At 33.4% G+C, this 57,671-nt stretch carries 41 protein-coding genes and 1 pseudogene (1 of these 42 running past the window's edge); 15 read left to right on the forward strand and 27 right to left on the reverse strand.

The window, feature by feature from the left end:
- Positions 1–269 precede the first annotated feature (269 nt).
- From R6X41_RS19805 to R6X41_RS15400, 3 genes are all read left to right on the forward strand, one after another.
- Positions 270–491 carry a GDCCVxC domain-containing (seleno)protein gene (locus tag R6X41_RS19805; protein ID WP_412176274.1) on the forward strand — a complete coding sequence of 74 codons (222 nt, stop codon included), beginning with the start codon at positions 270–272 and terminating at the stop codon, positions 489–491.
- Positions 492–1,072: 581 nt separating this feature from the next.
- Entirely contained in the window at positions 1,073–1,669 is a 597-nt protein-coding gene (locus R6X41_RS15395) for a methyltransferase domain-containing protein (RefSeq protein ID WP_318501240.1), read from the forward strand.
- Positions 1,651–1,905: a hypothetical protein gene (locus R6X41_RS15400; RefSeq protein WP_318501241.1), complete on the forward strand. Its 255-nt coding sequence runs from the start codon at positions 1,651–1,653 to the stop codon at positions 1,903–1,905. Before R6X41_RS15395 ends, R6X41_RS15400 begins: the two co-directional genes overlap by 19 nt.
- 464 nt (positions 1,906–2,369) lie before the next feature.
- Here R6X41_RS15400 and R6X41_RS15405 read toward each other — a convergent pair whose 3' ends face one another.
- Positions 2,370–2,753: a DUF983 domain-containing protein gene (locus R6X41_RS15405; protein WP_318501242.1), complete on the reverse strand. Its 384-nt coding sequence runs from the start codon at positions 2,751–2,753 to the stop codon at positions 2,370–2,372.
- A gap of 154 nt (positions 2,754–2,907) precedes the next feature.
- On the opposite strand from R6X41_RS15405, the gene R6X41_RS15410 reads away from it, so the two are divergent.
- Positions 2,908–3,426, forward strand: coding sequence for a Crp/Fnr family transcriptional regulator (locus tag R6X41_RS15410; RefSeq protein WP_318501295.1), 519 nt, complete (start codon positions 2,908–2,910; stop codon positions 3,424–3,426).
- Positions 3,427–3,563: 137 nt separating this feature from the next.
- On the opposite strand, the gene R6X41_RS15415 is transcribed toward R6X41_RS15410, so the two are convergent.
- Positions 3,564–4,445, reverse strand: coding sequence for an NAD(P)-dependent oxidoreductase (locus R6X41_RS15415; RefSeq protein ID WP_318501243.1), 882 nt, complete (start codon positions 4,443–4,445; stop codon positions 3,564–3,566).
- Positions 4,446–4,913: 468 nt separating this feature from the next.
- Positions 4,914–6,239, reverse strand: a complete 1,326-nt coding sequence (locus R6X41_RS15420; protein WP_318501296.1) for a M24 family metallopeptidase — start codon at positions 6,237–6,239, stop codon at positions 4,914–4,916.
- A gap of 436 nt (positions 6,240–6,675) precedes the next feature.
- Here R6X41_RS15420 and R6X41_RS15425 point away from each other — a divergent pair, with 436 nt between their 5' ends.
- The 7 genes from R6X41_RS15425 (at position 6,676) to R6X41_RS15455 (ending at position 16,486) form a co-directional block, all read left to right on the forward strand.
- A complete protein-coding gene (locus R6X41_RS15425; RefSeq protein WP_318501244.1) occupies positions 6,676–8,073 on the forward strand; it encodes an alpha/beta hydrolase family protein in 1,398 nt (465 codons plus the stop codon).
- A 260-nt stretch (positions 8,074–8,333) separates the two neighbouring features.
- On the forward strand, positions 8,334–9,134 hold the full coding sequence (locus R6X41_RS15430; protein WP_318501245.1) for a hypothetical protein: 801 nt from the start codon (positions 8,334–8,336) through the stop codon (positions 9,132–9,134).
- Positions 9,135–9,341: 207 nt separating this feature from the next.
- Positions 9,342–11,315: a YgiQ family radical SAM protein gene (locus tag R6X41_RS15435; RefSeq protein WP_318501246.1), complete on the forward strand. Its 1,974-nt coding sequence runs from the start codon at positions 9,342–9,344 to the stop codon at positions 11,313–11,315.
- A 15-nt stretch (positions 11,316–11,330) separates the two neighbouring features.
- On the forward strand, positions 11,331–11,999 hold the full coding sequence (locus R6X41_RS15440; protein ID WP_318501247.1) for an RluA family pseudouridine synthase: 669 nt from the start codon (positions 11,331–11,333) through the stop codon (positions 11,997–11,999).
- An 801-nt stretch (positions 12,000–12,800) separates the two neighbouring features.
- The gene (locus R6X41_RS15445) at positions 12,801–13,181 is read left to right on the forward strand and encodes a PKD domain-containing protein (RefSeq protein ID WP_318501248.1); all 381 of its coding nucleotides are present in this window, start codon (positions 12,801–12,803) and stop codon (positions 13,179–13,181) included.
- A gap of 855 nt (positions 13,182–14,036) precedes the next feature.
- The gene (locus R6X41_RS15450) at positions 14,037–14,876 is read left to right on the forward strand and encodes a hypothetical protein (protein WP_318501249.1); all 840 of its coding nucleotides are present in this window, start codon (positions 14,037–14,039) and stop codon (positions 14,874–14,876) included.
- 881 nt (positions 14,877–15,757) lie between these two features.
- Positions 15,758–16,486, forward strand: a complete 729-nt coding sequence (locus tag R6X41_RS15455; RefSeq protein WP_318501250.1) for a peptidase associated/transthyretin-like domain-containing protein — start codon at positions 15,758–15,760, stop codon at positions 16,484–16,486.
- Between the two features lie 49 nt (positions 16,487–16,535).
- Here R6X41_RS15455 and R6X41_RS19845 read toward each other — a convergent pair.
- The 23 genes and pseudogenes from R6X41_RS19845 to R6X41_RS15570 form a co-directional block, all read right to left on the reverse strand.
- Positions 16,536–16,832: pseudogene (locus R6X41_RS19845) on the reverse strand (transposase); the annotation flags it as partial.
- 145 nt (positions 16,833–16,977) lie between these two features.
- Entirely contained in the window at positions 16,978–17,451 is a 474-nt protein-coding gene (locus R6X41_RS15465; protein WP_318501251.1) for a DUF3592 domain-containing protein, read from the reverse strand.
- Between the two features lie 38 nt (positions 17,452–17,489).
- Positions 17,490–18,467 carry a hypothetical protein gene (locus R6X41_RS15470; RefSeq protein WP_318501252.1) on the reverse strand — a complete coding sequence of 326 codons (978 nt, stop codon included), beginning with the start codon at positions 18,465–18,467 and terminating at the stop codon, positions 17,490–17,492.
- 11 nt (positions 18,468–18,478) lie between these two features.
- Positions 18,479–19,018, reverse strand: coding sequence for a hypothetical protein (locus R6X41_RS15475; RefSeq protein WP_318501253.1), 540 nt, complete (start codon positions 19,016–19,018; stop codon positions 18,479–18,481).
- A 94-nt stretch (positions 19,019–19,112) separates the two neighbouring features.
- On the reverse strand, positions 19,113–19,670 hold the full coding sequence (locus tag R6X41_RS15480; protein WP_318501254.1) for a hypothetical protein: 558 nt from the start codon (positions 19,668–19,670) through the stop codon (positions 19,113–19,115).
- Positions 19,671–19,735: 65 nt separating this feature from the next.
- Positions 19,736–20,473 (reverse strand): hypothetical protein, encoded by a 738-nt coding sequence (locus tag R6X41_RS15485; protein ID WP_318501255.1) that lies wholly within the window; start codon positions 20,471–20,473, stop codon positions 19,736–19,738.
- A 72-nt stretch (positions 20,474–20,545) separates the two neighbouring features.
- Positions 20,546–20,890, reverse strand: a complete 345-nt coding sequence (locus R6X41_RS15490) for a DUF4870 domain-containing protein (RefSeq protein WP_318501256.1) — start codon at positions 20,888–20,890, stop codon at positions 20,546–20,548.
- A 14-nt stretch (positions 20,891–20,904) separates the two neighbouring features.
- Positions 20,905–21,459, reverse strand: a complete 555-nt coding sequence (locus tag R6X41_RS15495) for a hypothetical protein (RefSeq protein WP_318501257.1) — start codon at positions 21,457–21,459, stop codon at positions 20,905–20,907.
- 2 nt (positions 21,460–21,461) lie between these two features.
- Positions 21,462–24,308, reverse strand: a complete 2,847-nt coding sequence (locus tag R6X41_RS15500; RefSeq protein ID WP_318501258.1) for a T9SS type A sorting domain-containing protein — start codon at positions 24,306–24,308, stop codon at positions 21,462–21,464.
- A 39-nt stretch (positions 24,309–24,347) separates the two neighbouring features.
- Complete coding sequence (locus R6X41_RS15505) at positions 24,348–25,151, reverse strand: DUF4412 domain-containing protein (RefSeq protein WP_318501259.1); 804 nt, start codon at positions 25,149–25,151, stop codon at positions 24,348–24,350.
- A 584-nt stretch (positions 25,152–25,735) separates the two neighbouring features.
- A complete protein-coding gene (locus R6X41_RS15510) occupies positions 25,736–29,686 on the reverse strand; it encodes a hybrid sensor histidine kinase/response regulator transcription factor (RefSeq protein WP_318501260.1) in 3,951 nt (1,316 codons plus the stop codon).
- Positions 29,687–30,280: 594 nt separating this feature from the next.
- Positions 30,281–32,008: an efflux RND transporter periplasmic adaptor subunit gene (locus R6X41_RS15515; RefSeq protein ID WP_318501261.1), complete on the reverse strand. Its 1,728-nt coding sequence runs from the start codon at positions 32,006–32,008 to the stop codon at positions 30,281–30,283.
- 5 nt (positions 32,009–32,013) lie between these two features.
- Entirely contained in the window at positions 32,014–32,487 is a 474-nt protein-coding gene (locus R6X41_RS15520) for a DUF305 domain-containing protein (protein WP_318501262.1), read from the reverse strand.
- Positions 32,488–32,504: 17 nt separating this feature from the next.
- On the reverse strand, positions 32,505–35,231 hold the full coding sequence (locus R6X41_RS15525; RefSeq protein WP_318501263.1) for a heavy metal translocating P-type ATPase: 2,727 nt from the start codon (positions 35,229–35,231) through the stop codon (positions 32,505–32,507).
- 10 nt (positions 35,232–35,241) lie between these two features.
- Complete coding sequence (locus tag R6X41_RS15530) at positions 35,242–35,700, reverse strand: heme-binding domain-containing protein (RefSeq protein WP_318501264.1); 459 nt, start codon at positions 35,698–35,700, stop codon at positions 35,242–35,244.
- Complete coding sequence (locus R6X41_RS15535) at positions 35,701–36,312, reverse strand: DUF3347 domain-containing protein (protein ID WP_412176275.1); 612 nt, start codon at positions 36,310–36,312, stop codon at positions 35,701–35,703.
- Positions 36,313–36,348: 36 nt separating this feature from the next.
- A complete protein-coding gene (locus R6X41_RS15540; RefSeq protein WP_318501266.1) occupies positions 36,349–38,685 on the reverse strand; it encodes a multicopper oxidase domain-containing protein in 2,337 nt (778 codons plus the stop codon).
- Between the two features lie 28 nt (positions 38,686–38,713).
- Positions 38,714–39,949 (reverse strand): TolC family protein, encoded by a 1,236-nt coding sequence (locus R6X41_RS15545; RefSeq protein ID WP_318501267.1) that lies wholly within the window; start codon positions 39,947–39,949, stop codon positions 38,714–38,716.
- Positions 39,950–39,964: 15 nt separating this feature from the next.
- On the reverse strand, positions 39,965–43,915 hold the full coding sequence (locus R6X41_RS15550; RefSeq protein ID WP_318501268.1) for an efflux RND transporter permease subunit: 3,951 nt from the start codon (positions 43,913–43,915) through the stop codon (positions 39,965–39,967).
- A 117-nt stretch (positions 43,916–44,032) separates the two neighbouring features.
- Positions 44,033–44,446: an HYC_CC_PP family protein gene (locus R6X41_RS15555; RefSeq protein WP_318501269.1), complete on the reverse strand. Its 414-nt coding sequence runs from the start codon at positions 44,444–44,446 to the stop codon at positions 44,033–44,035.
- 722 nt (positions 44,447–45,168) lie between these two features.
- Entirely contained in the window at positions 45,169–46,296 is a 1,128-nt protein-coding gene (locus R6X41_RS15560; protein WP_318501270.1) for a helix-turn-helix domain-containing protein, read from the reverse strand.
- A gap of 257 nt (positions 46,297–46,553) precedes the next feature.
- Positions 46,554–47,684 (reverse strand): helix-turn-helix domain-containing protein, encoded by a 1,131-nt coding sequence (locus tag R6X41_RS15565; protein WP_318501271.1) that lies wholly within the window; start codon positions 47,682–47,684, stop codon positions 46,554–46,556.
- 525 nt (positions 47,685–48,209) lie between these two features.
- Positions 48,210–49,337: a helix-turn-helix domain-containing protein gene (locus tag R6X41_RS15570; protein WP_318501272.1), complete on the reverse strand. Its 1,128-nt coding sequence runs from the start codon at positions 49,335–49,337 to the stop codon at positions 48,210–48,212.
- Positions 49,338–49,620: 283 nt separating this feature from the next.
- Here R6X41_RS15570 and R6X41_RS15575 point away from each other — a divergent pair, with 283 nt between their 5' ends.
- The 3 genes from R6X41_RS15575 to R6X41_RS15585 all read left to right on the forward strand — a co-directional run bounded on the left by R6X41_RS15575 (position 49,621) and on the right by R6X41_RS15585 (position 53,215).
- Positions 49,621–51,327, forward strand: coding sequence for an arylsulfatase (locus tag R6X41_RS15575; RefSeq protein WP_318501273.1), 1,707 nt, complete (start codon positions 49,621–49,623; stop codon positions 51,325–51,327).
- An 85-nt stretch (positions 51,328–51,412) separates the two neighbouring features.
- Positions 51,413–52,471, forward strand: a complete 1,059-nt coding sequence (locus tag R6X41_RS15580; protein ID WP_318501274.1) for an HAD family hydrolase — start codon at positions 51,413–51,415, stop codon at positions 52,469–52,471.
- 135 nt (positions 52,472–52,606) lie between these two features.
- Entirely contained in the window at positions 52,607–53,215 is a 609-nt protein-coding gene (locus R6X41_RS15585) for a tetratricopeptide repeat protein (protein WP_318501275.1), read from the forward strand.
- 734 nt (positions 53,216–53,949) lie between these two features.
- On the opposite strand, the gene R6X41_RS15590 is transcribed toward R6X41_RS15585, so the two are convergent.
- Positions 53,950–55,488, reverse strand: coding sequence for an arylsulfatase (locus R6X41_RS15590; protein WP_318501276.1), 1,539 nt, complete (start codon positions 55,486–55,488; stop codon positions 53,950–53,952).
- Positions 55,489–56,739: 1,251 nt separating this feature from the next.
- Between R6X41_RS15590 and R6X41_RS15595 the strand changes: the two genes are divergently transcribed.
- Positions 56,740–57,671, forward strand: partial view of an aromatic amino acid transporter gene (locus R6X41_RS15595; protein ID WP_318501277.1) — the 5' portion only. 307 nt of this gene lie beyond the right edge of the window; the window shows 932 of its 1,239 coding nt (coding positions 1–932); its start codon is at positions 56,740–56,742; the stop codon falls past the right edge of the window.

Here is a 57,671-nt window from a genome sequence, read left to right on the forward strand (position 1 = left end):
CTCAATCGAGATATACTATGGCCATTGGATCTTTGTTCATTCATAAGGCTAAGGTAAAGTTTTTAGAAGCTAAAGCGAAATGCACTAAAGTACATAGTTTGAACTACCTTTGAGACCAATCAAATTACATCAAGACTTTCATCAACCTGTTTTGTTTTTGTGTAAACTACCTTTGTAAACTACAAATAAACTATTGTAACCATCTTTTGTAAACTACGAAATCGTTTCTAGAGTATTACAATATTCACAAAAATGTAACAGTATATAAAATGTTAAAAATCATAACGGAAGCTATTATAAACTGTCCTAATTGCGGTTCTAAGTACCAACTGAAAATGCCAAAAACAGGTAAGCATATTAATAGTAAGTGTGTGTGTTGTCATACTCTTTTTGGGATACAAAATATTAAGGATTGTTGTGTTTACTGCATTTATAGCGATGTAAAATGTCCGAAAGCACAAATACAATTAAAGAAAAATATATGTAAATAATATCAGAACACTTATATAAAAACAATTAATGGTGATACATTTATTTATCTAGAAGCGATATAATGGCTCCTGTTTTGCTAACTTGTAAGAGATATGTTTTGACACTAAATTTAAAAGCAATGTCTAGTCAAGAATTAGTGAATTCAGGCTATTAGACAAAAGTAAGAAGACAACATAACAAATAGCCTAGAGACAAGCTTTAAAAGCGTATACCTTTTCAATGAAATTTAAAACTATTTCAAAAATAAATACACTATAATGCAGGTCTTTAAAAACATCATTTATGGTTACAAAAAAAAGGACTCTACGATTTTAGTCAAATGTAGATTGTCACAATCGATTTAATTGAACTAACCTTTAATGAAAGCTTACTAAAATTTGGATCTGTTTGGGGTACTAGAACTAATAATACGTTTCGCTAAATTGCACCATTCGATTGTAAAAATATAAAGCAAAATAATGACCTACAAAAGCAAATAACATACATTAAACTACGCCTTCTAACTACTGTTTGCAATTTTAACAGCCAAAATAGATACGGTTTCCTTATTGACTTTCCAAGATTATATACAGTTGACAAAATGATATTTAAAAACCTAGAATTAAAAATAGACATCGAAGATAAACTTTTTAATACGCTATATCCTTTAGCTATTAAAAAGCTTTCAGAATGTCATTGGACACCTGTAGAAATCGCCAAATTGGCTGCCGATTATTTGGTAGACAAACCCAATTGCAAAGTTTTAGATATTGGTTCTGGAGTAGGCAAATTTTGTTTGATAGGTGCCGCTTCAACAAAAGGTCATTTTTATGGTGTTGAACAGCGAGAGGGCTTGGTAAAAATATCCCAAAAAATAGCAAAAAAACATAAGATAAAAAATGTAGAATTTATTCATTCTAATATTACTGAAATTTCATTTTCCAATTATAATGCCTTTTATTTTTATAATTCTTTTTATGAAAATGTAGGACACTATCTCGCAATAGACACGACTATCCCTCTTGACGAGACATTATATATTGCCTATTCTAAATACGTAGAAAATGAATTAAAAAAAACACCAATAGGAACACGTCTCGTGACATATTGGAGCGAATGGTTAGAAATTCCTGAAGGCTTTGATTTAGAATATACAGACTATGATGGTAAACTCAATTTTTGGGAAAAGAAATATTAATAGCTATGAATAAACATATAAGCCTCATTCAGGAAAGTAAAGAAATGCTATTACAACAAGGAGTCGAAAAATTAAAAATCATTGGCTTTGCTAATGTCAACCTCGATAATATTATGACGGACGATATTTACCAATTATACTTTTTGAGTTTTCTAAAAAACAGCTCAAGTCCTCAAAACAAAAATGAACTTCTAGCTATAAAAGAACTAAAAGCACTCATTAATAAACTATTTTAAATTTGAAAAAACGAACCACCTAATATAAAATATTTACACTATATCTATGTATATAATTGATAAGACACAAACGCATCTAGCACCTTTAGGAGATCATGCACATTATGCCCATGGATATCATGCTTATCATAGACCTGAAGGAGAAATCAGCTATTGTTAAACTATCTGTGCCATATTCTTGAACGATATAAATAACAATAAACGCGGCTGTTGGCCCTTCTATCTAAACCCGACTTCTTCCAAATGCATAAATAATAATAATAATAATAGCTGTTAAAATTACTTTTTCAGGAGAGACACCTGTTGCAATAGCTAGTGGCAAGACAATAATCCTCACGATTGACCCGAAGTGTATATCTTTAGTTACGATTTCTTTAGAGATCCATTTTATTAAAAGAGAAAATAATTTTGGTGTAAATTCTTTATGTATTATTTTCTGATTATATATTGATTTTAACCCATTATTAAGTTTTCCACCTTGTTGAATAATCAATAGTTATATTCAATAAAATAGCTCTTGCGATACGCATTAACGGAATCTGTAGCAGAAGACTTATGAGTATAATAAAGGGATACATAATTTTAAAAAAACCATGAATACTTTCTAAGGAATACCCCAGTATAATTAATGGCACAAAAATAACAAGCACTATAGGATAACTAATCCATAAAGCCGCCGTATAAAAACCTGGTTCCTGTTTAAAATCTTGCTGACAATGTTGGCATTTATCAGGCATTTCCAAGATTCTTGAAAACACTAGTAATCCAGGATTATTAAATAAATTTCCAATTTGGCAACGTGGGCATTTTAGGTTTAAAATGCTGTATAATTTTGTTCCTTTTTTCATTTACTATCTTATAATTCGATATTAACATGTTTTGATTGTTGGATATACTTAGATTCAATAGACTGACGTTCCATGTACGCGCTCATTAAGTTAAACTGAATACAAACATACGACTAACGACATCTTAAACATAACATGTGTTATATTACAGTACATTAAGCGTGGATTTTCAGGTACAGAACAAATATTTTACATCTATACGCCTGGCGATGTTTTAGGATATCATGCCTTATTTGGAGAAGAGCGATATCAAAATTCTTGTGAAGCTTTGGAAGCTCTCGAAGTGAATTTTATAGCTAAAGATGTTTTTTTAAAATTACTACAAGACATCCCTACACTACAACACACTTTTATAAAAAACATAGGTTACGAGTTTGGAGTTCTTGCGAATATCATCGCTGTACTTGCCCAAAAAAATCTAAATGCACGATTGGCTATCAATTTACTTATTCTCGAAAATCGGTTTAAAAAACAGGAAGAAGGAAATGGAATAGATTTAACACGAGAAGATTTGGCTAACATTATTGGTACTTCACCAGAAAGCTTGGGAAGAAGTCTAAAACAATTTAAAGATGAAGGTAGTTTTGAAGAGGATAAGAGAGTTATTAATATAAAAAACAAAGCTCTATTACTTCAATTATTAAATATAGAATTAGATATTTTAAAGGCATAAATCTATAAAAAATCGCGCTCTTTAGAATTTCATTAATATTGAGTATACTTAAAATGAAACACTCTTAATATATAGTGCATAAGTGCTATATATTAAGAGTGTTTATAATAGTCTACTCCGCTAAAAAAAGCAAAGTTTTATTTCTTCAATGTAACGAAATAATCAAAAATTTCTGGAACATTACCACTTCCCATATCTGCATTTACTGCTGCTTGAAGGTTACCTGAAGTAGCTTCTGCTATATTTGAAGTTGTACCAAGATCATTCATCATTTGTACAAAATAACCTAAATCTTTATTTGCATTAGCAATAGAGAAACCTAAATCACTTACGTTGTCTACAGCGTAGTTTTTACAGAATTTCATGAATGGTGAATTTGACGGTCCAGCGGACATGATATCAAACAGTTGTTGTCCGTCTACGCCAGCAAGTTTCGCTGCTGCGAAAGCTTGAGACATAGCGACTACAGTAGTCATTCCCATAAAATTATTAATCAGCTTAGTTGTATGTCCAGCACCAAGAGGTCCCATAAAGAATACGTTTTCACCTTGTTCGTCTAAAACTGGTTTAACTTTTTCAAAAGTTTCTTTATTCCCGGCTGCCATAATGTTAAGCAATCCGTCTTTGGCATGAGCTGGTGTGCGTCCAAGTGGAGCATCAATCATACCTGCTCCTTTTTCAGCAAGATCTTTACCAATTTTAATGGTAGATGCAGGAATCGACGTTCCGAAATCTATTAAAACAGCACCTTCTTTAATACCTGCTAAAATACCTTCTTCACCGTAAACGATCTTTTCAACTACAGCAGAAGTGGTTAAACAGAACATAATGATATCGCTCTTTTCAGCTAATTCTTTTGGTGATTTAGCTTCAGTAGCATTACCGCGAGCGATAACTTTTGCTACCTCGTCTTTGTTAAGATCCATTACTGTTAGCTCGAAACCTCTCTTTTGAAGATTTTCAACCATGTTACCTCCCATAAGGCCGAGTCCGATAAATCCGATAGTGGGTTTTTTCATATTTAAAGTATAATTGTTGGTACAAAGATATGCATCTATTAACATTTACAAAATTTTTTAACAGAACTATCCCAAACTAAAAGTGATTAAATTAATATAAAAAGACTAAAAAAACCTCCACTTTGGACTATGCAAAAAGCGAACCAATCACAACTATAACACTGAAAAACAAATCATTAACCTAATTTGTGTCATTTTAAAAGTTGGCAACTTAAACCCTATAGGTCTCATAATGCAACTGTTGGCAACAAAATGTCAAGCGGAATAAAAAAGCAAAATTCACAACATTTAAACAGAAAAGCCTCACTTTTAGCAAAAAAATGAAACACTCCTCTTGGATGATATCGTGTTAAAAAAGCATCTAAAAACAAAATAGCTTATTTATATATCTAAAAGAATTGTGTGCAGACAGTCCTAACTATTCAATCAAGCATAGAATATATCTGCTCTACTCCTATGTTATTGAAATCACTTTACCACTTTAATAGCTTTCTGTCTTCCATTAACAAATCTAAAACCATGAGGTCCCAAATAGCCTGCTTCTTCTAACATAATACGGATGTCTTTATTCCATTCTGGAATGTTTACCGTGGTATTGAGTTCTATAGCATAAACGGTATTTTCATGAAGCGGATAATCCCCTTTTACAGGTACGCCATCTTGCGAATCCCACATACCTAAAGTTGTTCCCGAGCTATGCCCATAATTCCCTAAAGGATGTGTATAAATGGCCGGGCGCATACCCTCTGCTTTTCCTTCCGCTAGAGACATTGCCAAAACCTCATTACCCGTTCTTCCTACTTTAAAATTGTTTGTAAAAATATCTTGTATGCGGTTTCCTTTTGCGAAAGCATCTTTTAAAAAGGAAGGCACTTCGGTTTCTCCCGCCTTTAACACATAGGCATGGCGCTGGCAATCGGTATTTAATGTAATGTAGGTGATTCCAAAATCACAATGTAATAAATCGCCCGGAAGAATAACTTTTGCTTGCTCTCCTTTAGAAAAAGAATCAACCTGGCTATTTAATGCTTCACTATTGCGTTGCACATCAATAGTAGGATGAAACCATGTTTCTAAACCAAGATCTGTAACTTTTTGACGCATCCACCAAACCACATCATCTGTTGTCGTAACGCCTGCTGTGATTACAGCTGTACTGAAAGCTTCATCTATAATAGCACTTGTAATATTTACAAGTTGGTTATACAACTCCATTTCTTTAGGGGTTCTGGTTTCTATCCAACCAATGGCTAACGGTTCTGCAGATACGATACGGGTTTTGTATTTAGCAGGAAGTACGTCCATAAGTTCGGTGTAATCGGTTTTCACTAATCCATCTACAATTCCAAAATGTTCAGAAACATTGATGCCAATGGTTTTAGGATCACGCTCCTCGATCAATTCTACCAAACGCGCCCATTGGCTTTCTTGTTCTTCTTTATCCCATGCCGAGGTTATATTCTCTCCCACATCGTAGCGCGAAACAGCCAATCGTTCGGTAGTATTTGTTTCTTTATTTCGGTAAAACACTAAAATGGTGCGGCGTCTTGCATTTAACCAAGTTGCTGGCAACATGGTTTTCATAACAGGGTCTTCATTATATTCTCTAGCAATAACTAACCACATATCAATAGTGTTGTCATCCATTAGTTTAGGTAGCACATGTTCAAAACGATCTTTTAAAATGGCATCTCGCATTTCTGCACGATCTCTTTCAGGCAGAATCTGTGCTTGGATTGTTGTTGTTTTAATGAGACAAACGAGACAAAAGCCTATTAAAAGGAAGGAACGCATTTTCATATTTTATTTTTTTTACTAAAGATATTAAAAATCATATATAATGCAGCGTTACAAAGACAGTGTCTTACAAAACCATGTCTGAGTAATGTCTAGCAAAAGGCGAATAAAAACCTACTTTGAAAGCACTAACAGACTTATTTTCTGTGTATTATTCAGTCAAAATCAGTACTAACGAGTAACACAACAAAAGCGCAACAAAAAATGCAATTAATTTATACAACCAAATGAGATTACATTTATCTTTAGGTTTCAAAGTGGCAAATAGAATATTTCTATTATCAGCAAAAAAAAATCATATTTAATCTTTAGTACTATTTCAGGGCTAGCCAAAACGTATGGTCTTTTTAATTATTTACTATTTTCAGAACTAAACGATAGTAATATTGTAAACAAACATTACGAATAAAATAGACCATTAGACAAACAACATATGAAACATACTTTTATATTACTTATTGCGATATTCACTTCTTTATTATTAACTGCACAAGATATTACGGGACAATGGAATGGTGTTTTACAAGTACAAGGCACACAATTAAGGTTGGTTTTTAATGTAACTAAAACTGACGTTGGATATAGTTCTACAATGGACAGCCCAGATCAAGGTGCAAAAGATATTCCTGTAACGCATACTACTTTTAATAATTCCAACATAACATTTGAAATTACTAATGCACAAATTAAATATGAAGGCACATTAAATGAAGATGAATTTGTAGGAACGTTTAAACAAGGCGGACAAGAATTCCCTATGAATTTATCAAGACAAGTTATAGAAAAAGACATTGTAAAACGCCCTCAAGAACCAACAAAACCTTATCCGTATTATTCGGAAGATGTCACTTTTAAAAATTTAGAAGCAAATATTTCATTAGCAGGAACATTAACCTTACCTAAAAAAGAAGGTGTTTTTCCAGTCGTTATTTTAATTACAGGAAGCGGACCACAGAACAGAGACGAGGAATTATTAGGACACAAACCCTTTTTAGTAATTTCGGATTATTTAACAAAAAACGGAATTGCAGTTTTAAGATATGACGATAGAGGCGTTGGACAATCTTCCGGAGATTTTAAATCTGCAACTTCAGCCGACTTTGCGACAGATGTAGAAAGTGCTATTGCATATTTAAAAACAAGAAAAGACATTAACAAAACCAAAATTGGTTTGATTGGTCATAGCGAAGGGGGCTTAATTGCACCTATGGTGGCTTCAAAGTCTAAAGATGTTAGTTTTATAGTGTTATTAGCAGGGACAGGAATTCAAGGAGACCAATTGTTGCTACTTCAACAAGAACGTATTGCAAGAGTAAATGGTGCTTCCGAAGCCGACATAAAGAAAGCAATTGAAGCCAATGCTAAATTATTTGAAACGGTTGTTACCTCAACAAATAATGAAGCACTACAAATAAAACTAACAAACCAATTGAATGCTTTACTTGAAACTGATGCTGATGCTAAAATTCTAAATGGAATGCAGAAAGATGAATTTGTATCCATGCAAGTCGATGAAATTTCTAGTCCTTGGATGGTGTACTTTATAAAATTTAATCCTGCGCTAACTTTAGAAAACGTAAAGTGTCCTGTTTTAGCTGTGAATGGCGAAAAGGATTTACAAGTGCCACCACAAGAAAATCTAACAGCCATACAAAACGCACTAACAAAAGGTGGAAATACTAACGTAACAACAAAAGCATTCGAAAATTTAAACCATTTATTTCAGGAAAGCAATACAGGTTCTCCTGCAGAATACGCAACTATAGAGGAGACATTTTCTCCTAAAGTGCTCGTATACATTACAGATTGGATTAAACTACAAACAGAATAAAAACAGGTGTAGAAGATGACAAAAAAATTATATCGACGTCTCTTATAATACCTTACTTTTGTCCGCCCTTATCACGAAACAAATCAGTCTCGTTTAATGGTTTCATACGCAGCTGTTCAATTACGTTTTACCGTAGTTGAAATGCTATACTCTTTATCTATAGCTTAGCCGTGTAGCGCACCGGATTAAATTATTCTTTTGTTTTGTAACGATAAGAACAGCGATCCCGTCACTAAAATTAAAAGATTAACCTGTATTAAATGATTGAATTACTATTCTTAATTAAATTAATTGTTGCCATTGCTTTTGTGATTGGCTTATCACTTCTGGCTGAAAATGTGAGTCCGAAGGTTGCAGGAGTTTTATCAGGGTATCCAACAGGTTCTGCGATAACACTATTTTTCTTCGGATTAGAAGTTAGTCCAGAATTTGCTGCAGAAAGCGCCGTTTATAATATGATTGGCTTAACGGCATCTTTAACCTTTGTGTATGTGTACTACATCGCATCCATGTACTTTACTAAATACAATATTCTATTATCGTCTTTAAGTGCCATTTTAGGGTATTTTATAATCGTTTGGATATTACATCTTTTTAAAATCAATAGGTATATAGCCATATTTATACCCATTTCGTTTTCGTTTCTGTACATCTATCTCTTCAGACACATTAAGAACATTAACATCTTAACGAAAGCAAAACTTAGTCCTAAAATTATATGTATTAGAGCTTTTTTCGCCGCCTTAATTATTCTATTAATTACTACTGCCCCTAAATATGTGGGACCAACTTGGGCTGGACTTTTTTCGGCCTTTCCAACCACGCTATTTCCGTTAATGCTAATTATTCACTTTACTTATTCAAAAGAACATGTGCATACCGTGATTAAAAATGTTCCTATAGGTATGTTTTCATTAATTATTTATTCATTAGTCATATCTATTGTATATCCTATTTATGGTATATATCTCGGTACAATTATTTCATTTGCAGCAGCTACATTATATTTAATCGTGTATCAAAAAATAAAAAACACGTTACAAAACCGCAAGAAAGCATAAAAAGTATACGGTATAATTTCTTATTATCATACGCCATCACATCAGTAAAAATAGAAATTATTTAAGGTCGCAAACACGCAACCGAAGCACTATTACTCAAACACTTAGTACTATTTAAGGCATCAAACCTAATATTCTTGAACAAGTTCTATCTGTTAACATATAGTATTAAGTAGTAAAAGAATTTAATTGTACCTTTGCCCACATATGCATAAAAATAAACTCACAGATTGGTTACCAACGACTAACAAAGAAGTTAAACTTCGCGGTTGGGAAGAATTGGATGTTATTCTATTTAGCGGAGACGCTTACGTAGATCATCCCTCTTTCGGACCTGCAGTTATTGGTCGTATTTTAGAAAGTTACGGACTAAAGGTCGCGATTGTTCCGCAACCCAGCGTTAACGATAATTTACAAGATTTCACAAAACTAGGTACCCCAAAATTATTCTTTGGAGTGACTGGTGGTTGTATGGATCCGATGGTGAGTAATTATACGGCTAGTAAAAAAAGTCGTGATAATGATGCTTATACCCCTAATGGAGACAAAGGGTTTAGACCCGATTATGCCACCTCGGTATATTCAACTATTTTAAAAGATAAATTTCCTAATGTCCCTGTTTTAATTGGTGGTATCGAAGCTTCTTTGCGTCGTGTTACCCATTACGATTATTGGAGCGATAAACTTATGCCTACCATTTTAGAAACCTCAAAGGCAGATATGTTGGTGTATGGTATGGGCGAACAACCGCTACGAGAAATTGTAGAGTTGTTACAAAAAGGAGTTCCTTTTTCTAGTCTTAGAACCATTAAGCAAACCGCTTTTTTACTGAATGAAGACGAACCGCTTCCGAAGAATAAAAACTGGGAAGATGTCGAAATTCAATCGCATACCGTATGTTTAAGCGATAAAAAGAAATTTGCATCGAACTTTAAAATCATCGAACAAGAATCGAATAAGCTACACGCAAACCGTATTCTGCAAGATGTAAACAATAAGAAACTGGTGATTAATCCACCGTTTCCAACCATGTTAGAGGAAGAAATTGATGCGTCTTTCGATTTACCTTACACCCGATTACCGCATCCAAAATATGACAAACGTGGACCAATACCTGCGTTCGAAATGATTAAATTTTCCATCAACATTCACCGTGGATGTTTTGGAGGCTGTAGTTTTTGTACCATTTCGGCACATCAAGGGAAATTTATTGCCAGCCGTAGTCAGGAGTCGGTATTAAGAGAAGTCGATAAAGTGGCAAATATGCCTGACTTTAAAGGCTATTTATCAGATATTGGTGGCCCGTCTGCGAATATGTATAAAATGAAAGGTAAAGTACAATCTATTTGCGACAAATGCGTGGCACCGTCTTGTATTTCGCCTGTAATTTGTAGTAATTTAGATACGTCTCACAAGCCATTAACCGAATTATATCGCGCTGTAGACAAGCATCCTAAAATAAAGAAATCGTTTATTGGTAGTGGTATCCGTCATGATATGTTGGTCCCTGAGTTTAACAAAAACGCAGACCCAAAAGAATTAGACGATTACACCGAAGAAGTGATGACCAAGCATATTTCTGGACGTTTAAAAGTCGCTCCAGAACATACGTCGGATCCGGTTTTAAAGTTGATGCGTAAACCGTCTTTTAAATATTTTCATAAGTTTAAAGAACGTTTCGATAAAATCAATATTAAGAAGGACTTAAAGTTGCAATTGATTCCGTATTTTATTTCAAATCATCCTGCTTGCGAAGTTGAGGATATGGCTAATCTAGCCGCCGAAACTAAAGACATGGGCTTTCAGTTAGAGCAAGTACAAGGGTTTACGCCTACACCAATGACGGTGGCCACGGTTATTTATTATAGTGGTTATCATCCCTATACGTTAAAACCAACAAAAACACCGAAGTCGAAAAAAGAGAAAGACGAACAACACCGGTTCTTCTTTTGGTATAAACCGGAAAATAAAGATTGGATTAAAAAGACCTTAAACAAGGTGGGTAGAACCGATTTATTAGATGTGTTATTACCAGAGAAAAAGGAAAACAAAGGTTGGAAAAAGGTAAATCTTAAACCGGTTAAAAACACTTTCGACGATGCTATTCCTGTAACTACTGAAGATACGTCTTATGGATCGCGCCGAAAAAAGAAAAATACATCTAAAAAAAGAAGACGTTAAAAACGGGTACGCGTCATGACCAAACTTGAACTTGTCGATGAAAACAACGATTATATTGTTGTGAATAAAACCGCTGGGCTTATTACAGAAAAAAGTCCATTCGAGACAAATACAGTCGAAAATCAGGTTTATAATCACATTCTAAAAACGAAGAAAACACCCTATGTAGGCGTTGTACACAGACTCGATCGTGTAACCAGTGGGGTGTTGCTTTTTGCTAAGAAAAAAAGCATACTCGTTCAATTTAATACCCTTTTTAGTGGCCGTAATATTCAGAAAACCTATTTGGCTATCGTAGCGAACAAACCGCCAAAACCAAAAGGGCATTTGGTGAATTTTCTGGTAAAAAACACCCAAGACAAACGTGCCGATATCGTAGCATCGAAATCTAAAAACACCTTAGATTGTAGTTTATCATATCGCGTTATAGACCAAAACGACTTCGGATATCTACTAGAAGTCAAACCAAAAACAGGCCGATTTCATCAAATTAGAGCACAATTATCGCATATTGAACTGCCTATTATAGGAGACGAAAAATATGGCTCAGATCAAAAGTACTTACCGCTATCGGTATGTCTTCATGCCTGGAAATTAACCTATACCATCCCCGGAACGCAAGATATCCAAACCTTTGAAGCGCCATTACCTAAGAACAAATTTTGGAAATTTAAGTCCTTATAAATCTCTTTTATAAGACATCACACCCCACAATACAGCTACCAATACCCTTTAAAATACCAATGTATTATTATGCTGTTGTATCTTTTCTAAATACAGCGGGAGTAACTGCTATACACAAGCTTTTTCATACCATACCTAAAGACTCATTTAAACTGTTTTTTTGTAGCAAATGGTCACCCCTATTTTAGATAAAACAAGATTAAAAAATCTGAGCTAAAACACTGTGGTTTCCCTTGCTTTAGCCCTACACCCTTAATATCCTCATAATGCGCATCTTGTAAGAAATAAACATTACAACCTCCTACGCTAAGTTTTAAAACGGATATCGTGCAAGCTGTTGTAACCTTTCCAGACTTGTTTTAATGGCTACCAACAAAACCTAACCGCTCCTGAACACTTTGTACACAACATGCACATCTGCAACCGATTTTATTCCAACCTTGTTCGGGACTAGCTCAAGTTTATATTATTAATTAGTGTTGTCCGATAAAAAAGAAGTAAATACAACATTAAACCTTTTCAAATAGCCTTAGCCTTTGTAAATCTCACATTTTCAATCCTATTAATGTTATGGAATTTCTGTAAAACTCAGAGAAATAATCGGTTATGGACAGAGCAGAACATGAAAAATAATCCTATAATTGGTAATATGTTTTTAAAAAAGAGAAAAAAAAATCTTAACAATCTTAAATTCAGCTTATTGAGCACGAATAAAATATAATAACACTTAAAGAACAGGTTTAAAACAAATTAACAGTAGTTTCGCAACCTAAATTTTATTAATTATTAAAAAACCCACCTATGAAAAAAATTACCCTACTTTTATGTTTATGCGTTATATCTTTTACGTCTTGTAAAAATGATGACGATGTTGTTGCTAGTGTAATTGATTGCGCTTTTGAATGGGACGCCTTGTTCGATTTAACAGAAACAGTTCCTGACGCTACTACTCCACTTGTCGTAGAATTTACTGTATCATACATTGGAACCGGAAATACACTTGATCATACCGTAACTTGGGATTTTGGAGATGGTAACACAGAGACTACTGGAACAACTGCAACTCATACATATGCAGCTGCAGGAACTTATGAAGTTAAAGCTCATGTTAAAGTAACTGAAACAGGAAAGGATGGTTATTGTGAAAAGACATTAACTAAGACTATTACAGTAACTGAATAATCACCACAGATTATTTATCAATCTTAATAAATTAAACAGTTACAGGACTACTCTTGTAACTGTTTTTTAGTTTACATCCCTTCATCTTGGATTTAGCCGTTTTCTTACTACCCCAGCCATTCATGTCATACTTTAGCCAAACACCTTCCAGATTTTTGTAGTCGAGAACGCATCACCCCGAATTGATTGTCCCTATTAGCACCAACCTAAGTTTTACCCACTACAACGGCTTGTCCCTCAGCAACCACATTAAGTTATGCCGTATCCACTACGTTATACCTTGTCTATTTTTATACCATGTATGGGTTACCCTACTAAATTTAGCACATTAACTTCTAGAATCTGTATAGATAGGAACACGCCACTATAACGAAGTATGTATGCCTGCTAAGGCTAACCAAGAACATCCTGTTAAGCAATTTGCTTTTTTGGTAGCTAGCCAAATATGTAGCCTCAGTTGTGTTTTGCGAAAATATTTATAGTATAGCCGTTTTAGCAAGTTTTGGGCAATACAGATTCGTATGTTGGATAAAAACCGAAAGGATGTGTGAGATCCCTTAATAAGCCTATTTACACCCCCTAACACAAAGGATTCCTACAGCATTCGGATTAAAGAGTATCGAATTACAGTAATATATATGTAAATACTAAAAAGCAAAAAAATATAGGCTAACAGCACTAAAGAAAACCACTCCTATTAAAACAAAATCCCATTACACCTATCTTTAGATTTTTAAACACCACATTTAGCATATATATTATCCGTTAAAGTTTAATTTTAACCTTTAGCCCTATTTAAGGACGAGACCGCTATAGAACGATAAATGAATACTAAAAATAACATACAGAACTAAAATGAATAAAATAAAGCAGTTAACCTTAATGTTACTAGTGGCCGTCTCTTTAAATAGCTGCTCTAACCAAAAAGCAGACAATGATTGGACTAGAGATAATTTAAACGGTAGCGTTCAATCCTTTAAAGCGTTTTCATCTATAATTGAAAAAGGAAAAGAAAAAAAGGAAAATTCAATGGAATTAGATCAACAGACAACATATGATACTAAAGGAAATAAAGTTGAGTGGGACCTGTATAAATCTAATGGGAGTATAGAAAGTAAAGAGACTTATAAACACAATGATAAAGGACAAAAGATTGAACAGAGCAGTTACAATTCAGACGGTAGTGTAGAGACTAAGCTGACTTATAAATATGATGATAACGGACATAAATCTGAAGTGAACAGTTACAAATCTGATGGTAGTTTAGTTAGTAAAGAAACGTATAAATACGGTACTAAGGGACATGAAATTGAGGGAATCGGTTACAATTCAGACGGCAGTGTAGACAGTAAAGACGCCTATAAATATGACGATAAAGGAAATCGGATGGCGTGGAGTCAGTTCGATTCAGACGGTAGTTTAGTGTATAAGTGGACGTATAAATATAATGATAACGGAAACAAAACAGAGATGAATCTGTACAGTTCTAAGGGCAATTTACAAAACAAGAAAACGTATACATATAATGATCATGGAAATATAATGGAAATGAGCAGTTATAAACCAGACGGTAGTTTAGAGACCCAGTGGACGCATATCTATGATTATGATAAAAATGGTAATTGGACTAAAGAAATAGTCTCCGAAAGTGATATTCCAACGTTTATATTTGAACGTGAATACAAATACTATTAATACTATTTATGCCCTCTAATTGTGTACATATCGCGTCTTGCTCTTCCTTTTAATTAGGTCCTGTTGCTTAGTGGGACAGATGTAACACAAAGCACCTTAAAATTGCTGGAGCATATACAACCTAACATTTAAAACCACTAGAATAAAAGATAGAGCCAAAAAACGCAAGCACAGCTGGAATGCGTAAAACACCACTTAAACATTAGCAATGTAGCGCCTACACCAACGTACTGTAGTAAAAATAAGTAAAGCATATTCCCGAATACAGTAAAGTACTGTGATAAGATTTCGTATAGACAAGTTCTAATTTCGTTATGGAAAAAATCTATTTTAACACGGCTTTTTTACACAACTATTATAAATAACAACACACACAAAAGCAGCACTATTATACTAGAGCAGAATGCTTTAAAAGATTATATTTATGTTTAAATAATGTACCTGCTACATTTAAGGCAAACATAGAAATTAGAATATGTGCGAACTACATTTTACAAATGGAAAAATAATTGGCACTAGTTTTCAACTTATGCATAAGACTGAATTCCTAAAAACGTGAGAACTTCTAATAGAATATTACTCTAAAAATAAGATCCATTTTTTAAAATTGATTAAGTATTTAGGAATTGAGAAATACGAAGAAATACAAGAATTTAAAAAAACACTACTACAAACAAAGTACTGTGGTAAAAAACAAGTAAAAACCTCTTAATTCCTCACTAGAGTACTTCGGTAAGAAGGGTCGTAAATTAATCATGATCTAGCTATTAACATGAGCTTAAACTACATAAATAGTGTTATTACCCTAGAATAGGCGCCTCTAAAAGATTATATTTGTGTGTATTACGCGTTGCACACAATTTTTACAAGATATCCAGTAAATGAAGAATTTATTTTATGTAATTATTCTAATTTCACCCCATTCCTATAGTCAACAGATTTCGGGATATGTATACGATCTGGATGGTAGAGTGCCTAATTTTCCTATACTAAATACTACCCAAAATATATATTCCGATTCAAATTCCGACGGATATTTTGAAATACAGGCAGACGTTGGTGATTCTATTGTGCTTAAATCCATAGCTTATAGGACATATATTTTTGAAGTGAAAACAAGCCAAATTGAGAATGATATTGTAATTGAATTGGCGCCTGATAACTTGGACGAAGTTATGGTTTATGGCTACAAAACAAATAGCGAAACGTTGAGTAAGAACTTAAATAAAAGTATCAAAAATGATATTATTAAGAACCCTACACTTTATGAACCATCTAAAGGAAATATTGGATACTTAGTTGATGGGCTAATTGGTTCATTTAAAAAAAATGAAAAACCTGACAAACAGCCTTTAGAAGAAAAAACGTTGAGTATTAAAGATTTTATTTCTCTGTTTAAAACAGATAAAATTTTGAATGAAACCTTTTTAGTAGAAGAACTAAAATTACCAGAAAAATATCAAAACCTGTTTTTCGATTATTTAAGTTCCAAGAGTTTGAGTTACAAGTATCTTGAAAAAGAAAGAAAACTTGAATTGATAGATTTGATTTATAAATATAACACAGAATACAAATCAAAAATTAATTTCTTTGAAAACGAAGGCATGTAAAAAAAACTGTGTATAACAAAGTACTGTGGTAAAAAACAAGTAAAACCTCTTAATTTTTCACTAGAGTACTTCTGTAAGAATCTTCATAAATCAATCCCGATTTAGCTATAGCAAAAGCATGTTTTAAGAGCGTATTGCACACAGCTATTAATGCTAACTTTTTACTCTTTCCTTTGGTTACTATACGCTCATAAATATCTCGGCAAGCTTTGTTGTATTTACATGCATTAAAGCTACACGTGAATAAAAGATTACGTAGTTTCTTATTTCCTATTTCAATAATTCGGCTGGGTCTATTTTCACTCTTTCTAATTACGGGTGTCAATCATGCATAAGAACGTAATTCACCTACGCGACTAAAACAATCAAACCATCGGTTGAAACCTAATAGCATAACAACTGTTATCTTCGCAGCAGAACTATCGAGGTATGTCGCGAGAATGACAATTTTATTAAAAATCCCAAAGCAGAACCTCGAAGAATTTTATAGATTAAACAATTTGTATATAAGGATCAAGAATCTGCAAGAATAGATCTTGGTATAACACAGCCAAACAACCAAAAACAAAAAGTATTCCTAAAAAAATAATAGATTGTAGAAGTCCATCTTTTCTACCTGGTTCTAAAACGGATTGTTTTGGGTTTTGGGGATTGTAAAACACATTTATAATTTGATTTAAAGCATATTTTTTCTCAAATTCACTGGCACTTTCGCTAACAGGTGCGTTTGTATTTGTAAAACAAATTTTGTTACTTTTATAGGTATCTCTATTTACCGTGTATTCATATAACACACTATATTTTTTACCAAAACCAGACATCTCTTTTATAGTACCACTAATTTTAGGCCAATGTTTTGAAGCATTAGCTAAATAGAAATTCCGAACAGACTTAATTAAAAAAGGAGTTAAAACCAATACAACTATAAGCCCGGAAACTTGAATTTGTGTTAAGTTTGAAAACATAATCGTTATGGTTTTTCATTTAATATTTTATTTAAACATCAATATTGAGGTGACTTTCTAAAATAATAAGTAGCATCTATAGGTATGGAAGATATACTAGTATGTTCATGCTTTTTATACCTTGACCGATCTTCTTCGGGTGCACTTGGAAATTCATATGTACCAATCACTTCAGTTTTCACCAAATTCCATCCAGGGTTAAAATTAAGATTATAGACCACCTGTGTTTCAACTACTAATGGATTCCCTGTATTACTTAAATCGCCTATCCAGTTTTCATTTGCTTTTATAGCACACGCTTCATCTACAAATACCCATGATAATATATACCCTTCATCTCCAAAATATAAATCTCCAGAGGTTAATAGATTTAAGGTAACTTTTTCAGAATTTCCGATTGTTAAAAGGCCTATTTGCTTTTCATTTTGATATACCAATACATAAGAATTGAGTTTAAAGCCTGAATCTTCATTTGTTAATTGATAAGAATCTGGATTATGAATATCAAAGAAGGTATTGCTGTTTTTAAAGTTATTTAAGGGTTTTAAAATAGGAATCTCATTTATAGGATTCAATTCAATAGTACCATCTGCTTTAATATTACCAACTTTAACATACTCTACTTTATCTTTTCTTGGGTCGTAGTAATAATTAAAAACAAGATCGGCTGCTCCATTATTCCATCCTTTAAGTTTTGAATTAGCATCACTTACTAATGTGTTTTTCCAATATTTATCTTCCTTTTTTATGGTTTCTGACGTTGGGTTAGTATCAGAGTTTTTATCAGATTCCACTCTTTGCTCCTGTTGTTTGGCTTGCTGTAACATCTCTTCAAGTGTTATGCATTGCATAATGCTGTCTTGCATTTTCATAGCTTTGTCTATTATTTTTTGTTGCTCGGGAGTTTGGGCAAAAGTAGAACTCCCAATAATTAGCAACAGAATTGATAAATTTTGTGTTATTGTTTTTATTAATTCTCGCCGATTTGTTCCGGCTGTTTCTTTAGAGTTTTTCATGATTACATTTGCTAGTTCATGTCTTTATATCCTTTTAGAGCATTTATATCAAATGCTTGCCAAAGCGCATCTGTATCCATCATTTTACCTTCAAGTATTACATAAAAGCGATCATCATAAAGAAACCTAATATCAGATTCATAATCTGCCCCAACTGCTTCATCGCGATCAGTACAAAAAGTTAATATACCGTTACGTTCTTTTTTTGAATAGCGAATGGTATTGTTAAGCTCTGAAGTTATCTTGTTGAGATGCAACATTTTTAATGGTAGTATTGCGCCCATAACATTTTTACCAGCAGCATCTAAAATTTCTATTCTTACTTTACCTTCTCCAAAACTTCCAACCACTGTTTCATCAGAAGTAATTCTAGGATTATTGTTTCCATTATCTGAGGCATCCAAATTGAAAACGCCCATGTTTTTCGGGAATACTTTCATTAATTGCTCTTCAGGTAGAGGTGTTTCTGTTCCTAATTCCTTTAATAGAAGATCGTATTTCTCGTTTATATCTTCATTATTACCACGTACTTCTTCCAATATACTTTCCATAGCTTTGGATTGGTTAGCGTCTTTACAGGAAACAAAAAACAGGACTACTAGTGTGAGTTTTAATATATTTTTCATGTTTATATTATTTAATAGTTTAGTTAATGCGCTCCTCAATAATTGTTTTTGCCAAGGCTATGGTTTTTTCTTTATCGATATTATCATCGTTATAAACATCTATTTGCAGCGTAAAAGATATGCCGTTATAGTATACTTCTAAATGGCACTTTATGGGGTTCCAATAGGCCGTCTCACCAACGCCATTTACTTTTATTAATTCTGGATGTTTTTCAAGATCTATAAAATCTAAAAAAGAGTCCATATCTGCTTCACCATCCACCCATTTTATTTGTACGAGATCGATACGTGGAAAGGTCGAACCTTCGATTACTATTTTTCTATCATGATCCCAATAGTATCTAAGTATTTCAGCCATCATCCCTTTCATTGTATGTGTTTTAGAAGCCTTTGAAGCTTCGAAACCAGAAATTTCAGATGCCATTTCTAAGGTCAATAAATCGTTGTAATCACCACTAAATACAAAACTTTCTTGATTTGAATTTTCATTTTCTCTTACAGAATCAGTAGTTTGTCCATGACCTTTACAAGAAAAAAGTAAAAACATGTATATTAAAATAGATCCTAATTTTTTCATGATTTAATATTTTTTTGTGTTGAACTGTTTATATAAAATAACAGCCATAAATCTCCATTTTAATTCTATAGAAGAAGCCATAGTGCATCGATTGGAACTTCATCTATTGTAGTAATTTCAGTTTTTGAAGGTGATATTTTGCCTTCTTGAGATATAAAGGTTTCGGTAATGGCATATTTAATTATATTCCATCCTTTCTTTATTTCTAGATTATAAACTGTAGTATCTACATAATTTTCATCTGCGTTACCGGTGTAAGTGGGCATATCACAGGTTCCTTTTACTGATGCATTATCCTCTGCATAAAACCATCTTAAATAATAACCTTTTGCGATATTTCCTTGACCGTAATTAAATAGCCAAGTTGAAAGTTCTGTGTTGTTGGTGCAGTATATATATCCATAAGACGTAGATTCGTCATCGTTTAGGGCTTCTAAATCAGGTAGACCAGTAAAAATAATTGAAGCATTTTCATAAATAATACCTTCATCTCCACAACCAAATACAGACTCAACGGTATTAAACTTCATTTTCCATCCTTCGGGTGCTGTTTCTTTAGCTTTAAGTGCCGCGTCTTTCAAATTAGATAAATAATCATCGTCAAGTGGTATAATCATTTCACCATTAGATGAGATGCTACCCATGTTTATTTTTGCTTTCGATATATAATCATTAAAGATTAATGGAACTTCTCCATTAGACCAATTTTCTATGTTGCCTTGTATGGCATTTTGCGCCATACATCCTAGACTCATAAAAGCGCTCATAAAAAGCACTACGATACTGTTTTTTAGTGTTTTCATTTGTATAGTTTCTTATAATTAATTAATCCGTTATTTTATTAATTAGCATCGTGCAATCTTTAAATAGATTTATTATAAATTTTTAAACCATTCTAAATACTTATTTCCTAAAAATGGTACTGGTTTTTCTAATGTGTTAATGGCATTTACTAATCCCATAATCCACATATAGAGTAGCACAAAAACACCAATAACGTTAATAATCCATCCAAGAATGGGAATCATTCCGATGAGTCCTAATACCAATCCAGTTAAGGCTAAACCTAATGATTGCTTAATGTGATATTTTGCAAAATCATTTTTCTTATCGTTATTCATTACAAAGGCAATAATTAATCCTATAATGGTGATATAGGCTATAATCGCTATATTTTTCCCTTCATTTATGGTTACTGTTTTGTTTTCTGAGGTTTCCATTATTTTTAATTTTGTTAGTTATTTAATTTTTTTAAATCTTCTTTTTTAAAGTATGTCCACAAAACATCTACATCTGCCGTTCCATTTAATACGATTCTGAATCGATTATTATAAATAAATCCAATGTTGTTACGTTTAATATTTGGTTGTAAAAAAGCAATGGTTTTATAGCCATCTCGTTCTTTATAAACATATTCTGTTCCTAGCGGACCTTGGGGCTTTAATTTGTATGAATCTTCAAAATTTCTAATATTAGCAGACCCTTTTCTATTGCAGTCTTCTAGACTATAAGTCATGCTATGTTTATAATCGTTATCCTTAATATACATTGCACTGGCAACGGCACTAGACATGAGTACAGAAACATTAACAAGTTTATAATCCCCAATTTCTTTTGGGAAAAAATTATTGAACTGAGCTTCTGTTAAAATGGTATTAGACTGGGGTTTAGTAGTTGCTTCCTTACTCTGTTTTTCTACTATAGCATTCAAATTATCGGTTCCTTCTTTATTGGATTGACAAGACATCATTAATAAAGAAAATGCTAGTATTCTATAAACTGTTTTCATTTTTAATTTTTTATGAATTTAATAGTTTGAATATTCCCTACTCCTGAAGTAATATTTAAAAAATAAAGCCCTTTAGACAGATTTGAAACATCCAATGCGATTGAATACTCATGGTTTTTTTCAGAGAAAACCAATTGTCCCAAAGCATTCATAACTTTTAAAGTATAGTTTTCTGATGTTGGCGATTTGATAAATAATTGATTGGAAACTGGATTTGGATACACTTTTAAACCGGTAATTTCGTTTTGAGATATAGACAGTGTGACATCTGTACCAATTCCAAATTCCGACGTGTTTCCATTTGCATCTGTGGCAGTTGCTACGATGTTGACAAAGTCGCTAGGGTCAAAACCAGTTGGAAGATTTATGGTCACGGTTTTAGTTCCGACAGCTGTATACACATCAGAATCTATAAATATTTTCCCTTGTCCACTGGAGGCCCCAAAAAATTCAATGGTCAATGGATAGGCAGAATTTGCGATGGAACTTGGAACTGAATACGTGATTTCCATGGCAGTTCCTGCTAAACGATTTACCATACTTATTTCCGGCGTGTTTTGAAAATTATTGACACCTGCATCTGCATCGTCTGCATCATTTTCGGTTGTACCTACCAAATCAATTCCTAAAACAGAATTATTGTACATACTGTTTTCTGAAATGGTTACTTGGGTTGGAGTACCTCCATTAGCTTGTAGTACAACGCCTCGATCGTTGTTTGCAATCCTATTTTGAATGATTGTGTTCCCTGTATTTGCTCCTTGAATGGCTATCCCGATAATACTATTTCCAACATTTGTAACACCATCTAAACCAACACCTATGTTATTGTAACGAATCGTATTATTGCTGCTAGGTCCTGAAATTGCTATCGCATTTAAATTATGATTCCCTATGATATTACCGTCCATTACAGAAACGCCTCCTATACTATTATTGCTAGAATTGCTTAAAAACACTCCATTTCCAATATTTTCAACGCCAATAATACCGTCGGGCAATGTACCCACCATATTGTTAAAGAATTGAACATTATTGGCGCTTTTAAAATTGACATTGATAGCCGTAGTTGAAACCGTTCCATTACCTGAAATGGTGTTTTCTGAAACTTGTGTGTTAGTTAAAACCCCATTAAAACGGATACCTTCGATACCATTTTTTATAACCTCGGTTCCAGCTGGATTTAAACCTATATAATTGTTTTGAATAGTGTGCGAAGCACCAGTTATCCATACGCCTCTAATGGCATTACCTGAAATAATATTTCTATCTGAAGCATTAGGACCTCCAATAATAGAAGTGTTTGCCGACGCTATGATCGAAATGCCTGTGGTATTTGCCAATGCCGCATTTCCTGCAGCATTCAAACCAATATAATTACCTTTTATTGAACAGCCACTGGACGTAACGCCTGAAATTTCTATTCCTATATAATTTCCAGAAACAACATTTCTTGAACCCGCAGCTATACCTCCAACGCTGTTATTACCACTTCTTAAATCAATTCCTGTACTATTTGTAAGAGCGGTTGTGCCAGAAGCGTTGGTGCCAATATAATTTCCAATGATTTGATTATTCATACCACTGAATATTGCTATTCCGGTACTTGAATTTCCCGAAATCACATTTTTGGAATTGGGCGTTGTTCCCCCAATGATATTCCCGTCTATGTCTCCAGCAAGCATCATAATTCCTCTTCCATTTGGCAATGCCACATTTCCTGTAACATCAACCCCTATATAATTTCCTTTAAAACTGTTAGAGGCAACAGGAGTTGACCCAACGCCACCCTGAAGGTAAATTCCATAATACCCGTTACCTGATATGAGATTTCCTTCTCCAGTTTCATCACCTCCAATAGAATTGTTACTAGCGCCAAAGAGCAGTAAAATACCACCTCGAGCATTTGGCATAGGTTGTGTTCCTGTGATATCTGTTCCGATATAATTACCTATTATGGTGTTATTTGTTGAATTCGCTCCTGTAACAGATATTCCCGTTCCATCTATATCAGCAGTCTGACTATTTACTCCGCCCGAAAGAATGTTTCCAGCCTCTGGCGTATTTCCTCCTATAGTATTATTAGGCGCATTTAATAATTGAAGATTATAACGGTTTCCTCTAGGCAGAAGTCCTGTAGCATCTGTTCCTAACAAATTGCCTTGCACTATATTATTGGAAGCTTGTAAACCATCAAATGTTACCCCTCCAGAATAATTACCAGAAATAACATTTTCTTCATGCTCATCTGTACCTCCAATAGTATTATTCCCGCTATTGTAAAAATATACGCCCCATTGGTTGGGATTTAAAGTGGTTCCATCTGGTTTCAATCCAATATAATTACTTTGAATAATGGTATTATCTGACAATACATCAATACCATAACCTCCAGAAAACGGTGACACATCTAAACGTTGAAAACCTCCAATGGATAAACCATAAATTTCAGAAGTATCAGAAAACCCATAGATTTTGAGTCCAGAATTGTTTATTGGCAAACCTGACCCATCTAATTCAATTACAGGTGAATTTGATATTGCATATTCTGATTGTGTACGACCGCCAATTATAACTGGATATCCAATGGTTGGTAGCTCACTCGTTGTGATTGCAATTGTAAATGGAGCTGTCCCAGAAAGATCGAATTCAATACTATCTTTATTGCTAGTTTTATTTGCATTTTGAATGGCTGCACGCAAGGTACAATTGCCGTTTGCGTCTGCACAAATGGCGTCGTTTATATTGTTATCTGGTAAATCGTCCGTAGTATTCACCGTGAAAGTAGTTTGTGAAGACATGGTAACGGTTAGAGTTACAAACAAAATAAAAAATAGTTGTTTTTTCATCGTTTCAAAATTTAGTAGCTAATATGTTTTTATAGTGAATTACATAATTTTATAATCCGACTTCTTGATGGTCTTTTGAACTTCTTCCAGTCCAATACATTCCATTTTTGCATCGTATTTTTCATTCTTTAAACTTTTCATATCCATTGAAATCATCAACATTTTATCATTTGGGTCGAAATATTTTTTTAATTCCACGGGAATATTAGTCTGTTGATTTTTGTAGATATCATCAAAGCTTATTTCAGCTTCATTGGTAAAGTACATGGTCATTATATACTCATCGCTAGTGGCTTTAACGCCTTTACAATCGTAACCATTAATGGATTTATTAGGCAATACTTCGAATTTAAATTTAGCGGACTCGTCAGCCATTTCCTCAAGGTCCAAGTCATCGGGCATTTGGCTAGCCATTCCAATATTATTCCCCTTAGAGTTCATAAACATGACTGTCACGTTATTTCCATTATCCATAACCGTAAACATATCTTTCATGGTGGCAGTTGTAAATCCAAAGTAGGAAGCATCAGGTTTTAGGTAATAATCGAATACCATATCGCCTTGTTTTGTTGTCATTTTCAAGGAATATTTCCAAGTAAAATCATAAGAATTTGCAACTTGATTAGCATCTGCTTTTCCGTCACCACCACCAAAAGGATTCATATCAAACACTTTATCCATAGATTTTGATGTTGTTTCAGCAGCTTTATCTGCCGTTTTTTCAACGACAACATTTTCTACCGTTTGCTCTACACGGTCCTTAAGTTTTTTAAAAAATTGCGCTTGAGATTTTGAAACGCCTAAAAACATAAAAACAACCAATAATATTATTTTAGTTTTCATAATTATTTAATTTTAGTTTTATTGATTCATATTTTAGCGCATGATAAAAAAGAGGAGTATTAATATCACTTTAACTATTCAGACAAACCTTAAACAAATCTATATCAGAAGATTAAAAACAAATACCTGATATGTAACATAGTATAGAACTATTGTAACATTCATAAAAAAAAGAGGAATAAAACGTTATTTACTTAAGTACTCTGGAAGTGTTTGCCTTAAATTTATTTAAAACACTTTATAAAAAAGATGATATATAATCCCAAACAAGCAACCTCGCTAGCAGTATATTGCGAAGATTTTAAAATAATTGTAGCTTGTATTACTCGTTAAGATCTTATAAAAAAGAAGTAGAATCCCAGTATATGCTAACATTTTTCTGTGTAATCTCATTCTGTTCAGGTTAACATGTTTATTAAAAGTTTCAGTATTAAATTCTGAGTTTTCCAGCCATTAATCTGATATGTTTTGAACCTTTTTAGTTATGCTTTATTTGCTGAAATTACAGCAATTCCTTTTGGTTTAAAAAGAGTAACTTTCTATAGCACTATTGTAACATTACGTAAAAAAGGATAAGTGAGAAGTTATTTGTTTAAGTACTCTAAAGGCGTTTGCCCATACATTTCTTTAAAGCATTTTATAAAATAAGAAGGCGTACTAAACCCAACCATATAAGCCACTTCATTAATCGTATATTGCGAAGATTTTAAAATGATTGTCGCTTGTTTTAATCGTTGAGATCTTATGAAATTGGAAGTAGAAAGTCCTGTATATGCCAACATTTTTCTATGCAATTGCATTCTACTCATGTTAACGTGTTTACTAAAAGTTTCGGCATTAAATTCTGGGTTTAACAACTCTTGATCTAATATGTTTTGAACTTTTTTTAGAAACACTTCATCTGCAGAAGTTACAGCAATTTCTTTTGGTTTAAAAAGAGAATCTTGTTTGTAACGTTGATGAATTTTTTTTCGGTTATTAATAATATTGTTAACCTTAACTTTAAGTGTTTTCGGGTTGAAGGGTTTTGTTATATAATCGTCTGCTCCCATTTTTAATCCTGCTAATTCGTTTATTTCTCCAATTTTACCAGTAAGTAGAATTATAGGAATATGAGAAGTTTTCTCGTCCTGTTTTAAAATTTCACAAAGCTCTAATCCATTTTTTACAGGCATCATAACATCCGAAATGATAATATCCGGAATCGTTTTAAATGCCTTTTCTATACCTTCGAAACCATTTTCGGCTTCAATAACTTTAAAGTCATCTACTAATAATGATTTAACAAACTGTCTTATATCCTGATTATTTTCTACAACTAAGGCTATTCCTTTTGAACCATTTTCGAATGCATGATTAGATGATTTTTCAATTTTTATATCGCCATTTTTAAGACTTGAAACATCTATTTCTTCTACAGAAAAAGAGGCTTTAGAAATTGGCAATTTAACTACAAACTTCATCTTAACGGCTTCGATATAAGACGCTTCAATAGTACCATGAGACAATGCCACCAACTCTTTCACAAGAGAAAGCCCAATGCCAGAACCTTCTGAATTTTCATTTATCTGATAAAAACGATTAAATATTTTAGAAATATCGTTTTCCACAATACCATCAATATCATTCAAAAAAATCATTCTAAGTTCTTTCATGTCATTTTGTTCAACATGAAAAGCAATAGTGCCTCCTTTAGAGGCATATTTTATAGCATTAGAAAATAAATTATTGACTATACGTTCTAAAATATCGACATCAAACCATACATTTTTAATTTCGGGAATATTAACAGTAAGTCTTAAACCGTTTTGCTTTGCTAAAAACTGAAAAGACTGAGAAATCACTTTTAAATACAAGCCTAAATTACCTTGGGTGACTTTTAAAGTCATTTTTCCTGACTCGACCTTTGAGAGCTCTAATAATTGATCGACTAAATTTAACAGTTGCGCTGTATTACGTTCTACTAATTCTAAGTCTTTTTTAGACTCCAATTGTAAGTCTCCCATTAACAATTGTTTCTTAATTGGTGCAGAAATTAACGTTAGCGGAGTTCTAAATTCATGTGCTAAATTGGCATAAAGCTTCGTTTTATATTCATCTAAACGCTTTAGTCTATCAGACTCCTCTCTTTCTTGTTTTAAATTTAAGGTCATTCGCCATCGCCATTTAAAATAGTAATAGGTTAGTAAAACGGAGCATAAAACTAGTAAAGCATAAACAAAAAGCATCCATTTACTTAAATACCAAGGTTTATTTATTATGAAATTAAAACGAGAAGGTTTTTCATTCCAAACGCCATCATAGTTACTAGATTTTACTAAAAACGAATATGCTCCAGGAGATAAGTTTGTGTATCTCACACGACCTGTACCTTCAGAGAGCAACCAATCAGTATCATGGTTTTTTAGTTTATACAGATATTTGTTTTTCTTAGGCAATGAGAATTGTAAACTAGAAAATGTGAAAGACACCGTATTTTCCTTATAATTTAGCTGAGTGTTTTCAGACATTTGAACGTGTTTATTAAAAACCTCAAAACTTGTAATAACTGTTTTAGGTACGACATCACTTTTTTTAATTAAAAACGGACTAAACCAATAATAACCTTCTAGTCCGCCAAAATATAAATCGTTATTGCCTGATTTAAAATAGGCACCGGTATTGAACTCTGTGGCTAGTCCATCGTAATTATCGTAGTTAATAATTTGAGGTTTTTCATTAAAATTAATTGGAGGTGTTAGCATGGTAATACCCCTATTAGAACTTAGCCACAAGTTATTCTCGGCATCTGGCAGAATAGCATAAATAACATTATTCGGTAACCCATCAGCAACGGTGTAATTGTAGAATGCTTTATTTTTTAAATCGTACACACCTAAACCATTTCCAAAAGTACCGACCCACAAAAACCCGTTATTATCATAATACAAGGATTTAACTTTTTTGGTAACATCTTCTCCATTTAAATTAAAATCGGTCTTAAAATCAATAAACGTTTCTGTTTTTGTATTAAATAAAACAACCCCATGATCTTCTGTACCAATCCAAAGCATATCCTTTTCCCCTTGTATTGTCACTCTAATGTTATTGCTAATAAGTCCATTAGATTTGTCAAACGTTTTTAAAACACCTCTTTGCTTGTCAAATAGAATCAGGCCATTATCTCGAGTTGCCAACCATACATTATGAGATGTGTCTTTAAAAATACTCCAAATCGTTTCTGAGGGTAAAGACGGGTTTGTGCTTTTATTATAATACGTTAAGTTTTCATTAGTTTGCATGATATTTAAACCGCCGTCTTGAGTTCCTATCCATAAGTCTTCATCATTATCTAAAAACAAACTAACAATCCTATTCGAACTCAAACCATCTTTTGATTTTGCATACGTCTTCCAACTATTTGTTTTTGGTGTAAATCTTGAAAGCCCTTTGCCGCTAGTACCTATCCAAACATCATTTTTCTTATCGACTAGAATGGCTCTAACGAGATCTATATTTATTTCTTCAGGAGTTTGACTATTATTAATGAAGTTAAATTTCTGAAGATATTCATCGTAATAACTTACCCCTGCCCCATCTGTTCCAAACCATAAGGTGCCAGTATAATCTTCGTAAATACACAGTATATCATTATAATGTATAGATCGCGGATTGTGTTTCTTAACTTCAAAATGTTTTACATCATGCGTTTCTAAATTTATTTTATATAAGCCACGTCCAAATGTAGCCACCCATAATCTTCGTTTTTTATCCAAATGCATAGACAAAATATTCAAATCGTTTGGTAAATCGACTTCAGGAAAAACAGATTGTATCCGTTTAAAATGTGATGATTTAGCAGATTTATACCATAATCCATTTCCATAAGAACCCAACCAGATATTACCTAGCTCATCAAACAAAAGCTTACTGTAATTGGTACTGGAATTATTATTACCGTCGGGATAATAGGATTCAATTACACCGGTATCTGATTGCAGACTTATAACTTCACCTTGACTGGCTAAAAAAACAGTGCCATTTTTATCTTCTGAAATTGAATAAATAGTTCCAATGTCTGTTGAAGGTATTACTAATGTTGTTTCCTTAGTTACACCATCTTTTTTAAACAGTCCAGAATTATAAGTACCAAACCAATAATTTTTTTTTGTGTCTTGAAATACAACGCTAACATCCTTTACATTCGAAAAAGGGATAAAACTATTGCTGTTTTTATTATAAATATGAGGTGTTTTAGAAATAGGAAGCGTAATGATATGCCCTTCACGATCTGTATAAACCGTTCCTAAATGGCTATAAGTTGGTTTTGTAACATCTAAAAAAAACGCATTATAAATCTGAAATGTATTACCATCAAATTTATTGAGTCCGTCTTGAGTTGCTAGCCATAAATAACCAATACTATCTTGCGTCACAGAAACAACACTATTTTGAGAAAGGCCGTCGTTTACAGATAACTGTCTAAAAGACACTTGAGATTGCCCATAAGATTGGATAACAAATAAAGTAAATATAACATAACCGACTATTTTCATAATTGCCAATCTAGACTGAAATATAGTTCTATTTATTTGATTCTATAGAGGTTAAGCATAAATTAAAACGCATTAATGTATTGTTTTTAAGTCCTATAACATAAAAGCATGCTTTTAGAATTTGATTATTTAAAGGAAGCTTAATTGTTGATAAATACATACTCCCAATAACCTCATCAGATAAATATTCATCATACACATTGTCGGTATTTAGAAACTCTTTCTTGTGATATATCTACAATAAATTATTTAGGAAATAAAATAGAAATGTGGTTGATAGGATCTGTTCTTGAGTTTTCAATTCACCTATTTACAAAGCGAGTGTCTCTTTATTGTGGGTGATTTAAAGTCTCAAAAATCTAAACATTTTCTAAAAACTCACTATTCATATTTAAAAACAAAAAGAGGTGTTCCATATTATTTTGAGGCATGTCCTTTTACTCATTTGGAGTTTTTACGAAATATCACGTGAAATGTCTTGGTGACTTTGGAAATCAGAATGTTTATGATTAAAAGAAATTCATTAATCGGAAAAACTCCAGTTTAAAGGTACTGGAGAAACCTTAATTCTTCTCCTAATTAATAATTTTTATTTTACTGAACGGTATGAATTATACTACCACAAGTTAGCATTTCATCTCCAAAATATGGGTTTCTAATATCCTTTTCAGTACTCAACCAAATTGCACTTTTATTATGGTTAGCCATAGGGCATTTTTGCACATATAAGGTTGGATCAGAACCATCAATATTCATCGCTATTGGAACAATGTTTTCATTTAGTATTACAAAATTTGCGCGCTTATTTTCCAGATTGCCACCTTCTGAGATCGCTTCAAGTATTTCAATGCTTTTATTAACGTGTGATTGCTCCAATTTTCCTAAATCACTAATATCTATTGATTTTAAAGACTTAGATATCTCTTTTGAAAAAGCTGAAATTTGAACAGTATCACCAGACACAAATGCATTTTTCATTTGAATATAAGGCTTTAGAACCTTTTTGAAATTCTTTTGGAAGCTTGCAGATAATGTGATTCTCATTTGAGATAATGGTAGAGAAGATTCCTCTTTTTTCCCTTTATTCATCATTGATTTTTTCCCTTGTAATTGGGCAGCTGCATCCACAGTGAATGTACCATTAGTTACAATTTCATCTCCGTTATTTAAACCTTCTAAAACCTGATAACTATTATTTATTTGATTGCCTAAAGTAATGTCGCGCATTTCGAAAATAGGTGCATTTGGATTCGTTTTTATATACACTACAGATCGCTTTCCTGTCCATAAAACAGCCGAAGCAGGTATAGTTAATACTTGTTCTTTGCTTAAAGAAGCGATACCTTTAACTTTTCCTTCTACAAACATTCCTGGTTTAAAAAGATCGTTTTTATTATTTAATACGACTCTTAATTTTACCGTTCTTGTTTGAGTATCTAAAATAGGATCTATAAAATCTACCTTCCCTTTAAACTCTTTACTCGGATATGCATTTGTAGTTACTACAACATTTAAACCTTTTTTAAATTGACTGATTTGATTTTCATAAACGTCAAAGTTTGCCCAAACTGTGCTTAAATTAGAAACTTTAAAAATAGGTTTCCCATCCATAATATGAGATCCTACATTTATTGCGATTTCTGTAACTACACCAGATACATGCGAGTAAATTGTAAAACTATTTTTCACTTGTCCTGTCTGTTCTACTTCATCTAACTGCTGGCCATGAATCATCCAGTTTTTAAACTTATTCCTAACCGCAGTATACAATTGTGGTTGCGATGCTTTTAATATATAAGCTGTAATTAATTCTTGCTGGGCTGCAATCAATTCTGGAGAGTATATTTGAGCAATTGCTTGTCCTTTTTTAACTTGTTCTCCCAACGAATTCACATATAGTTTTTCAACTCTTCCATTAAAATGCGCTGGCATAGTTGCTGTTTCATCTTTATTCTCTGTGATTTTTCCTGACAAAACGAAATCTGTATCAACATCTGAAATTTTTCCTCCTACTATTGATGTTTGTATGTTAGCTAATGCCATTGCATTTTCAGAAAGCTTAAATTGATCTGCAGATAATCCTTCAGCAACAGATTCTGCTGGAATTAATTCCATACCACAAATAGGGCAATCGCCTGGTTCTGGCTGCATTATTTGAGGATGCATAGAACATGTCCACAATTGACTATCAATGACTTCCGAATGATTATGGTTATCCGAAATTTCTTGAATGGAGGACTCAGACTTATCTACAAATAACAAATAACTGCTAAGTAGTCCAATAATTACTCCAATACCGATATATAAGATGTTCTTATTCATAGTTTCTATTTTTCATTTTGAAGACGATTAATCATCGCTTTCATTTCTTCAATTTCTTTCTTCTGAGCTTTAATAATATCCTCGGCTAGCTTTTTTACTTCTGGATCTTTAATGTCTGCACGCTCACTTGTTAATATTGCAATAGAATGATGTGGAATCATGGCTTTCATCCAAAGTATATCTCCTACAATAGGCGCTTGTGTTCTTACCAAACCTAATGCACTAACAAAAAGTATTAAGCTCCCTGCTAGAATGGCGATGTTCTTCTTCTTGTTCTTATACATATTTCGCATAAAAAACCACATGATGACTGCCATAGTTGAAATACCTAAACAAGTCATATAAAAACGTGTGAGACTAAAATACACGTGGTCTATGGAGTAGGTATTTAGATACATGGTGATATACATGGCTACAAAAGAGCAACCTAACATGATAATGAATGTTCTGTAATTATTGTTTTGTTTAGAGTTTTCCATAATTATTACTTTTATAGTTAAATTTTAGATTTTCTTAATCGTAACGCATTCGCAATAACAGAAACCGAGCTAAAACTCATTGCTAATGCTGCAATCATAGGTGATAATAGTATTCCGAAAAATGGGAATAAAACACCTGCTGCAATAGGTACGCCCAAGGTGTTATAAACGAGAGCAAAAAACAGGTTTTGCTTAATGTTTTTCATTACAGCATGACTTAAATTTCTGGCTTTAACGATTCCATGTAAATCGCCTTTAACCAAAGTTATCATGGCACTTTCTATTGCAACATCTGTTCCTGTTCCCATGGCAATACCAACATCACTTTTAGCTAAGGCTGGGGCATCATTGATACCGTCACCTGCCATAGCAACTACCTTTCCTTCTTTTTGAAGTTTCTCTACTTCTTTCATTTTATCTTCAGGTAACATGCTTGCTTTAAAATCGGTAAGATGAAGTTCTGTAGCTACAGCTTGTGCTGTATCGTGATTATCGCCTGTAAGCATAATGACTGCAATACCCTTTTCTTGAAGTTCTTTGATGGCTTTAGCGCTGGTTGCCTTAATCTTATCGCCTATCACAACATAACCAACAACTGTATTATCCACAGATAAATAGGATACTGTTTTACCTTGTTTTTGATAGGTCGTGGCTTCCTCTTCCATTTGCAAAGTAATTTCCGCATTGGCATATGCCATCATTTTAGGATTCCCTAATGCTACTTTTTTACCATCAATAATAGCTTCCACACCTTTTCCTGTAACGGCACTAAATCCATCCGATTTTAATAATTCAACATGCTGTTCTTTTCCGTATTTAACGGTTGCCTCGGCTAATGGATGTTCACTATGACTGTTTAAAGTAACAATGTATTGAAGCACGTCGCTTTCACTGAAACCGTTGTTAAATGAACCCATTTTTTCAACGGTTGGTTTTCCTTCGGTAATTGTTCCTGTTTTATCTATAATTAAGGTATCTACCTTGTCTAATTTTTCTAAGGCTTCAGCATTTTTAATCAGCACACCATTTTGAGCGCCTTTCCCCACGCCTACCATCACAGACATAGGTGTTGCTAAACCTAAAGCACACGGACAAGCAATTATTAACACGGCAATAGCATTAACAAAGGCATAAACATAAACGGGGTCTGGCCCCCAAATAGCCCAAATGGCAAAAGTTAGTATTGAAATTAAAACCACAACAGGCACAAAGTAACCAGAGACTTTATCTGCTAGATTTTGAATGGGTGCACGACTACGACTCGCATTGTTAACCATATGAATGATTTGAGATAACAACGTATCACTTCCAACTTTTTCAGCTTTCATCAAAAAAGATTGATTCCCGTTGATTGTTCCACTACTTACCTTATCATCTATCGATTTGTTTACAGGAATTGGTTCTCCTGTAATCATAGATTCATCAATGGTTGTATCTCCTTCAGTAATTACGCCATCCACAGGAATTTTCTCACCTGGTTTTACTTTTAAAATATCATGTAATACAATCTTATCGATGGTTACTTCAACCTCTTCCCCAGCTACTATTTTTAAGGCTTTATTAGGTGCTAACTTTAATAACTCTTTAACTGCCGAATTCGTTTTACTATGTGCACGAGCTTCTAAAAGTTGCCCTAAAAGCACTAATGTTAGAATTACGGTTGCTGCCTCGAAATACACATGTACTGCACCAGAATCTGTTTTAAATTGAGCAGGAAAAACATCTGGAAAAAACATACCAAAAACACTGAACAGCCAAGCCACACCTGAACCAATACCTATAAGCGTAAACATATTGAGGTTCCACGTTTTGATACTTTTATAAGCACGTTCAAAAAACATCCAAGTAGCATAAAATACAACAGGAATGGATAAGACAAACTGAATCCAATTCCATTGTTTTTGCCCCATAACGTCGTATAAAGGATTATTAGGAAGCATTTCGCTCATGGCAATTAAGAAGATTGGCAAGGTGAATACAACTGCAATCTTAAACTTTTTTAGTAACTTCTTATAAGTCTTCTCTTCTGCTGAACTATCTGCTTGCATAGGAACCAAATCCATACCGCAAATAGGACATGAACCTGCTTCGTCTTTTATAATTTCGGGATGCATCGGACAAGTCCATTGCTCTAAATTGGTAGTTGATAGATTTTGTTCTTCAACCAAATCCATGCCGCAAACAGGACAGTCTCCTGCTTTGTCATATGTTTTTTCACCTTCACAATGCATTGGGCAATAAAATGTTCCTGTTCCATTAATTCCCGCGAAGGCGGGAATCTCATCCTTTTTATGATGCTCACCTAGTTTATGAATACTATATGTGCCTCCATCCTTTTTTAAAGCTTCTTGAAATAATTCAATTGGAATATGTGATACCATTTCTATAGTAGCTTCTGCCTTTTCTAAATCAACCGTAGCTTTTGATACGCCTTCTACCTTTGAAAGTGTTTCTTCAACATGACTTCTACAGCCGTTGCAAGTCATTCCGTGTATGTGATAGGTATGTTTCATTGCGTCTTTTTTAGCTTCATTTGGTAATTCGATGCTATACCGACCACCATCTTCTTGAAGTGCTTTTTGAAAGGTCTTAATTGGAATATGGCTTTCCATTTCAATGGTAGCTTCAGCTTTGTCCAAATCAACAGTAGCTTTTGAAACGCCTTCTACTTTTGAAAGGGTTTCTTCAACATGACTTCTGCAACCGTTGCAGGTCATTCCGTGTATGCGATAGGTATGTTTCATGATATTAAAATTAATTTGATAAACTATCTTTTAATTGTGTTATATATTGAATAACATCTTTTTTTTCTGCTTCAGAAAATATAGCATTACTATGCATTAATGTGTATGAACTCAAAGGCATCTCCCCACTTTCAATCTGTTTAATGATAGATCTTAATTTGCTCTTTTTTCTTCTATTTGATAATGAATCCCATTCATTAAAATTAAGTTCGGCTTTACCTTCTTCAATATGGTCTTCTAAAATCCAAGCGATAGGTTGAATTTTGTTGTACCAATGGTATTCCGTATTGTTACTGTGACAATCATAACAGGATACTTGCAATAATTTTTCAATATTTTTTGGCGAATTGTTTACCAACAAAAAATCAATTTTTGGTATAACATTGCTCTGGTTTCGCTCTGTGGGCACAAACTGCATACCCACAAAAGCTACCAATAAAACCAATGCTATGATTTTTACAATTTTCATTTAGTTGATCTCCTTTTGTACTTTTCCACAGGTCAACATTTTACTACCGTAGTAAGGGTTTTTGATGTCTTTACTCATACTCAACCAAGCTGAACCTTTATCATACATTGGGCAAAATTGTTGATATAAGGTGGTTTCAGTACCTGTAATAGCAACCATATCCATAATATCTTTACTCAATGTTTTGAAATGTTCACGTTGGTGGTCTATTTCACTTTTCCCAATATGTTCTGCGTGCTCTTTGGCATCAGCTATAATATCATTTAATTCCTCTTGTTGTCCAGAAGTATAACTGCTGACATTAAAACTGTTCAATGTGCTTTCAAGTTTTTTACCAGCCTGAGCAGCTTCGTCTTTATTGGTTTCTACTAAAGCATCCTTTAGTGCCATATAATCTGCTACTACTTGTTTTACATCAGAATTTTGAGCATCGGAATCCACCGTGTCTTTGGATGCACTCATATTATCTTGGTCCATACTATCATCGTGATTCATTTCTGAATGATTGTCTTGAACATTGCTTTGCTCTTTTTTACTGTCTTTACAAGACATTGCTGTTAGGCCTACAAAAGCCACTGCTAATAAAATTGTTATTGTTCTTAAATGTTTCATTTTTCTATTATTTAGTACTATTAATTATTGTGTAGATTAAAATCTTGCAGATAGCCCACCTCCTGCTCCAAAGCGATTGTCGTAGCTTGCTATCAATGAAAAGTTTCGTGATAAAAGATATTCTACACCTGCATTCCAAACAATTTCCTTTGCAAAACTATCTCCTGCTGGAAGGTTATCTACCCATCCAAAATCTGCTTGATATTCATAACTACCGAAAATGGCAGTTCTCGGAAAAATAAATATTTCACGACTTACACTTATTTGAGGCCTTAAATAGCTATCAATACTTACATCTAGATTAAAGAGAAAAGGAGTTAAATAATTTACACCAACAATGGCTGTGGTTGATAGATTATCCATACTATCCGCTATTTCATTTTCTACGTTTACTCCCCCAAAAACACTAAAATAATCGTTCAGATAGCGCTGGTAAGTAACTTCTGCTTCAAGATTTTTATTCCATCCATATTCTGCAGACACATTAAATTGATTACGAATGTTTGATGATGTAAAATTTAATCCAATCATATTTGTTGCTAAATTCGCATCTGCCCAAGTATAATATTCATTCGTTTCATCAATAATTTTAGAAACTGGAAATTTATCCATCCTTGGATCTCTTGGCGTGTCATAAGACATGACTCTAGCCATACCAGACATCATATGATACAAAATATGACAATGAAAAAACCAGTCGCCACTTTCGTCACCATTATTTCCATAAAATTCTATGGTAACTTTTTCCATTGGAGGTACATTAACGGTATGTTTAAGGGGTGAATACGCTCCGTTTTCATTAATAACTCTAAAAAAATGACCATGTAAATGCATCGGATGGTGCATCATTGTCAGGTTATTAAAAGTGATTCGGGTTACTTCTGTACTTTTTATCTTAATATTATCGGTTTCTGAAATCGGCACACCATTCATACTCCATATATAACGGTTCATATTTCCGGTAAGGTTTAACAATATTTCCTTTACAGGAATACTTTTGTTAAAAGCCGTTTTTTCTGGCGATTTCAAATAATTATAATTATACTCTGAAAACATGTCCATGCCATCCATGCCTTTCTTATCGGAAGTCTGCTCTGAATCTTTGGCCATATCCATTCTGGAATGATCCATCTTTTCATTCATCATGGAATCTTTAGGCATATCCATCCCATTAGAGTTGGGATGATTCATTTGCATGGTGTCTTTCGATTTATCCATTTTCATGCCTTTCATATTCTCCATTTGCATTCCGTACTCCTTCTCCATTTTAAAACGATCATCTTTTCCTGGATTAAATTTTAAGGCAGGTGCTCCCATTTTCATATCCATCTTTGCCATTTTTTTCATCATTCCAATCTTATCTGGTTTTGGAATATCCATAGCAGGTAATACCTCACCATTTCCAATAAAAGCAGATGCACTTCCTGAACCATCCTGTGCTGTGATTTTAAATTCTAATTTTCCTGTTTCTGGAATGGTTACTATAAAATCGTAAGTCTCTGCTATCGCTATAAAAGTTTTATTCTTATTAACAGGAACAACATCAAGACCGTCAGCAGAAACCAACAGTGGATCTCCACCTCCAAAAGTCATCCAAAATGACGTTGAGGCGCCACCATCTATAATTCTTAATCGGACTTTCTCTCCTGGTTTAAATTCTGGATATTCAATGCTTTCTTCCCCATTAATTAGAAATGCCGGATAATAGACATCTGCGATATCTACACCATCCATGCGTTGACGCCAAAAATTGAATTGTGCACCAAGGGCTCCTTGTGCGATTACCTGATTTAAAGGTGTTGCTGTACCTTTCTTTATATTATACCAATCATTACCTCGCTTTAAATTACGCAGGACACTCATCGGTTTTTCATTTGTCCAATCAGATAGCATCAAGACTAAATCTGTATCGTAATCCAAGTTTTCTGTTCTCGGATGAATTACAATGGAGCCAAAAACACCACTTTGTTCTTGCAACATCGTATGCGAATGATACCAATAGGTTCCTGATTGCCTTATAGGGAATTCGTATTTATATGTTTGTCCAGGCATTATTGGTGGTGTAGTTAAATAAGGTACGCCATCTTGAAAATTAGGCAACAATAATCCGTGCCAATGGACAGATGTTTCTACCGTCATCTCGTTTTTTACATAAATTACAGCGTAGTCTCCTTCTGTAAACTCTAAGGTAGGACCAGGAATTGTTCCGTTAACAGTCATTCCCATAACGTCTTTCCCTGCTTTATTAACCATTGTTTGACGTAAAGTAATGGTATGTTCTCTAACAGGTAAATTATCGACATTGCCTTCCGCAGATTGTGAAAAAATGGGTTGACTTACAATCAGAATTAATATTAATTTTAAATATTTCATTTTGAAAAGTTTTTTAAAAGTTGCTTTATTATTTTATTAAATAATTTATATTCGTGGTTTGTAAATAATAGTTTTTTGTCGATTCTATTTGCCCCATTTGAAACTTTAATTGTAGTTCTTGAATATCCAAAACATCATTGAAATCAATAGTTCCTGTTTCATAACTCTTAATGAGGATGTCTTCAGCATCTTTAGCTTGTTTAAAGTTTTTTTCTTGCGTATTGAATTTAATCCGTGACTGATTACGCTGAGAAATAGCTTTCGATAATTCAGAAGTAAGCACATTTAATCGCTCTTCTTTTTGAGACTGTATTTCCTGCTTTCGCAAGTCGTTTTGTTTAGTTTGAGATTTATACTTTTTATTAAAAACAGGTATAGATACCGAAAGCATTGGCATTAGCATATCTTTATAAGAACTGGTTATCATTGGACTGTCTTCCTGATTAATATATGACAATCCAACTCCTACCATTGGACCACTTTCTTTTTGGTTTAACAATTCCGCCTGTTCAACAGATTGATAGAGTTTGTCATATTTAAGCAATTCTGGATTTACAGACAATGTATCGTAACTGTAAAAAGTATCGTCTTTTGGAATTTCCAGAGAAGAAACCACTGCTACTGCTTTATCATACTTTCTGTTCATTAAACTGTTCATGGCCGCCTGAATCCCTTTGTTTTGCTGAATTAAAACATCTTTATCTTGTATAAGTTCGTTTTGTCTAATTTGTAATCGCAAAACATCCACTGCAGATGCCTTCCCCACTTCCAAGGACGTAAGTGCTAGCTGCTCATAAGACTCTAAAAGCACTATATTTTCATCGAGCACTTCCTGCTTTGCCCTAATTTCATAGAGCAAATAATAAAATTGAGATACAGAAAGGACAAGCTTTCGCTTTGCAATGGTTATTTCGACATACTGGGCATCGGCCATAGAAGAAGCATAGTTTTCCCTTGCAGATATGGTTCCAAACCATGGTAACATTTGCATGACAGACACATTAAAACGTTCCATAGGCATTTCCATCTCTGGCGATATGGCCATAACACCAAAATTAAATTCGGTATTTGGTAGCGTATTTACTTCATTCACTTTTTCAGAAGCAATCTGGTACTGAAAATCAAATTTTTGGATCTCAGGATTATTCTCTAAAGCTTCATTTATGTAGGTTTCCAATTCTTGACTTTGAATATTTAGAGCAAAGAATAGAGAAACAAGAATCAAGACTACTTTCTGTACTATGATGTGATTATTTTTTTTCATGGTATATTTTTTAGTCTATTTTATAAGTTCTTTTTTCTCTAATCTCTTCAGTTTCATTTCTTCTCTCCAGCTATATAAAACAGGTACAATAAAATACGAGGTAATATCAATCACCATACCTCCGAAGATTGGAATTGCCATCGGAATCATAATATCGCTTCCTTTTCCAGTGGATGTTAAAACGGGTAACAAGGCTAAAATGGTAGTAACGGTTGTCATTAAACACGGACGGATACGTTTTTTAGCAGCCTCTAAAGCAGCTGCTCTAATACTCTTTTTATCCGCAGGTTTTTCACGATTAAAAGTTTGTGTAAGGTAGGTTGCCATTACTACGCCGTCGTCTGTTGCTATTCCGAATAAGGCAATAAAGCCAACCCAGACAGCCACACTTAAATTAATGGTTTTCATATTGAAAAGGTCTCGCATATTCTCGCCAAAGAGATTGAAATTAAAAAACCAATCTTGTCCGTATAACCAGATCATAATAAAACCACCAGCAAATGCCACTGCAATTCCCGTAAATACCATTAATGAAGTTGTTATAGATTTAAACTGAAAATAGAGGATTAAAAAGATGATAGCCAACGCTAATGGAACTACAACAGCCAAAGTTTTTTCTGCACGTAATTGATTTTCATACGTTCCGGTGAATTTGTAACTGATCCCTTTAGGAACAACTAATGCTCCAGAATCTATTTTTTGTTGAAATAAAGCTTGCGCATTTTCTACAACATCGACTTCTGCAAAACCGTCTATTTTATCAAACAACACATAACCTACTAAAAAGGTGTCTTCACTTTTTATCACTTGCGGACCTTGTTCATATCTAATAGTCGCTAGTTCGCTTAAAGGCACAGGACTGCCTTTTTCCACAGGAATATAAATATCTTTGATGTCTTCTGGATTGCCACGTAATTCTCTTGGATAACGCACACGAACTCCGTAACGCTCGCGTCCTTCCACAGTTTGGGTTAATTCTATACCACCAATAGCAACTTTTAGCACACTTTGTACATCTACTATAGAAATACCATATCGTGCTATTTTTTCTCGGTCAATATCAATAAGTAAATACGGTTTACCCACAATTCTATCGGCGAAAACAGCTTCTATTTTAACACCTTCAGCTTGTTTTAAAAGACTTTCTAATTCGAGTCCGAAAGCTTCAATTTGTTTTAAATCTTGCCCTTTTACTTTAATACCCATAGGTGCTCTCATCCCTGTTTGTAGCATGACCAATCGGGTTTCTATAGGTTGTAATTTAGGAGCAGATGTTACGCCTGGTAACTTGGTAACTTTTATTATTTCTTTCCAAATATCATCTGGATTGTTAATTTCTGGTCGCCAGTTTCGGTAGAATTCTCCATCTTCATCTTCTATTAGCTGGGAATTTAAAACTGTGGTTGTCACTTCGAGTGATTCTGATTTTTCTTCAGAATTGTATCGAGAAGTATAGGGCCTCGATACATCACTCGTACCTCGTGATACTCGACCTGACATTCTATTTAGTCTTTCACTACCATCAGTCGCCAATTGTCCATTTTTCAATGCAAACAAGCCATCATCATTTACTTTATAACGTTGTCTTTTGCCTTCGGAATTGCGCATGTACTCCGATTTATACTGAATCATGTTTTCGTACATCGATAAAGGTGCAGGATCTAAAGCAGATTCTGTTCTACCTGCTTTTCCAACCACAGTTTCAATTTCTGGAATGGTCGCAACTGCCATGTCTAATTGCTGTAACACACGTTTATTTTCTTCTACACCAGCATGTGGTAACGATGTTGGCATGAGTAGAAAAGAACCTTCATTTAAAGAAGGCATAAATTCTTTTCCCGTGTTGTTCATAATCCATACTCCTGAAATAAGCACGGCTATTGGAATCATTAAAAACAACATCTTATTCGCTAAAGCCCATTTCAAAATTTGACCGTAATATTTTCTAAAAACAGAAAACAGTCCTAAGATTCCGAAACAGATAATAGAAACAAAAACTAAGTTGATTATAATACTACGATTAAAACCTAAAGGTCTCCAATATTCAGCTAGCAGAAATACAATTGCTAACGATGAAATAATAATGTTTCCAAGGTTTTTTGAAAGTGAAAAATGAAATGTGAAAAGTGAAAAGTTTATTTCGGATTTATAAAAATACAAACTCAATAATGCTAACATTCCGAAAGCAATTAAAATAATCCCCAACCAATTACCACTTATAATAATTACCATTCCAGCAAGGATTAAAGCAGCATTTATAAGGTATCTAAACGGGTTTTTAAGCGTCGTTTTACGGAATAAAAAAGCTGCTAAAGGCGGAATTATAAACAATGCAATGACTAAAGATGCCGATAACGCCATTGTTTTAGTAAACGCTAAAGGTCTAAACAATTTACCTTCGGCACCAATCATTGTAAAAACTGGCACAAAACTGATAATAGTTGTTAAAACCGCTGTTAAAATAGCTCCGGAAACTTCCGCTGTAGCGTTATAAATTATTTCGTTTATTGAACGTTTATCATTCTGAACTGCGTTAAGACTTTGTTGATGAGATTTCTCGTCGCTCGTGCCATGCTCTGTCGGAATGACATTTTCATTATTAACTATTAACTTTTCACGCTTCGCTTGATCCTCATCGAGATGACGAATCATATTTTCGGCAAGTATGACACCAACATCTACCATGGTTCCAATGGCAATTGCTATACCAGATAGCGCCACGATATTAGCATCGACATTAAACAGCTTCATGGCTACAAATACCATTAAAATAGCAACAGGCAATAACCCAGAAATTAAAAGGGAAGCTCTTAAATTAAAGACCATTACAATAATTACTAAAATGGTAATTAATATTTCTAAAGTCAATGCTTCGCTAAGGGTGTCTAGGGTTTCTACAATAAGTTCTGAACGATCGTAAAAAGGAACGACGGTTAATTGAGAAATGCGTCCATCTGCTAATACTTTAGTTGGTAAACCGCCTTTTAGTTCGGCTATTTTTTCTTTTACGTTGGTAATTACTTCCATAGGGTTTGCACCATATCTAGCAACTACAACACCACCAACAACTTCGGCACCTTCTTTATCTAATAAACCACGTCGTGCAGCAGGCCCTAAAGAGACTTTACCAATGTCTTTAATTTTAATAGCCGTAAAATCTTTAGAAGTTACAACTGCGTTTTCAATATCTACAACCGATTTAATATACCCTAAACCACGCACTAAATATTCTGCTTGGTTAATTTCTAAGGTCTGTGCACCAATATCTTGATTGCTACTTTTAACCGCTTTTACAACTTGGTTTAAACTAATATTGTATTGACGCATTAATTCGGGATTCACATCTACTTGATATTCCTGAACATAACCTCCAATAGATGCAACTTCAGACACGCCACTTGCAGAAGACAATGCATACTTTACATAATAATCTTGTATGCTTCGTAATTCTTGTAAATCCCAGCCACCAGTAACATTTCCGTTTTCATCACGACCTTCTAAAGTGTACCAGTATATCTGGCCCAACCCAGTAGCATCAGGACCCAAAGCAGGATTTACACCCTCTGGCAATAAATTACTTGGTAGCGAATTTAGTTTTTCTAAAATCCGACTTCTACTCCAGTAAAACTCAATGTCTTCTTCAAAAATGATATAGATACTTGAGAATCCAAACATAGAAGAACTACGAATGGTTTTTACTCCTGGAATTCCGAGTAAAGACGTGGTTAAAGGATAGGTAATTTGGTCTTCAATATCTTGTGGAGAACGACCATCCCACTTTGTGAATATAATTTGTTGGTTCTCCCCAATATCAGGAATGGCATCTACAGCCACAGGATTACTCGGTAAAAAACCAGTATCCCAATTAAAAGGAGCATTAACAATACCCCAACCTACAAAAAGAACGAGAAATAAAACGGCTACGAGTTTATTCTCTATTACGAATTTGATGCTTCTATTTAGCATTAATCTTGATTATTAAACAGTTAGACGATAGCGATTTTCCATATAGGAAAACACCGAATACAGCGAAATTATCCTAATGAAATTAATCACTGGATAAAACAGTCTATTGTTTAAAAATCAAATTAAATAAGTCTCGTCAAGTTTGAAGATTTCTTTTATGACGAGAGGTGTATTATATTCCTCATAAGAAGATACATTATTCTCTAACCCCTCAAAAAGATTAAGGTAAGTATAAACAAGGGAAGCTATAAAAACTTGTTGTTGAAATGAAATATTGTCAAATGATATTTGTAATTCATCTTGACCATTAACAACTAATTGCTCTTCGTTACAGCAATTTTTTTTACTAATTTCACAACCTTTAGTTGAAGGTTGTTCCATTTCCATTCCGCACCCCTTTACTTTATGAAACAAGGCTGTATCTACCAAAGTGTCGCCACAAAAATGCATACTCATAGTAAACGACATTGTAGAGAACAACACTACAATAGCCATTACTAAAGACATTAATTTATGGGATACTTGTTTCATAGGAATTACAATATTACGAAATTATTTTGAGTTTAACAATTATATAGGCTTTGACAAACTATAATTACTTAAATGTAAGATTTTTGATTTTAGATTAAACACTAATACATACAATCCAAACGAAAGATAAAATCTCTGAATAAAAAGAGTATGCGACTGGCTTTATCCGTAGTCTCTAAAAGCAAAGTATTTTACGAGTTTAACTTACAACTCTATTACAAATGTAACCTCTACATCTATTTTACTTGGATAGTACTTAACCAACATTTCTCTCACTTAAAATGCCGTTTGTTATTTTATAATCTAAGCATGGATTTTATCTACACATATACTATTGTCATTTAATTAAAAATTACTTTCCTAAATCATGTGCACTCATTTTAAGACACCCAAATTCATACACACACAAATATACAGTTCCCTCTTATTTTTTTCAATAGTGAATAAACAAACTAGGATTGAAACCGTTTTTATTTAAAACAGACCCTTCCAAAACAACGATACAGTCATTTTACGATAATTAAATACCTAATAGTTTTTTTAAGTTTTGTTGTTTCCATAGACTTGTTTTAGTTTAAATAAATTTTAAGACAAGACAGAAGCTGTATAAATGGAATTAGATAATTGCTTGTTAATACGACTACAGAAAGACTCTTTTATAGGGTTTTAAAAAATCGGGTGAAATTGTTTTTTAGCAATTTATTTTTCAACTGGAAAATAATCTACACCTTTTCTACTGACGTTATAAATTGTTTAGGTGTTAAACCCGTATTTTTTTTAAAAGCGGTGTAAAAAGGTGATTTCGAATTAAATCCAGATTTATGGGCAATGGCTTCTATAGTTAGTTTATTGTAGTTCTCACTCGCTAACAATAGTTTTGCCTCTTCAATACGAAAGGAATTAATAGCGTCGTTAAAATTCATACCTGTTTTTTCATTTATCACTTGTGATAAGCGTTGGGGATTCGTATTTAATTTGTCCGCAATTTCACTAATCGTGAGTTTAGGGTTCAGATAAGGTTTACTACTATCATCTATAAATTGAACCCACTTTTCTAGAATTAATTCTTTATTTACATCTGTAAGTTTTGAATTGCTGTATTTCTCAATAATAGGTTTCTCAATAAATTTAGCACCATACAATAATCGTGGAAAGAAGAACAAGGCCGTTGAAATTGATAAAAGTAGCAGAGCAGTTAAATTCATTGCAAATTTGTATGGATCATTTAATGTTTGAAAATGGTTAAGAAGGTCAAGTCCTACTAATGAAAAACAAAAAATTTGAATGCCTAAAAAAACACTTAACCAACTAAGTAATGATAAGTTAGGGTTTTTATCAACTTTGTTTACACCTATAAATTTGTAAAATAAGTAGCATTGGGCAATCAAATAACCCCAACCACTAATAGCCTTCAATAAATATTGATGCTTCATAATCATAGATCCTTGCGCAATAAAATCATTATAATAATTCAATTTAGCAGTAGTACTAGACATATACAAAGGCATGAATTCGTATATATTGAACATAAAAGGTAGTAACATTAAGAGGTAAATATATCGGAACCTAAAATTTTGTTTTAATGTAGTATAAACATAAAAGAAAGCAGCTGGGCCAATTAAATAATGTATGGGACTATCAACTCTTAATAAATACGGAAACATCATAATTTTACCTGAATAATTCAATCCTCCAAGTATAACTTTCAATGTTAGGGTAAATATTAAAATCAGCAAACTTATCTGAATGGATTTTTTCCCTTTCATTTTAGTAAGAATAAGAACAATTAATAGGATACCTAGAAAACTACTAATAGCTCCAAATAATTCAGAAAGAGAAAATGTTAACATAATTTAGTTTTTAAACAGCGGCGAAAATAGTCCTACTTAATTCAGGTTATCTAAAATTAAAATATTTCATGAATTAATTTTCAGGACAATTTCAGGTTATTAAAAAAGTATTAAACTTAGAGGGTAAACTCTTCGCTATGGCTGGTAATATTGGGGGTAATATGTCTACTATTTTGCTAATGATACATGTTTTTATACGTTGAATAATCAGGAAAAATATTTTTATTTAGCAATTGATTTTTCAACAAAAAAATAACTTACACCTTTTCTATGGAAGTTATAAATTGTTTGGGTGTTAAACCCGTATTTTTTTTAAAAGCGGTGTAAAAAGGTGATTTCGAATTAAATCCAGATTTAAGAGCAATAGCTTCTATAGTTAGTTTATTATAGTTATCACTCGCTAACAATAGTTTTGCCTCTTTAATACGAAAGGAATTAATTGCGTCGTTAAAATTCATATCTGTTTTTTCATTTATCACTTGTGAAAGAAATTGTGGGTTCGTATTTAATTTGTTAGCAATTTCACTGATAGCAAGTTTGGGGTTCAGATAAGGTTTACTACTATCATCTATAAATTGAACCCATTTTTCTAGAATTAATTCTTTATTTTCATCTGTTAGTTTTGAATTGCTGTATTTCTCTATATTGGGTTTCTCAGTAAATATAGCACCATACAATAATTGTGGAAAGAAGAACAAGGCAACTGAAAGTGAAAAAAGCAGCAGAGAAGTCATATTCATTGCAAATTGGTACGGGTCAGTAAATGTTAGCAAATTGTTGAATTGGTCAAAAACAAGAACTAAACGACTGGAAATTTGTAGAACTAAAAAAATAGTAAACCATTCAATCAATGATAAGTTAGGTTTTTTATCAATCTTGTTTTTACCAATAAATTTGAAAAACAAGTAGCATTGGGCAATCAAATAACTCCACCCACTAATAGTTTTAATTAAATATTGTCGTTTCATAATCATAGATCCCTGCGTAGCAAAACCATTATAATAATTTAATTTAGTAGAAGCGCTGGAAAAATATAAAGGCATGAAATGGATTATATTGAGCACAAAAGGGAGTAGTACCAAGAGATGAATGTATCGAAATTTAAAATCACGTTTTAAACTAGTATATACATAAAAAAAGCCAGCTGGACCAAGTAAATAATGTATGGGGCTGTCAATTCTTAATAGGTGCGGAAACATCTCAATTTTTCCTGAATAATTCAAATCTCCAAGTATGATTATCAAAATCAAGGTAAGTATAAAAATTATTAAACTTATCTTAATAGAACTTTTCCCTTTCCTTTTGGTTAGGATAAGCACAATTAATAGCATGCCTAGAAAACTACTAATAGCTCCAAATAATTCAAAAAGAGAAAATGTCAACATCATTTAATTTTTTAACAGCGGCGAAAATAGTCATACTTAATTCGAATTACCTACAAACCAAAAATTTAATTGTTTCCTGAATTAATTTTCAGGATAGTTTTACCCTTAAAATAAAGTATTAATTTATTTATTTGCAGTAAGTTAGTAGAATTTTTTGTTTTACAATAAAATACAGCCCAAATTTACGTTAACATCTCTTTAACACAAAAAAAAACATATTTTTTATGCCTCGCAATGAATTGAAACATGAAAAAAGTAGACTTTTAAGTTCAATTGCATTAGGTATTATCTCTTTAGTATCTAGCAGGAATTCTCAAGAATCAGATCTAAAAGGCTAACCGGAGTAATGCTGTTTTGGTTAAATATTTACAAAAATATATTGCAGATATCAGTATCATTCCGCTGTATTTAACGGGTATTTAGATGTGCTACTTTAGGAAAAAAACATATCTATAACTAACATTATATCTGTTGAACAACTCGTAAAACAGCATTATGTCTAAATTTGTTTTTCGACAAGAAAGCAACTTACTTCTTTTCTATTGAAGTTATAAACTGTTTAGGTGTTAAACCTGTATATTTTTTAAAAGCGGTATAAAAAGGTGATTTCGAATTAAATCCAGATTTATGAGCAATAGCTTCTATAGTTAGTTTACTGTAGTTGTCACTGGCTAACAATCGTTTAGCCTCTTCAACACGCAAGGAATTAATTGCGTCATTAAAATTCATATCTATTTTTTCATTTATCACTTGTGATAAACGTTGCGGATTCGTATTTAATTTATTCGCAATTCCACTAATAGTAAGTTTAGGATTCAGATAAGGTTTACTACTATCATCAATAAACTGAACCCATTTTGCGAGAATCAATTCTTTATTTTCATTTGTCAGTTTTGAATTGCTGTATTTCTCAATATTAGGTTTCTCAATAAATTTAGCGCCATACAATAATTGCGGAAAGAAAAACAAAGCCGTTGTAATTGAACAAAGCAGCAGAGCAATCATATTCATTATAAACTTGTATGAATTAGTAAATGTTTGAAAACCTGTAATTAATTCAAGTCCAATAATTGAAAAACAAAAAAATTGGACACCTAAATAAACACTTAACCACTTAATTAATAATAAATTACGCGTTTTATCAATCTTGTTTTTATCAATAAATTTGTAAAAAAAGTAGCCTTGCGCAATCAAATAAATCCAGCCACTAATAGTTTTCAATAAATATTGTCGTTTCATAAGCATGGATCCCTGTGCAAAAAAATCATTATAATAATTCAGTTTAGTAGTAGCACTGGACAGGTATAAAGGCATGAATTCGATTATATTAAGAACAAAAGGGAATAGCATTAAGAGGTAAATATACCGAAAACGAAAACCTTGATTTAAAGTAGTGTAAATATAAAAGAAAGCAGCTGGGCCAAGTAAATAATGTATAGGACTGTCTATTCTTAATAAGTACGGAAACATCATAATTTTTCCTGAATAATTCAATCCTCCAAGGATAACTTTTAAAATTAAGATGACTATTAAAATGACCAAACTTATCTTAATAGAACTTCTCCCTTTCATTTTAGTAAGAATAAGAACAATTAATAGGATACCTAGAAAACTACTAATAGCTCCAAATAATTCAGAAAGACAAAAGGTTAACATAATGTGGTTTTTTTAAAAAGCTACCAAGTAGCTCAACACGCACTAAATTACATATATTTTTTAGAATTAAACCTTTTCCTAAATTAACATTCAGGATAGTTTTGGCGAGTAAAAAAACAGCAACGAATCCCTTAATTTATATTTTTGTTAAAAATTAGTTAAAGCTATTTACCGAACGTAGGATTACATTTTGTATACTTTTATTAATCTGAATTTCAGTGACGTATCTAGTTTTTTCTAAAAAAATATTAATCTAATCTAAAATCACGAAAACCAACGAATTATGAAAAACACTAAGTTTTTAACTTTAATCGCATTAGGTATCTTCCTCTTATCGGCACCTAATATATATGCGCAAAAAAAAGCCAAGCAGCCTAATATTCTCTTTATTATGGGAGATGATATTGGTATTATGAATGTTGGTGCTTACCACCAAGGTCTAATGGTTGGTGAAACACCTAATATTGATCGTATTGCCAAGGAAGGTGCGAAATTCATGACTGCCTATGCTGAGCAAAGTTGTACTGCTGGACGAACTGCGTTTGCAACTGGTATGACTCCGTTGCGTGCAGGTATGATTATGCCACAGTTACCTGGATCTACCACTTCTTTATTACCAGGAACTCCGCATATTGCAAAATTTCTTCTAGATCTTGGCTATACCACGGGTGAATTTGGAAAGAACCACTTGGGTGATAAGCCTGGTTCATTACCAACTGCTCACGGTGTTCAGGAATTTTGGGGCTATCTGTATCACCTAGATGCGATGCAGGGTGTGAGTTTTCCAGACATCAACAGCACACCAACAGTTCAGTCTGTTTGTCTGCCATGTAAAAACCTACCTATCCCTGGCCTACAAGAGGTTCCTGGGGCCATTGATCCAAAAGATGGAGTATGTATGACTCCACCTCGACCTGTCCTATGGTTAAAATCATCAGACGGTACAGAGAAGAACCAAGTGGCTATCGATGAAGGTCCATTGACACTAGAACGCTCTAAGACTATTGACGAGGAGATTTCTGCTAAAGTTATTGACTTCCTAGATCGTAATGATCCTGACAAGACAAAAAAACCGTTCTTCGTCTGGTATAACCCGGCGCGTATGCACGTTACAACTGTATTATCTCCTAAATATGAGGCTATGTTGGGTGTAAAAGGTGGAAAAGATTGGGGTCCTAACGAAGTTGGGATGAAGCAAATGGATGACAACATCGGTTTGGTGTTCAAGAAGCTAGAGGATATGGGCGAGATGGAGAACACCATTATCGTTTTCACTACTGATAACGGTGCTGAAGTTATTACTTATCCTGACGGAGGTGTTACGCCGTTCCGTGGTGGAAAGCTAACAACTTGGGAAGGTGGTATGAGAGTTCCGTTGCTAATCCGTTGGCCAGGACACATCGAACCAGGTATTATCAAAGATCAGATCTTCTCGATGATGGATTTTGTACCTACTTTAGTTGATATCGCAGGTGGTGCTAAAGGAGACGACCTGAACAACCAAATTATGGCTGGAAAATACCCTGGTATCCTAAAAACCAAACTGAGCGGTGTGAATCAACGCGCTTACATAGAAGGTACAGGAGATTCTGCACGTGATTACTTTTTCTACTACAGTGGTACCCACCCATCAGCGGTGCGTTACAAAAACTGGAAAATGTACTACGCAATGGCACCTTCAACACCTTTAGGTGGACTTTTGGGAGTACAAAATTATCACTGGACACAGGTGAACAACATTAAGCGTGATCCATTCGAAGGTTCAATCATGAATGACAACACTTTGGTGGGTATTGGTGGTGTACTGGCTGCGCCTAGTACAGCTTACCTTTATGACTGGAATATGTTACCAATTGGACAGTTAATGTGGATGAAAGAGTTGGAGTCCTACAGGGAATTTCCTGCGCTACAAACTCCATCTAGTTACAATCTAGATCAGATTATTACGCAAATGAAGGAAACAAATTCCGGTAGCCACGCAGGCCACTAATTTAAAAAATATAACTGAGCGGACGCCTGAACAGGGCGTCCGTTTTTGTTTAAAAAAATATTCCAATTATTTTAAAACGAATTTTATGAAATACACAATTAAATCATTAGCCTTTCTAACCACGCTTTGCATTTTTTTGATCTCATGCAATGAAAAAACAGAAACAAAAGTTGAAAATACTATTACAGATATAGAAAATACTGTAAAATCTGATCCATTACCGTCTTGGAACGATGGAGATAACAAAACAGCTATTATTGAATTTGTTGAAGATGTAACTAATAAGGATGGAAGCCATTTTATTCCTGCAATTGACCGCATTGCCACCTTTGACAATGATGGAACTTTATGGTCAGAAAAACCGGCATATGTTCAATTGCTATTTGCTTTTGATAGAATTAAAACTTTAGCTCCTGAACATCCTGAATGGAAAACGACACAACCTTATAAAGCTGTTTTAGAAAATGATGAAAAAGCATTAATGGAATCTGGAGAGAAAGGATTGTTAGAAATAATAGCCGTAACACATGCAGGTATGTCTACAGCAGATTTTGAAACGATTGTAACCAATTGGATAGCCGCTGCAAAACAGCCAGACCCAAGGTTTAAAAACCGTCTTTTTACTGAAATGGTGTTTCAACCTATGCTTGAATTGATGGATTATTTACGTGCAAATAATTTTGATGTATTTATTGTTTCAGGTGGAGGCATAGAATTCATGCGCCCTATGACAGAGAAGGTTTATGGAGTTCCTACTCAAAATGTTGTTGGAAGTAGCATTCAAGTGTCTTATGAATACCGTGATGGTAAACCCGTTTTAATACGTTTACCTAAAGTGGCATTTATAGATGATAAAGATACAAAACCAACAGGAATCAATTCACATATTGGTAAAAAACCAATTCTTGCATTTGGAAACTCAACTGGTGATCAAGAAATGTTAGAATGGAGCCAAAGCGCAGGTATTAAAACGTTTCAAGGTTTGGTACATCATACTGATGCTGTGAGAGAATGGGCTTACGGTCCAGATTCTAAAATTGGAACTTTTTCAAACGACCTTATGACGAAAGCTAAAACTAGTGGATGGAACGTTATCGATATGAAAACAGATTGGAAGGTGATTTTTCCTCATGAACTGAAATAAGTTATTAAATAGCGCCTACCCTATTCTTAAAAGGAAGAATATAAACATCACATTTAAATAATAAATTTTAAAATAAACAGAAAAATGAAACCCTATAAACTTCGAATCCTTTTGCTCGGTGCATGCTTCCTTTTAATGATCGTATTTACAGAAAAGACCCATGCACAAACTAAAGGTATGGCACATTTCGAGGCTGGACTTAAGGCTTTAGACGCTAACAACATGCCACAAGCGTTTCAGGATTTTTTAGAGGCTGCTAAAGAGGGTCATGCTGATTCTCAATTCAATGTTGCGCTTATGTATGAGCAAGCAATTGGAGTTAGTAAAAATGAAAAGGAAGCGTTTTTTTGGTATGGAAAATCCGCCGCGCAAGGAAATACAGGTGCACAATTCAATCTTGGAGTACTCTTTGAAAATGGACGTGGTACTGCCATTGATTTCGCAAAAGCGAATGAATGGTACCGTAAGGCTTCGGTACAAGGAGATGGGCTTGCCGTAGGTAACTTGGGCATGTTATATGTTAGAGGTCAAGGAGTAAAAGAAAACAAGATAGCAGGTGTAGCGCTTCTACTTATGTCTGCTACTATTGATACGTCTCCCGAAAATAATGCACGAAATAATATTACTGCAACTCGTGGTTTAACTACTGCTATGGTTACTGAAGCCCAAGCACTTTCTGAAGAAATGGGTGAAGCCAATAACCCTTTGGTGCCGCTTGACGCCTATTTAAAAATATCAGAGTAATAGAATTAAAGGGAGTTAATCAATAGCGTACTAAACGATTTATCTCTTTTTTAAAAAAGATTGACCGGTGCTGACTTTATTGAATTACTTGCGCTGAGGGAGGTACTTTTTCTACATAAGTTGAATTTTGTTTTTCGGGTTGGCCTATCGAAAATTTATCGTAAAATTTGAAGAGAAAGTATCGCGAAATTTAAAGTTGTTTGAGCTAAACGTATGTTTCTATATTGTTGATTTTTAGTAGCGAGTTCTTTAAATTTAGATACTGAACGAAAAATTTAGATGAAAGTTCGTAAGCCTAGATTTTTTTGGCTTGGTTTATCCAGAGCGTAGTCGAAGGATCTTTTTATCAATGAAAAAAATGAACATATAATATTATTTAGGACACGATTAGTAGTTAATAATTAATTTTTTCTTTAAAGCAGCTCGATAACGGAGCTGCTTTTTTATTTTATAAACAATCTAATTTATAATTAAACAACTGTAAAATCTATTTGCATTCCATGCTGATTAATTAGCATAAATCTAGAAAAAACACCCTTGGATTTCCTGAATAAATCTATAGGTTATTCTACATAAAACCAATATGTAGGCAAGACAAAAAAAAACCGCAACATCTCTGTTGCGGTTTTTGCATTCTATTAAAGAATTGCATGTGCTAAAGTTTATAAACTAAAAAAGAAGTTTCTTAAACAGAGGCTTTTGCTTTTCTTAGCAAACACTATATCCTATACTTTTTAATCACTTCCTGCCGACATTAATGTATTCATGGTATCACCCAAGTTAAAACTTGCAGCTTTCATACGTGGAGGATATTCTTGAAATGTAGCAATAAAGTTACCTACATAATCTGCTGCTGGCAACAATAAAAAAACATGATCTAAATACCAATCCCAATACGTGTTTGATGTTACAGGTGCCATCTCATAAGGATCTCTACGTAAATTCAATAATAATGGTATTCTTGTAGTTACCATTGGTTTAGACCAAGTATCCAAAGTTCCTGGAGACGTTTGTTGCATAAATGTCACCTTCCAATCATTGAAACGAAGTGACATTAATTCACCATCATCAGAGAAATAAAACAATTCTTCACGAGGTCCTTTAGCTTCTTTTCCAGTTAAATAAGGTAAAAAGTTATACCCATCTAAATGTACTTTGTATGTTTTTCCATTAGCAGTATACCCTTTTAATAATTTTTCTTTAATCTTTGAGTCACCTGCAGCTGCAACATACGTAGGCATCCAATCTAAACCAGACATGATTTCATTAGAAATTGAACCTGCTTTAATTTTCCCAGGCCAACGCACCATAGCTGGAGTTCTCCAACCTCCTTCCCAGTTGGTGTTTTTTTCACCTCTAAAAGGATTTACACCTGCATCTGGCCATGTGTTTTTATGTGGTCCATTATCTGTACCATATTGAATAATTGTATTGTCTGCAATTCCTAGTTCATCTATAACTGCCAAAAATTTACCAATGTGCATATCATGTTCAACCATACCATCTCCATATTCATTTTGACCAGAAATATTAGTTAATTCAGGTTTTACATGGGTTCTAAAATGCATACGTGTTCCATTCCACCAAACAAAGAAAGGTTTCCCTGAAGCTACCGATTTTTTAATAAATACAATAGCAGCATCTGAAGATTCATCATCAATAGTCTCCATTCTTTTTTTAGTTAAAGCTCCAGTATCTTTAATGATACCATCAGCTGTGGAATGAATAACACCACGAGGGCCGTAATTTTTAGCGAAATTCGGATAATCAGCTGCATTTGGATAATCTCTTAATTCTGGTTCTTCTTCCGCATTTAAATGGTATAAGTTTCCGTAAAACTCATCAAAACCATGATTTGTTGGTAACATTTCGTCACGATCGCCTAAATGGTTTTTTCCAAATTGTCCAGTAACATACCCATGTGGTTTTAACAATTCGGCAATGGTTGGATCTTTCTCTGAAATACCTTCTTTAGCACCTGGCAACCCAACTTTACTAAGTCCTGTACGCAATACACTTTGCCCTAAAACAAACGTTGAGCGACCTGCAGTACAACTTTGCTCGGAATAATAATCTGTAAAAATCATTCCTTCTTTAGCAATGCGATCAATGTTTGGAGTTTGATAACCCACCAATCCCATTGTATAGGCACTAATATTAGACTGACCAATATCATCGCCCCAAAGCACCAAAATATTAGGCTTTTTTTGAGCATAGGTAGATGAGACCACAAAGCACAAGATTAATACATTTAAAAAGTTTTGTTTTTTCATATTTAAAATATTAATGGTTTAGTTAAGGTTAGATTGCTTTCATCAAAAAAGAATATTCATTAATAATTTTCGTTTGCGACACAAAAAAATCAGCTATACTACTGGTAATCAATGAAAATAAAATCACTTGAAATAAAAATTCTACATTCGACAAATAGCTTTAACTAATTTTTAACAAAAATATAAATTAAGGAATTCGTTGCTATTATTTACCAGCCAAAACTATCCTGAATGTTAATTTAGGAAAAGATTTAAATTAAGACTATAGGTAAGTTGGATTGTCTTGAGCTATTTGTCAGCATAAAAAACATAACTGTTTACTTTTTATTTTCTGAACTATTTGAAGTTAGTGTTTGTTTTAAAGTCTGCTATTAATTGTTATTATTCTTAAAAAAAAGGGATGTAGAAATCCCATTAAGATCAGTTTGATCTTTTTATTGATCATCTTGTCCTGTCCTAAATAAAAGCAACATGATTTTAGACATTATGCACATAAAATAAGAAATTAGGCCTTACAAAAAATATCATAGCCTTAAGAAAATAGGAGAAAATGTCTCAGAGAGGTTTGGAGTAGATTATGCTAGTATTCGTACTATTTCTCTTGAATCCCTTTTAAAAATCAGTGAAGCTCTTAAACGTATGACAGACTTTGAATTAATATTGCATCCAAATGATATGAAACGGAAAAAGGATTTATTTGATTATGGAGACTACTAAACTCGACGTATATATGCACAATTATTAAAAAGAAAAAAGTTAGATATTAGCACCACTAAAGAAAACCATAGTTAGGAAAATGCCATAGCTGAACATGTAAATGTGATATTAAAAGATGTGTTTTTTTTACAACACACCTTTACTTACATAGCACATGCTTAAAATTACACAACGAATTAATTTTACGATTATCTCGCAAACTTCAGAATATTACATCGTATATCTGTTTTTAGCATAAGGACTATATTAATTTGTAGCCATATTTCAGGACAAGACAAACTATAAGTAAGCAGGTATTTTACCTTTACAATGGTAGCGCAACAAAAACGAAATTAAATTATACAAGGAAATACCATTACATTTATCTCTACATTACAAAACACAGACCAAAGCATAACCATTCTCAGCCTAAAACAAATTTTAATTTGTAGCTATATTTCAGGGCAAGTCTCCTCTCAAAAGCTAAAAAAAAAGCCTATAATTTAGCCGAATAAGAATACCTTTGAAAAAAAAATATCACCCCAAATTCATTAAATGAATCTAACGAAAAACCAATCTGCCTTATCGGGAATAATGATAACAGCAGGAACGACAATAGGTGCTGGAATATTCTCACTACCAATAGTTTCGTCAGGAATGTGGTTTGTATTAAGTTTAGTTTGCTTATTATTTTTATGGTTTCTAAATTATTTATCAGCATTGTATATATTAGAAGCTAACCTTCTATTTACACCTGGAGCAAGCTTCGATACCATTTCCACCAAAATATTAGGTAAAAATTGGAGCATCCTAATCGGTTTGTCTATTGCATTTCTAATGTATATTCTGCTCTATGCTTATTTTAGTGCTTTTGGAAACATTGCTATAGAAAGTTTAGGTTGGGACATTTTTAAAACTACCCCATGGTTACAAGGCGTAATGAGTATAGCACTTGGTAGCCTATTAGCGTTTATCGTCTGGTTAAGTACAGCTATGGTTGGACGCATTTCTACAGTTTTAGTCTTTGGAATGATAATCTCATTTACCATTTCTATAGCTGGCTTTGCACTCCAGATTGAAACAACTAAGTTATTCGATACAACTGAAAACACATCTTCTTACCTACCCTATTTATGGGCAGCACTCCCCTATTTTATGACATCTTTTGGACTAGCCACAGTTGTTCCAAGTCTTTATAAATTCTATGGCAAGAATCCCGTAATAATAAAAAAGAGCCTACTCTGGGGCTCGTCAATCACCTTTTTTGTGTATGTATTATTCCTTTCTGTTGCATTCGGAAATATATCCCGTCAGGAGTTTATTGCTATTAACGAAGCCGGCGGAAATATAGGTCACTTAATACATGCATTTCAAAAGGACGAAAGTAGTCCCATAATTAGTTTTATATTAAACCTATTTTCAAACTTTGCAATTATTACCTCTTTCTTGGGAGTTGGGTTGGCGCTGTTCGATTATATCGCAGATAA

Origin of the sequence: Formosa sejongensis (assembly GCF_033447105.1) — a bacterium.
Taxonomy (GTDB): domain Bacteria; phylum Bacteroidota; class Bacteroidia; order Flavobacteriales; family Flavobacteriaceae; genus Formosa.

Bases quoted from the DNA above. Each gene is read 5' to 3' on its own strand.
- R6X41_RS19805 (WP_412176274.1), top strand. From the start codon at position 270: ATGTTAAAAATCATAACGGAAGCTATTATAAACTGTCCTAATTGCGGT.
- R6X41_RS15395 (WP_318501240.1), top strand. From the start codon at position 1,073: ATGATATTTAAAAACCTAGAATTAAAAATAGACATCGAAGATAAACTT.
- R6X41_RS15405 (WP_318501242.1), bottom strand. From the start codon at position 2,753: ATGAAAAAAGGAACAAAATTATACAGCATTTTAAACCTAAAATGCCCA.
- R6X41_RS15415 (WP_318501243.1), bottom strand. From the start codon at position 4,445: ATGAAAAAACCCACTATCGGATTTATCGGACTCGGCCTTATGGGAGGT.
- R6X41_RS15420 (WP_318501296.1), bottom strand. From the start codon at position 6,239: ATGCGTTCCTTCCTTTTAATAGGCTTTTGTCTCGTTTGTCTCATTAAA.
- R6X41_RS15425 (WP_318501244.1), top strand. From the start codon at position 6,676: ATGAAACATACTTTTATATTACTTATTGCGATATTCACTTCTTTATTA.
- R6X41_RS15430 (WP_318501245.1), top strand. From the start codon at position 8,334: ATGATTGAATTACTATTCTTAATTAAATTAATTGTTGCCATTGCTTTT.
- R6X41_RS15435 (WP_318501246.1), top strand. From the start codon at position 9,342: ATGCATAAAAATAAACTCACAGATTGGTTACCAACGACTAACAAAGAA.
- R6X41_RS15440 (WP_318501247.1), top strand. From the start codon at position 11,331: ATGACCAAACTTGAACTTGTCGATGAAAACAACGATTATATTGTTGTG.
- R6X41_RS15445 (WP_318501248.1), top strand. From the start codon at position 12,801: ATGAAAAAAATTACCCTACTTTTATGTTTATGCGTTATATCTTTTACG.
- R6X41_RS15450 (WP_318501249.1), top strand. From the start codon at position 14,037: ATGAATAAAATAAAGCAGTTAACCTTAATGTTACTAGTGGCCGTCTCT.
- R6X41_RS15455 (WP_318501250.1), top strand. From the start codon at position 15,758: ATGAAGAATTTATTTTATGTAATTATTCTAATTTCACCCCATTCCTAT.
- R6X41_RS15465 (WP_318501251.1), bottom strand. From the start codon at position 17,451: ATGTTTTCAAACTTAACACAAATTCAAGTTTCCGGGCTTATAGTTGTA.
- R6X41_RS15470 (WP_318501252.1), bottom strand. From the start codon at position 18,467: ATGAAAAACTCTAAAGAAACAGCCGGAACAAATCGGCGAGAATTAATA.
- R6X41_RS15475 (WP_318501253.1), bottom strand. From the start codon at position 19,018: ATGGAAAGTATATTGGAAGAAGTACGTGGTAATAATGAAGATATAAAC.
- R6X41_RS15480 (WP_318501254.1), bottom strand. From the start codon at position 19,670: ATGAAAAAATTAGGATCTATTTTAATATACATGTTTTTACTTTTTTCT.
- R6X41_RS15485 (WP_318501255.1), bottom strand. From the start codon at position 20,473: ATGAAAACACTAAAAAACAGTATCGTAGTGCTTTTTATGAGCGCTTTT.
- R6X41_RS15490 (WP_318501256.1), bottom strand. From the start codon at position 20,890: ATGGAAACCTCAGAAAACAAAACAGTAACCATAAATGAAGGGAAAAAT.
- R6X41_RS15495 (WP_318501257.1), bottom strand. From the start codon at position 21,459: ATGAAAACAGTTTATAGAATACTAGCATTTTCTTTATTAATGATGTCT.
- R6X41_RS15500 (WP_318501258.1), bottom strand. From the start codon at position 24,308: ATGAAAAAACAACTATTTTTTATTTTGTTTGTAACTCTAACCGTTACC.
- R6X41_RS15505 (WP_318501259.1), bottom strand. From the start codon at position 25,151: ATGAAAACTAAAATAATATTATTGGTTGTTTTTATGTTTTTAGGCGTT.
- R6X41_RS15510 (WP_318501260.1), bottom strand. From the start codon at position 29,686: ATGAAAATAGTCGGTTATGTTATATTTACTTTATTTGTTATCCAATCT.
- R6X41_RS15515 (WP_318501261.1), bottom strand. From the start codon at position 32,008: ATGAATAAGAACATCTTATATATCGGTATTGGAGTAATTATTGGACTA.
- R6X41_RS15520 (WP_318501262.1), bottom strand. From the start codon at position 32,487: ATGGAAAACTCTAAACAAAACAATAATTACAGAACATTCATTATCATG.
- R6X41_RS15525 (WP_318501263.1), bottom strand. From the start codon at position 35,231: ATGAAACATACCTATCGCATACACGGAATGACCTGCAACGGTTGCAGA.
- R6X41_RS15530 (WP_318501264.1), bottom strand. From the start codon at position 35,700: ATGAAAATTGTAAAAATCATAGCATTGGTTTTATTGGTAGCTTTTGTG.
- R6X41_RS15535 (WP_412176275.1), bottom strand. From the start codon at position 36,312: ATGAAACATTTAAGAACAATAACAATTTTATTAGCAGTGGCTTTTGTA.
- R6X41_RS15540 (WP_318501266.1), bottom strand. From the start codon at position 38,685: ATGAAATATTTAAAATTAATATTAATTCTGATTGTAAGTCAACCCATT.
- R6X41_RS15545 (WP_318501267.1), bottom strand. From the start codon at position 39,949: ATGAAAAAAAATAATCACATCATAGTACAGAAAGTAGTCTTGATTCTT.
- R6X41_RS15550 (WP_318501268.1), bottom strand. From the start codon at position 43,915: ATGCTAAATAGAAGCATCAAATTCGTAATAGAGAATAAACTCGTAGCC.
- R6X41_RS15555 (WP_318501269.1), bottom strand. From the start codon at position 44,446: ATGAAACAAGTATCCCATAAATTAATGTCTTTAGTAATGGCTATTGTA.
- R6X41_RS15560 (WP_318501270.1), bottom strand. From the start codon at position 46,296: ATGTTAACATTTTCTCTTTCTGAATTATTTGGAGCTATTAGTAGTTTT.
- R6X41_RS15565 (WP_318501271.1), bottom strand. From the start codon at position 47,684: ATGATGTTGACATTTTCTCTTTTTGAATTATTTGGAGCTATTAGTAGT.
- R6X41_RS15570 (WP_318501272.1), bottom strand. From the start codon at position 49,337: ATGTTAACCTTTTGTCTTTCTGAATTATTTGGAGCTATTAGTAGTTTT.
- R6X41_RS15575 (WP_318501273.1), top strand. From the start codon at position 49,621: ATGAAAAACACTAAGTTTTTAACTTTAATCGCATTAGGTATCTTCCTC.
- R6X41_RS15580 (WP_318501274.1), top strand. From the start codon at position 51,413: ATGAAATACACAATTAAATCATTAGCCTTTCTAACCACGCTTTGCATT.
- R6X41_RS15585 (WP_318501275.1), top strand. From the start codon at position 52,607: ATGATCGTATTTACAGAAAAGACCCATGCACAAACTAAAGGTATGGCA.
- R6X41_RS15590 (WP_318501276.1), bottom strand. From the start codon at position 55,488: ATGAAAAAACAAAACTTTTTAAATGTATTAATCTTGTGCTTTGTGGTC.